We start from the raw sequence: 46,640 nt of genomic DNA, 5'->3' as shown, positions 1-46,640 counted from the left end.
GCACCCGCTTCGGGTGCCGCGCCCTTCGCCGTGTCCTCGACGTCTCTCCGTCGTGTCAGTCCGCGACGGTCGCCGGGACGGGTTCCGCGGTCGGCTCGGCCGAGGTCTCCGCCTTGGCGGCGGCCTTCTTCGCGCGGTTCTTCAGGATCAGCATCGAGGCGAGACCGATCACGACGGCGAGCACCAGGCCGAGCCAGGAGAAGCGCTTGAGCCAGGCCTCGGCGACGATGCCCACCGAGTAGATGACGGCCGTCGTGCCGCCCGCCCAGAGGATGCCGCCGAAGACGTTGGCGATGGCGAACTTCCAGTACGGCATCTTCAGCACGCCCGCGAGCGGTCCGGCGAAGATCCGCAGCAGGGCGACGAAGCGGCCGAAGAAGACCGCCCACATGCCCCACTTCTCGAAGGACCGCTCGGCCAGCCCGATGTTGGCCTCGCTGAAGTGCTTGGGGAACTTCCTCCCCAGCCAGGCGAGCAGCGGCCGCCCGCCCTTGCGGCCGATCGCGTAGCCGATCGAGTCGCCGATGATCGCGCCGGCCGTGGCGCAGGCACCGAGGACGTACGGATTGATGTCGCCGTGCTGCGAGGCCAGCAGGGCCGAGCTCACGAGGACGATCTCGCCGGGCAGCGGGATGCCCAGGCTCTCCAGCCCGATCACCACCCCCACCAGCGCGTAGACGGCGACCGCGGGGATCGTCTCCAGCCACTCCTGGACGTGCAACGCGGATTCCTCCCGTTTCGAGGCGTGCGCCGCGTCGCGCACGCCGGGGCAGCCTACCTGGTCACAGGGGTCGAACCACGACCTCCGCGCGCAGCCTGGGATCGCGGGAGGAGGCTCCCACCCGGACCGTGCGCCGCCCCGTCCCGAGCACCCAGCCGTGGCGTGCGACGTCCCAGGACGAGAGGGTGCGGGCGGCGACGGTCACGGTCACCCGGCGTCGCTCGCCCGGGGCCAGCTCCAGGCGCCGGTATCCCGCCAGGAGCTGCCGCGGCTGGTCGACGCCGAGGGAGGCGAGGTGGGGCGAGGGGCCGAGATAGACCTGGGCCACCTCGATCCCGGCCCGACCGCCGGTGTTCCGCACCGTGAACGTGATCGCGAGCCCGCCGTCGTCGGCCCGCTCGGCCACCAGGCCGTCGTACCCGAACGTGGTGTACGAGAGCCCGTGCCCGAACGGGAACAGCGGCTCCACGTTCTCGGCGTCGTACCAGCGGTGACCGACATGGACGCCCTCGCTGTACTCCTGGATCCCGTCCTGCCCCGGGTAGCGGATCGGGTCGCCCGCCGTGGGGTGCCGGTCCTCCGCGGCGGGGAAGGTCTGGGTGAGCCGTCCGCCGGGGTCGGCGTCGCCGAAGAGGACGGCGGCGGTCGCGGCGGCGCCCGCCTGCCCGGGGTAGTACATCTGCAGCACGGCGGCGCTGCTCTCCAGCCACGGCATGGTGACGGCGGACGAGGTGTTGAGGACGACGGTCGTACGCGGGTTGGCGGCCGTCACGGCGTCGATCAGGGTCTCCTGGTTGCCGGGCAGGGCGAGGCTCGTGCGGTCCTGGCCCTCGGTGGCGTCCTCGTACGCGAAGAACACGACGCTCCGCGCGGCGCGGGCCGCGCTCACGGCCTCCTCGAAGTCCTCCGCCCGCTGGGAGTCGCTGATCGCGCGGAGCCGGAGGAGCTGGCCGGCGGCCCCGCCGCGGGCGGTGACGGTCAGGCGGTGGGTGCCGGCGGTGAGCTCGACGGTGTCGCGGCGGACGGAGAGACCGTCCGGGGCGCGACTCAGCAGTCCTCCCGGGAGCTGCTCGGGGGCGCCGGGGACGACGGGGAAGAGTTCGGTGGAGTCCAGGGTGACGACGGGCCGGGCGCCGCCGTGGTGGAGGTGGAAGGTCCAGCGGTCGGTCTCGGGGACGGTGAGGGTGCCCTCGTACGTCCAGGTGGCCTTGGCGGCGACGGTCCGGTTCTCCAGGTCGGTCGGGGGCTCCGTGGCGGGCAGCGGCCGGCCGAAGAGGTCCAGGCCGAGGGCGTAGGTGACGGTGGCGTCGGCGCCGGCCCGGTCCCGGATCGCGTCGACGGGGCGGGCGGCGGAGTCGGGGACCACGAAGGCACTGCCGCCGCCGCTGACGAAGGGGAGCCGGCCGGTGGGGCCGATGACGGCGAGGGAGCGGGCTGCGGAGCCGGTGAGCGGCAGCATCCGGCCCTTGTTGCGCAGCAGGGTGGCTCCGGCGGTGGCGACGCGCAGGGCGACGGCTGCGCCCGACTCGGCGTCCCGGTCCGGGCGGGTGGCCTCGTCGAGGAGCCCGAACCGTGCCCGTACGGACAGGATGCGGCGCACGGCCCGGTCGACGGTCGCCTCGGTCACCAGGCCGTCCCGCACCGCCTTCTCGAGGGCGTCGCCGTAGCGCGTGCCCCTCGGCATCTCCATGTCGAGGCCGGCGGCGAGGGCGGGGGCGGTGCTGTGCGTGGCGCCCCAGTCGCTCATCACCCAGCCGTCGAAGCGCCAGCGGGTGCGCAGCACATCGGTGAGGAGCACCTGGTTCTCGGAGGAGTGCACGCCGTCGACCTTGTTGTAGGCGGCCATGACGGACCCCACCCCGGCGGCGACGGCGGCCTCGAAGCCGCGCAGCTCGGTCTCGTGGAGGGTCTGCTCGTCGGCTCGTACGTCGAGGGACGTCCGGTCCTTCTCCTGGTTGTTGAGGGCGAAGTGCTTGACCGTGGCGATCAGGCCCTCGTCCTGGATGCCGCGGATCTCCTCGGCGACGAGGTCGGCGGAGAGCAGGGGGTCCTCGGAGAAGGTCTCGAAGTTCCGCCCCGCGTACGGCGTGCGGATCAGATTGACCATCGGGGAGAGCAGCACGTCCTGGCCGAGCGCGCGTCCCTCGCGGCCGATGACCCCGCCGTACGCGCGGGCGAGGTCGGGGTCGAACGCGGCCGCGAGCATGACGGGCGCGGGGAGTGCGGTGGCGGTGCGCTTCACGCGTACTCCCGCCGGTCCGTCGGCGAGCCTCAGCGCGGGCAGGCCCAGTCGCGGCACACCGGGTACGTATCCGGCCTGGCCGAGGCTGTTCGGGTCGGCCGCGCCGTGCAGGAGGGAGACCTTCTCGTCCAAGGTGAGTGCCGCGAGGAGCTCGTCGACCCGGTCGGCCCGGCGGCGCCGCGGATTCGGCCCCGCCGTGTCGGGTCGTACCCGGTTCGCGTGGGCCGGCTTCGCGTGGGCCGGTACGGCCGCGGAGGCCGCGGCGGCGACGGCTCCGCCGAGCAACCACAGGGCGGCCCTGCGCGGCACGCGCCCCTCGGCATGGGCCCGCCCGGGTCCGGAGCGCGCGTGACGCGCGCCCGTTTCGGGGGACGGGTCGGTCTCGGCACCGTCCGACGACAGGTTCGGCTCACGGGAATCGGCCTGTGACAATGCGCTGCTCCTTCGCACGAGGCGGATGCCGCGTATACGCGGTGAGCGCACTATGCGTGACAGGTTGTCATTTTTTCGCCGCATTCCCGCCGACGCGGCCGCCCCCGCACCCGAATTGGCGTGCGGGGGCGGCTCGCGGTGACGTGTCAGGCGTTCGGGCGCAGGGTCCAGACGACCGTCATCTCCCCGGTCACGGCACCGTCCTCGCGCGTGATCGCGATGTGCACCGGGAACTCCGGGCGCGCGCCGGCGTCGAGCTCGGCGACGACGTCGGCGGCCGGGCGGCCGAGGGTGGCGGTGGCCGTGACGACGCCCATCGCGAGCTTCTTGTAGCCGATCTCGGCGGTGACGGCGAGCGGCACCGCGCGGCTCAGCTGGTCACCGAAGGCGGCCAGGACGATCGCGCCGCTGGCGGACTCGGCCAGGGTGAACATGGCTCCGGCGTGCGGGCCGCCGACGTGGTTGTGGTAGTCGGCCTGGTCCGGCAGGCGGACGACGGCTCGCTCGGAAGTGGTCTCCAGGAACTCGAGGTTGAGGGTCCTGGCCATGGGAACCGTGGCGGCGAGCATCTCGCCGACGGACATCTGGTCTGCGCTCATGGAGCGATGTTACCCGCGAGTAGCAGAGATGGCCATCCCCGCCGCCGCGCACCGGCGTGGGGGCGGGCGTAGCAGGGTTCCCGCCACACCTCTATGGTTACTGGCCATGTGGCCAGGACAGCAGCCGCCCGGGGGCGAGCAGAACCCGCAGGACCAGAGTCAGAACCCGTACCAGCAGTCGGGTTACCAGCAGCCGAACCCCTATCAGCAGCCGGGGCACCAACAGCAGCCCGGATACCCTCAGCAGCCGCCGACGCAGCCGGGCTATCCGCAGCAGCCGCCGACGCAGCCGGCCCAGCCCGCGTACCAGCAGCCCAACCCGTACCAGCAGCCGACCGTGCCGCAGTACCAGGTGCCGGGCGTGCCACCGCAGCCGGGCGGTCCCGGTGACGGCAAGAAGAAGCAGACGACGATCATCGCCATCGTCGCCGCGACCGCCGTGGTCGTCGCCGCCGGTGTGACGGGATTCCTGGTCCTCGGCAAGGACGACGAGAAGAAGACCGACGCCGGCGGCGACCCGAAGCCGCCTTCGTCGTCCTCGTCGGCCTCCGGCAAGCCGCAGTCGTCCCCGCCGATCGACAACCCGCGCGACGACGCCCAGCAGCAGCCGACGATCCCGGGCTGGAAGGTCGTCCACAACCCCAAGTACGGCACGCTCTTCGACGTGCCGCCGGAGTGGGAGCTGCTGAAGCCCGGTTCCATCACCTTCTTCGAGGACGAGAAGAAGGGCGACGGCTCGCCGGTCGTCACCATGTCCGCGCCCGCGCGCTTCAAGAGCAATTGGTGCGCGTTCGACACCGACAAGAACGGCACCGAGGAGACCTGGGGCCTGAGCACCGCGGGCACCAAGGGCGGCCAAGGCGCGAAGAACACCGACGAGGCGGCGTTCAACGAGGCCGGCAACTGGGTGTGGGCGGGCTACGCCCAGCACATGCCCAAGGGCACCATCAAGATCACCAAGGCTGTGCCGTACACCACCAAGTCCGGACTCGTCGGCAGCATGTCGACGGCCACCGCCCCGGGGATCAAGAAGCGGAACAAGTGCGAGTCGGACGGCAAGTCCATCGCGTTCTCCTTCAAGAACTCCGCCGGTGACTTCTCGTCGTTCGTGCTCTACGCGGCCGACGGGGTCAAGGACGAGCTGCCGGACGCCACGATCCAGCAGATCCTCTCGACGGTGCGACTGGCCCCGGCCTCGTCCTGACGGACGCCGTACCGGACGAGGTCGTCCGGTATTCGGTTTGGCGGGAGGCGGCGGCGACAGGGATAGTCCCGGGGTGAGAACTCCCGCCGCCTCCCCCCGCACCCCGCTGCTCTCCCGCCGTCCCGAGTGGGCGGGGCGCAACTATCTGCTGCTGACCGCCGCCGCGATGGTCACCAACCTCGGTACCCACGGTGCCCTGATCGCGACGGCGTTCGCCGTGATGGAGTCCGGCGGGGACAGCGGCGACGTCGGCCTGGTGGCCGCGGCCCGCATCGTCCCGCTCGTGCTCTTCCTGCTCATCGGCGGCGCGGTCGCGGACCGGATACCCCGGCACCGGGTGATGGTCGCCGCCAACGCCCTCAACTTCGTCTCCCAGGGCGTCTTCGCCGTCCTCGTCCTGACGGGCGACCCGCAGCTGTGGCAGATGATGCTGCTGACCGCGCTGTGCGGAACGGGCCAGGCGTTCTTCAACCCGGCGGCCGAGGGCATGCTGATGTCCAGCGTCAGCGGCGAGCAGGTCAGTCGCGCCTTCGCCCTGTTCCGGATGGCGATGCACGGCGCCGGCATCGGCGGCGCGGCGCTCGGCGGCGCGTTGATCGCCGCGGTCGGCCCCGGCTGGGTCCTCGCGATCGACGCGGCGGCCTTCGCGTTCGCCGGCGCGCTGCGCGCCTTCCTCGACGTCAGCCACATCGCGAAGCGCGCGGCGGGAGGCGGCCTGCTCGCCGATCTGCGCGAGGGCTGGGACGAGTTCGTCGGACGGCCCTGGCTGTGGTCCATCGTGGCCCAGTTCTCCATCGTCGTGGCGCTCGTCGGCGCGGCCGAGTCCGTCTACGGACCGCTCGTGGCCCGGGACCAGCTCGGCGGCGCCAGGCCCTGGGGAATCGCACTGGCCTTCTTCGGCGTGGGCACGCTCGTCGGCGCCTTCCTGATGATGCGCTGGAAGCCCCGCCGGATGCTCCTCGTGGGCACCCTGGGCGTCTTCCCGATCGCCCTGCCGTCGGCGGCGCTCGCGGTCCCGCTCGACGTGGTGGGTCTCTCGGCCGCGATGTTCGTCAGCGGTGTGGCGATCGAGGTGTTCGGCGTGGCCTGGATGACGACGCTGCACCAGGAGATCCCGGAGGAGAAGCTGTCGCGGGTGTCCGCGTACGACTGGTTCGGCTCGACGGCCATGCTCCCGCTGTCCACGGCGCTCGCGGGCCCTGCGGAGAACCTCTTCGGCCGCAGCGAGGCGCTGTGGGGCTCGGCGACGCTGATCGTGGTGGTGACGGCCCTGGTCCTGCTCGTCCCGGACGTCCGGAACCTGAGGCGCCGTACGAAGGAGGTGGGCGGCTCGACCACCCCCGTGGGCGGCTCGGCCGCCCCCGCGAAGACCGCCGCGCCGACCACGGTCGCGGAGACCCCGACGGCGCACCCGGGCTCCTGACGCCCGCGGGAGTGTTCAGCCGATGCTGAAGGACCCGTCCGGCGGGACCGGGGACGGCACGGCGTCCGTGTCGGTCACGGGGCGGGCGGACCCCGTGAAGCGGGTCAGGGTCGCGCCGTACTCCACGCGTGCGGGGAAGGCGTCCCCGGCCGCGCGCCGGGCCAGACGGGCCGTGTCGATCTCCCGGTCCGAGGCGACCAGGACCGCGTTCCCGAAGCGACGGCCGCGCAGCACCGCCGGTTCGGCGATCAGGGCCAGCTCCGTGAAGACGCTCGCGAAGGTCGCCAGTTGGGAGCGGAGGAAGGCGAACGGCGAACCGTCGGCGAGGTTGGCCGCGTAGACACCGCCCGGCCGCAGCACCCTCCGGGCCTCCCGCGCGTACTCGACGGAGGTCAGATGCGCGGGCACCCGCGAGCCGCCGAAGACATCGGCGACGAGCACGTCCACGGAGGCGTCGTGGGCATCTTCCAGCCAGCTCCGGGCGTCCGCGGCGTGCAGGGTGACCCCCGCGTCGTCGGGCAGCGGGAGGTGTTCCGTCACCAGGTCGAGCAGCCCCCGGTCGGCCTCGACCACGTCCTGGCGGGAGCCGGGTCGGGTCGCGGCCACGTAGCGGGGCAGGGTGAGCGCCCCGCCGCCGAGGTGCAGGACGGCGAGGGGCTCGCCCTCGTCGGCGACGCCGTCGACGACATGGGCGAGCCTGCGGGCGTACTCGAACTCCAGGTGCGTCGGCTCGTCCAGGTCGACGTAGGACTGGGGCGCGCCGTCGACCGTGAGCAGCCAGGCCCGGTCCCGGTCGACGTCGGGCATCAGCTTGGCGGTTCCCCCGTCGACGTCCCGGATGACGGGTATCTGCTCGTTCACGCTCCCATTGTGCCCGCAGGACGGCGACCGCCTCCGCACGGACCGCGGCGGGCGCGGGGGTGGTACGGCCCGCGTTCCGCGGGTGCGGAACGCGGGCCTCCCCGTTCGACCGGGCGCTCAGCCGACGGTCGTGACCGTGCCGGCGCCGACCGTACGGCCGCCCTCACGGATCGCGAAGCCGAGACCCGGCTCCAGCGGGACGTCACGGCCGAGTTCGACGGTCATGGTGACCGTGTCGCCCGGGCGCGCGACCGCCGTCCCGCCGAGGTCGACGTCGCCGACGACGTCCGCGGTCCGGATGTAGAACTGCGGCCGGTAGCCGGTCGAGACGGGGGTGGTGCGACCGCCCTCCTTGCCCGACAGGACGTAGACCTGCGCGGTGAACCGCCGACTCGGTACGACGCTGCCCGGCGCCGCCACCACATGCCCGCGACGGACCGCGTCACGGGCGACACCGCGCAACAGCAGCGCGACGTTGTCGCCGGCCTCGGCCGACTCCATGGGCTTGCCGAAGGTCTCGACCCCGGTGACGACGGTCTCGGTCTCGGCGCCCAGCACCTCCACGCGGTCGCCGACCCGCACCGTCCCGCGCTCGACGGCGCCCGTGACGACGGTGCCGCGGCCGGTGATGGTGAGGACGTTCTCGACGGACATCAGGAACGGCGCGTCCACGTACCGCACGGGCATGGGCACATAGGTGTCCACCGCGTCGAGCAGCGCCTCGATCGCCGCCGTCCAACGCGGGTCGCCCTCCAGGGCCTTGAGTCCGGACACCCGGACGACGGGCACCGAGTCGCCGCCGTAGCCGTGCGCGGTCAGCAGCTCCCGCACCTCCAGCTCGACCAGGTCGGTCAGCTCGTCGTCGCCCGCGTCGGCCTTGTTGAGCGCGACCACGATGTGGTCCACGCCGACCTGACGGGCGAGCAGGACGTGCTCGGCCGTCTGCGGCATGATCCCGTCGAGCGCGGAGACGACGAGGATGGCCCCGTCGAGCTGGGCGGCGCCGGTGACCATGTTCTTGACGTAGTCGGCGTGGCCCGGCATGTCCACGTGGGCGTAGTGGCGGGTGTCGGTCTCGTACTCGACGTGCGCGATGTTGATGGTGATGCCGCGCTGGGCCTCCTCGGGCGCGCGGTCGATGCGGTCGAACGGCACGAAGGTGCCGGTCCCGCGCTCGCTGAGGACCTTGGTGATGGCGGCGGTCAGGGTGGTCTTGCCGTGGTCGACGTGGCCCATGGTGCCGATGTTGAGGTGCGGCTTGGTGCGCACGTATGCCGTCTTGGGCATGGTTCGCTCGTTCCTTGAGCTCGAAGCGTGTGAGGGGACCCCGGGGCCGGACCGACCCTCCCCCTGTGGGGTCCGCCGGACGAGCCGGGGAGGGTCAGCTTCGGGCGCCGTCGAGTGCGACGGCCGCCAGCGCGGCGGCTGCGAACGCAGCGGCGGCGACGGGCGCGACGGCAGCCTTCGGCGCGGCCGCGACTGCGGGACGTGCTTCGAGGAAGGCGTACCGGAACATGTCCACGATCATCCCGGGACCGGCGGTCGCCGTCGAACCATTTTCCGCCGCGCGAGAGTTCAGAGACACCTCAGGCGGTTAGTTCGTCAAGCTGCTGCGGTGAGTTCGACTGGGAAGGCGGTGTGTTCGTCGAACAGTGCGTGGCTCTTGAGGCAGTAGTAGAGCTGTCCGATCATGCGGTTGAAGAGGTTGCGCTGGGCGGATGCGTGCCAGTCGCCGTGGTCGTCACGGCGGCGACGGTAGTGGGCCTTGGCTCCTGGTGAGGCGGTGATGGAGGCGAAGGCCCAGAGGTAGCCGGCATGGTTGAGGCGGTCGTTCTTGACCCATCGGCGGGTGATGCTGGACTTCTTGCCAGAGGCTCTGGTGATGGGCGAGGAGCCGGCGTATGCCTTGAGTCCGCGGGCGTCGGCGAACCGGTTGCGGTCGTCTCCGATCTCGGCGAGCACCCGGGCGCCGAGCTGGATGCCGAGGCCGGGGAAGCTGAGGATGATCTCAGCGTCCGGGTGTTGAGGGAACGTCTCCTCGACCGCCTTGGCGAGTTGGTCGGCGGCGGTGCAGGCGGCCTCTAGCTGGACGAGGAGGGCGAGCATCTGCTTGCCGAGCGCGTCCTCGACGAGCGGCGGCTGATGGGCCCACTCGGCGCGGAAGACTTCGCGGAGGCGGTCGGCTTCGACCTCGATCCCGCGCTGACGGCCGGCGCGTTTGAGGGCGGCCTGGAGCTGGGTGCGGGTCAGCCGGGCTGCCCGGGTTGGTGTGGGAGCGGCCTTGAGGAGTTCCTGGGCCTCGCGCCGGCACAGACCGTTGCGCCAGGGATCGAAGGCGGCCAGGGCGGAGGGGTAGTACTCGCGCAGCAGGGAGCGGAGCTGGTTGGAGATCTGCTGCCGGTTCCAGGTGGCGTCCTGCTGTGCGCGGGCGAGGACAGCGACGGCGCGGGCCAGGTCGGAGTCGTTGGGCAGGGGCCGGTGGGCGTGCATGTCGGTGCGGAGGATGTTCGCCAGGACCAGGGCGTCGCCAGGGTCGGACTTCTTGCGGGAGACGGAGTGACGGTCGCGGTAGTGGGCGGCGGCCAGCGGGTTGATCGCGAAGACCTGGCGCTTGCCGGTCCGCAGGACCGCGACGAGCAGGCCGCGGGCGGTCTCGATTGCGACCGGGATCGGGTTGTCCGCAGTGTCGCCGTACTCGGTGAGCAGGTCGAGCAGGATCTTGTAGCCGGTGGCGTCGTCGGTGATGTGACGTTTGGCCAGGAGCTGGCCGGTGTCGTCGACCAGGGCGACGTCGTGTGTCTTCTCCGCCCAGTCGATGCCGCAGTAGATCAAGGTCCCTCCCGGTAGTGCTGTGCGTGTGTGCTGGTCACGAGCTCGTGCGGAACCACGCAGCGACCTAATCCCAGGACTCGACGCGAGGGTCGGTCCGCCACCTCAGTAGCTGTTCGTGGCACCAGCTCACCCCACGGGCCTCGGTCTCTTGCGGGAGCTCAGACGGCTCGGGAGTATCAAGAGGTCACCGCGCGGCGGGCTCGCACCACCAACACCAACGAGTGATCAAGGGGCTGGTGTTGACGTCCGGAGGCGCCGGGCGCCGCACGATCTGCCGCGAGACCTCGCAGGGGCCCTGATTCGAAAAGACGTCCGTCCGGCGCCCGCGGGCGTCAACATCAGCGACGTGGTGGCGGTCGGGAAGGCACCGAGACCCGCGCGATCTCCGTGGAGGCATCGCGTGCCCCGCTTACGAAAGGCGTCGCCTCGGCACCCGCCCGACCGCCACCACCATGAGCACCAGGACCTCGCGCCACTCTCTGAAGAGGCTTCAACGCCGGGTGCTTGATAGGCGTCACAGGCCTGGTGCTCGAACAGGTCCATGAGCACTCGGCTCTCGGTCCCGCCCTTAAGAAGGGATTAGGTGCTTGAGCGCCTCGCGCACGGAGAGCGGGGCGAGGCGGGCGCGGTTCTCCTCGACGAACGCGCGGACCTCGTCGGGTCCGGTCTTCGCGTACTCGCGCAGGGACCAGCCGATCGCCTTGCGGAGGAAGAAGTCGGTGTCGCCGGCCCGGCGCAGGCAGTAGGAGAACAGCCGCTCGGTGTCGGTCGCGCCCTTGTACGTGAGTTGGTGCAGCAGCGCGGTGCGCGCGACCCACAGGTCGTCGTCCTCGATCCACTCGTCCATCCGCGCGACGAGCGCCGGATCGGCCGCGACGAGGCCGCCGACCACATGGGCGGCGAGGAGGTCGACGGTGTCCCACCAGGAGTCGGTGGTGACGAGCCGAAGGGTGACGGGCAGGAAGCCGGAGGAGCACCGCTTGACGTGACGGCGCAGGTAGTCGACGGCGAAGTAGTGGTACTCCCGCTCGGGCAGCGCGAAGCAGCGCAGCGCGACGGCGGCGCAGTCCGCCTCGTCGGGGCGCGGGGTGCCGTCGAGGACGGTACGGGACAGGGCGCGCCGCTCCGGGGTACGGATGCCGAGGAAGGGGGCGACGCCCTTCATGTACGCGACCATCTCCTGCGCCCGGAAGGGGTCGCCGGCCGCCGGGTAGACCTCGGTGAGACGGGCGAGCACGCTGTCGGCGAGGGCGCTGTCGGGCACGGCGGGCCCAGCGGGCGCGGCGGTCGTCATGCGGCCCAGACTACGGCCCATGACGGACATTACGGCGATCACATGTGTCCGTCGGTTACTCTCCCCGGATGCTCGACCCCGTCACCCGGCCGCCGGGCTCCCTCGCACCGCGCTGCTCCCGGGCTCTGCTGTCGCCCTGGTCGCGGCTGGCCGTGCTCGCCGCGCTCCTCGTCACGGCGGCGACGACCGTGGTCCTGTACGAGCCCCAGCGGCTGCTGTCGGCGGGCTGGCCGCCGCAGATGAGCGGCGTGGGCGCGGTGGTGCTGTTCGCCCTCGCCTACGGGGCGTGCACGGCCGCCTTCGTACCGCGGCCGATCCTGAACCTCGCGGCGGGCGCGCTCTTCGGCACCCAGGCGGGACTTGCGGCGGCGGTGGCCGGGACGGTCCTGGGGGCGGGAATCTCGTTCACCCTGGGGCGAGTTCTCGGGCAGGGCGCGCTGCGGCCACTCCTGCGGGGGCGCTGGCTGAAGGCGGCCGACGGGCAGCTCAGCCGGCACGGGTTCCGCTCGATGCTGGCGATCCGGCTCTTCCCCGGGGTGCCGTTCGCCGCCGCCAACTACTGCGCGGCGGTCTCTCGGATGGGATACGCGCCGTTCCTCCTGGCGACGGCGATCGGCACGATCCCCAACACGGCGGCGTACGTGGTGGCGGGCAGCCAGGCCGCCTCGCCGACCTCGCCCGCCTTCCTGATCTCGATGGGCTTCATCGTCGTCTCCGGCCTCGCCGCGGCGGCGGTCGCCTGGCGCAAACGCCACGGCCTGCGGACGGCGCCGATCCCGGCCGAACCGACCGAGCCGACCGAGCCCCGCCCGCTGGCAGGCGTGGGGGTCTCGCGGGAGGGTTAGGCGCGGACGCGGGTGCCGTGGGCCGCCGATGTGTCGGCCGGGAGCCGGGGCGGGGCAACGCCTGGCCCTATGGGCACGCCGGGGCGGGGCAACGCCTGGGTCCATGGGGACGCCGGGGCGCCATACCCCGACGCGCCTGACCTACCGGCGGACGGCGCGGCGTAGCCGCCGGCCCCGACCGGACGCCTGCCCCAGGACTCAGGCGCGCTTCGCCCGGCCCCGTGGCGCCGGCGGCCTTCGCGGCCCGCGGGCGGCGGCCCGCCCGCGCACCCGCCCCGAGGCCCCTCAGAGCGCTTCGACGATCATGGCGTTCGCCAGGCCGCCCGCCTCGCACATCGCCTGCAGGCCGTACCGGGCGCCGCGGGCCCGCAGGGCGTGGACGAGAGTGGTCGTCAGCCGGGTGCCGCTCGCGCCGAGGGGGTGGCCCAGGGCGATGGCGCCACCGTGGACGTTGACCTTGGCCGGGTCGGCGCCGGTCTCCTGCTGCCAGGCGAGCACCACGCTCGCGAACGCCTCGTTGATCTCGAAGAGATCGATGTCGTCCAGGCCGAGTCCCGCCCTGCGCAGCACCTTCTCCGTCGCGGGGATCACGCCGGTCAGCATCAGCAGCGGGTCGGACCCGGTCACCGCGAAGCTGTGCAGCCGCGCCAGCGGGCGGAGCCCGAGTCGCTCCGCGGTGTCCGCCGCCATGACGAGCACGGCGGAGGCGCCGTCGTTGGTCGGGCTGCTGTTGCCCGCGGTCACCGACCAGTCGATCTGAGGGAACCGCTCGGCGAAGACCGGGTCCTGGAAGGCGGGCCGGAGCCCGGCCAGGATCTGCGGAGTGGTCGTCGGCCGCACCGACTCGTCGCGGCGGACGTCCCCGTACGGGACCACCTCGGCGTCGAAGAGCCCGGCCTCCCAGCTCCGGGCGGCCTTGCCGTGCGAGGCGGCGGCGAACTCGTCCATCGCCTCGCGCCCTGTCGACCACTTCGCCGCGATCAGCTCCGCGCTGATGCCCTGCGGGACCAGCCCCTCGGGGTACCGCGCGGCGACCCCGGGCCCGAAGGGGTCCGCGCCGGGCGGCACGTTCGACCACATCGGGACGCGGCTCATGGACTCGACCCCACAGGCGACGGCGATGTCGTACGCCCCGGAGAGGACGCCCTGGGCCGCGAAGTGCACGGCCTGCTGGGAGGAGCCGCACTGTCGGTCGACGGTCGTGGCGGGCACGGAATCGGGGAAGCCCGCGCCCAGCCAGGCGTACCGGGTGGTGTTCATGGCCTGCTCGCCGACCTGGTCGACCGTTCCGCCGATGACGTCGTCGACGAGGGCGGGGTCGATACCGCTGCGTTCGATCAGCGCGCCGAGGGCGTGGGAGAGCAGGGCGACGGGGTGGGCCTCGGCCAGGGCGCCGTTGGTCTTCCCCCTGCCCATGGGCGTACGGACTGCTTCGACGATGACGGCGTCGCGCATGATGACGGCTCCTCGATCACCTAGTGGGTTGGAAAACTGGATCCAACACTTGGCAGTAACATAGCCCAGTCAGTTTGATTCTCAAACCCTATCCACGCCCCTGCCTTAGGCTGGCCCCATGAAGGCCGCCCCCCGCCCCTGCTCGATCGCCGACGCCCTGACCCTCGTCGGTGAGAAGTACTCGCTGCTCGTGCTGCGCGAGATCTCGCTCGGCGTGCGCCGCTTCGACCGGATCGCGCGGAACACCGGTGCTCCGCGCGACATCCTCACGGCCCGCCTGAAGCGGCTGGTGGAGGCCGGGATCCTGGAGAAGGTGCCGTACAGCGAACGTCCGCAGCGCTTCGAGTACCGGGCCACACCGGCCGGCCAGGAGCTGCAGCCGGTGCTCCTCACGCTCATGGCCTGGGGCGACCGCCACCTGAACCCGAAGGACCGGCCGGTGGTCCTGGAGCACAGCTGCGGCGAGGTGCTCAGCCCCCGGGTCGTGTGCGCCTGTTGCGGCGACGAGGCGGACGCCGCGAGTCTGACCCACCACGTGCGGACCCCGGGCTGGACGACGACCGGTCCCATGGAGACCTGAGATCGGGGCCTTCATCCAGGGACGGTACGCTGCGCAACGACCGGCGGTCGATCTCCGATCCGACCGCCCTTTCTGACCGCACGAGCACATTCGGGACGGCCCTAGCCCCATGAGTTGGTTCGAATCATTCATCCTCGGACTCGTCCAGGGGCTGACGGAGTTCCTTCCCATCTCCTCCAGCGCGCACCTCCGCCTCACCGCCGCCTTCGCCGGCTGGGAGGACCCCGGCGCGGCCTTCACCGCGATCACCCAGATCGGCACGGAGACGGCCGTCCTGATCTACTTCCGCAAGGACATCGCGCGGATCGTCTCGGCCTGGTTCCGCTCGCTGCGGGACAAGTCGATGCGCAGCGACCACGACGCCCAGATGGGCTGGCTGGTGATCGTGGGCTCGATCCCGATCGGCGTGCTCGGCGTGACGCTCAAGGACCAGATCGAGGGCCCGTTCCGTGATCTGCGGCTGATCGCCACGACCCTCATCGTCATGGGCATCGTCCTCGGCATCGCGGACCGGCTCGCCGCCCGCGACGAGGTCGGCGGGAAGCACCGCGTCGTCCGCGAGCGCAAGACGCTCAAGGACCTCGGCGTGAGGGACGGCCTGATCTTCGGCGTCTGCCAGGCGATGGCCCTGATCCCCGGCGTCTCCCGCTCCGGCGCGACGATCTCCGGTGGTCTGCTCATGGGCTACACCCGCGAGGCCGCGGCCCGGTACTCGTTCCTGCTGGCCATCCCGGCGGTGCTCGCCTCCGGCGCCTACGAGCTGAAGGACGCGGGCGAGGGCCATGTGTCCTGGGGTCCGACGATCTTCGCCACGATCATCGCGTTCGCCGTCGGATACGCGGTGATCGCCTGGTTCATGAAGTTCATCACGACCAAGAGCTTCATGCCGTTCGTGATCTACCGGATCCTGCTCGGCATCGTCCTGTTCATCCTCGTCGGCACGGACGTCCTCAGCCCCCACGCGGGCGAGTCCGGCCACTGACGTCAGGCCTCGCACGGGCCGGAGCCCGTCCGCGAGCGTCGGTGGTCGAGCGACCACCGGCGCGCGGACGGGCTCATGTCCGTTCGGGTGGGGACCGGGTTCCGCGCCGATCGGGACGGGTCGCCGGACTCGGGGGGTTCTCCGGCGACTCTTCTCTGGTGCGCCCCTGCCGAAGGGACGCGACGATCCTCCCGCCGGGAGGGGAGACCGGCGAGCGTGTGCGCGCCGCATGTCGACGCGTTCCGTTCACACCCCGTGCGAACCGACCGCGAGAACCGGACCGGGCGCGTGGCAACCCCGTGAACCGGGCCGGTGTCGGGCCGCCGCGTGAACCGGACCTCTCGGCCCTGCGCGCATCGGCGGCATGAAGCCGCCGTCTCCACCGTCCGGTGTGATCCGCCGGGCGCGATCCGGGGGCTCGTCGCACCCTGGAACCATGGCCTGGCAAGCACCCATCGTCATCCACCGCCCCTCCCCCGACGGCGGGCGACGCGTCACGGTCCGCGGGCAGATCGTGGGCCTCGCGCACAACGACACGGACCTCGTCGAGTTCCTGCGTCGAGCCGGACTCGAGGACGCCGACATGATCCTCGACGACCCGCATCTGGTGGAGTGGCGCGGCGGCCGTCCCCACCGGTGGGAGGCCGCCTAGCAGGTGCCGCGCACGGGGCTCGTCACGCCTGGGAGTCGTACGGGACCCGGGCGATCTCCCGGATCCCGCCCAGCGTCCCCCACTCGTTGCGGCCGAGCCGGGTCAGCGGGCGCATGCGCGTGACCTCGGGGTGTCCGTCCACCATCACGGACTCGTCCACGGCCGCGTGCACCACGCGCCCGAAGACGACGGTCGAGTCCCCGATCCGCAGGGTGCTGTGCAGCTCGCACTCCAGCGCCACCGGAGCATGTGCCACCCGCGGCGGCTTCACCCGCAGGCTCGGCTCGCGTTCCACGCCGCAGGCGTCGAACTCGCTCACCCCGCGCGGAAAGTCCGTCGCCGTGGCGTTGATCTGCTCGAAGAGCGGCTCGGGCGCGAAGTTCACGACGAAGGCGCCGGTGTCCTCGATGTTGCGCAGCGAGTCCTTGCGCCCCACCGAGGTGAACTGGACCACCGGCGGAGTCACCGACGAGATCGTGAAGAAGGAGTGCGGGGCCAGATTGTCGGTCCCGTCGGCCGATGTCGTGGAGATCCAGGCGATCGGCCGGGGCACGACGGTGGCGGTGAGCAGCCGGTAGAAGGTGTTCCGGTCGCTCAGGGCGGGATCGATGTCGATGCGCATGACGCAAAGTATGACCGGTATCCGACCAGGCCCTCGCCGCACGGCTCTTGGCCCCGTGCCTCCCCCTGCCCGACACTGTGCCGATGACACAGCGCGTGGATCTCGCGACCGTGATGGACCGGCTGGCCATCGACGACCTCGTCACCGGGTACGCGGTGGCCGTGGACGACTCCGACTGGACGGGCTACCGGGCGCTGTTCACGCGCGACGGCAGAGCCGACTACCGCGACTCCGGCGGTGTCGAGGGCCCGGCGGCCGAGGTCGCCGACTGGCTCGAGGAGACGATGCGGCTCTTCCCGATGCGCCAGCACCTGATCGTGAACCGCCGGGTGACCATCCAGGACCTCGGCGGCTACCCGGGCGACACGGCCGAGGTCAGGGCCGACTACGTGAACCCGATGCGCTTCGAGTCGGGCGAGGACTTCGTCTGCGGCGGCCGGTACACGTTCTCCCTGCTCCGGACGGACGCCGGATGGCGCCTCAGCTCGGTCGTCGTTCGGGAGAAGTGGCGCCGCGCCTAGGCGCGGGGCAGGAGTACGCGGCGCACACTGGAGGCGACACCTGGAGGCGCTGCGTGGGAATTGCGTTCGGCCGGCGCGGCACCGGCGCGGAGCACGGGTCCGGTGCCGGTGGCCGGCGCCCGCACCGGGCCCGTGCGGCAGCCGAGGACGGGGCGGGCACGGGAGGCGGAACCCCGGAGGACGGGCCGTCCGAGGGCGCGCCGTCCCGGACCCTGCGGACGCCTCACCGCGCCGCCCGCGCCGCGCTCGCGGTCGTGGCGGGCGCCCTGCCCGCGCTCGCCTTCCCGGCGCCCGGCCTCTGGTGGTTCGCCTACATCGCCCTCGTCCCGTGGCTGCTGCTGCTCCGTTCCGCGCCCACCGCGCGCCGCGCGGCCCTGGAGGGCTGGCTGGGCGGCATCGGCTTCATGGCGGCCATGCACCACTGGCTGATGCCGAGCCTGCACGTCTTCCTTCTCGTACTGGCCGCGCTGCTCGGGTTGTTGTGGGTGCCCTGGGGTTGGCTGGTGCGGGCGATGCTCGGGGACGGACCGTCCGGTACGCGTGCCGCCGCCGCGCTCCTGGTCGTCCCTTCCGGCTGGCTGATGATCGAACTGGTCCGCTCCTGGGAGGCTTTGGGCGGGCCGTGGGGTCTGTTGGGCGCGAGTCAGTGGCAGGTCGCACCGGCGCTGCGGCTGGCCTCCGTCGGCGGCGTATGGCTCGTCTCCCTGCTGGTGGTGGCGGTCAACACGGCCGTGGCGCTCCTTGTGGTGTCGGCGGCCGCCGTTCGGATGACGGCCCTGGTGGGACTCGTGGTGTGCGCGCTCACCGTCGGCGTGGTCTGGTGGGGTGTCGGGCCACCTCGGGAGCAGGGGACGGCGCGGATCGCCGTCGTACAGCCGGGGGTGTACGACGGATCCGGTGGCGCCGAACGGCGGTTCGCGCGGGGCGAGGAGTTGACGCGTGAACTGGTCGGCCAGGACCTGGATCTGGTGGTCTGGGGCGAGAGCAGCGTAGGCGCCGATCTGGCCACCCGACCCGACCTCGCCGCCCGGCTGACGGCGCTCTCCCGCGCGGTGGACGCGCCGATCCTGGTCAATGTGGACGCCCGCCGATCCGACCGGCCCGGCATCTTCAAGAGCGCCGTGCTGATCGGTGAGCAGGGCCCCACCGGCGACCGCTACGACAAGATGCGGCTGGTGCCGTTCGGCGAGTACATCCCGCTGCGCCCGGTCCTGGGCTGGGTGACATCGGTCGGCAAGGCGGCGGGTGAGGACCGGCGGCGCGGCACCGAGCCCGTGGTGATGAGCCTGCCGGCCGACGGAGCCGACCCGGCGCTGCGGATCGGCCCGCTGGTCTGCTTCGAGTCGGCCTTCCCCGACATGTCACGCCGTCTGACCCGCGACGGCGCGGACGTGCTGATCGCCCAGTCGGCGACCTCGACCTTCCAGCACAGCTGGGCGCCCGCCCAGCATGCCTCGCTCGCGGCGCTGCGCGCGGCGGAGTCGGGCCGTCCGATGGTGCATGCGACGCTGACCGGCGTCAGCGCCGTGTACGGTCCCGACGGCCGCCGGATCGGTACGACGCTGGGCACCGATCGCAGCGCGGCGGCCGTCTACGAAGTGCCCCTCTCGCGGACGACCACCGGCTACGCGCGCTTCGGCGACTGGCCGCTGTACGGCGCCCTGACCGTGCTGGCGGCGCTGTGCGCCGCCGAGGGCATGGGCGCGCTCAGGAGGCCTGAGTCAGGGCCTCGCGCACGACGCGCTCGCACAGCTCGTGGGTCGCCAGAGCGTCCCTCGCACTGAGCTGCTCACCTGCCCGTACGGCGTCGAGGAAGGCGAGGACGGCCTGCTCGATGCCGCGCTGACGGGCCACCGGCACCCAGTCCCCGCGGCGCCGGACGGTCGGCTGGCCCTTGTGGTCGACGACGTCCGCGAGGTTGAGGACCTGGCGCTTGGTGTCCTGGCCGGAGACCTCCAGGATCTCCTCGGTGGAGCCGTTCATCCGGTTCATCATGCCGATGGCGGTGAATCCGTCGCCGGAGAGCTGGAGCACGACGTGGTGCATGAGTCCGTCGCGGATCCGGGCCCGTACGTCCGTGTGCTCCACCTCTCCGGGCAGCAGGAAGCGCAGGGTGTCGACGACGTGGATGAAGTCGTCGAGGACGAGGGTGCGCGGGTCCTCGGGCAGGCCGATCCGGTTCTTCTGCATGAGGATGAGCTCGCGCGGGTGGTCCAGGCACTGCGCGTAGCCGGGCGCCAGGCGTCGGTTGAAGCCGACGGTCAGGCTCACCGCGCGCTCCTCGGCCAGCTCCACGAGCCGCTCGGATTCGGCGTACTCGTACGCCAGCGGCTTGTCGACATAGGTCGCCACCCCTGCCTGGAGGAGTCGGGTGACGATCTCGGCGTGTGCGGAGGTCGGCGCATGCACGAACGCGGCGTCGAGGCCGGCGGAGAGCAGCGAGTCGAGATCGCTGTGGCGCCGCACGGCCGGCACGTGATGGATCTCGGCGACCCGATCCAGGGTGGCTCGCGTCCGCGTCTGCAGATGGAGTTCGACCCCGGGGAGGGCGGCGAGGACCGGGAGATATGCCTTCTGTGCGATGTCGCCGAGTCCGATGCAGCCGACCTTCACGGGGTCTCCCTAGCGCTGGGTGATCTGTCGTTCGCGCTGGTCAGCTTACTCGTGCGCGGTCGGCGGCCAACGGCGGCCGCCAGTCGGCGATGCCGTCGAAACCGCGCAGGACGAGGCCGGGTCCGAAGCGGGAGACGGCGGCGATGAGCCCGTTGCGCAGGGCGACGGCGGGCGGTGCGGAGAGAAGCGCGAGCCGGCCCGTCCGGGCGGCCTTGCGGACGATCGCCGTGGTGCGCGGCAACCGGTCGGCGGTGTACGCGGCCAGTGCCCGGCTCGGCCGAACTCCCGGGCCGGCGTGGTGGGCGAGGACGATCGCGTCCTCGATGGCCTGGTTGCCGCCCTGGCCGAGGGTGGGCTCCATCGCGTGGGCCGCGTCGCCGAGGAGGGCGACGCGACCGCGGTGGAAGGCGGGCAGGGGTGTGGGCATGTGGTGGACATCGTGGCGCAGGACGCCGTCCGGGTCGACGGCGGCGAGGATCTCGGGCACCGGGTGGTGCCAGTCTCCGAAGAGGCGCAGGAGTTCGGCCTTCTCGTCGTCGTGGGCGCGGGCGCCTTCGGGGGCGGCGGCCATCGCGTAGGCGTAGATGCGGCCGTCCTTGAGGGGCTGGGTTCCCCAGAGGCGGCCCGGGCCCCAGGTCTCGTGCGGAGGGAAGGGGCTCTGGGGGGCGGGTACGACGACGCGCCAGGTGGTGAAGCCGGAGTACTCGGGACCCGCGTGGTCGGGGAAGAGGGCGCGGCGGAGCGTGGAGTGGATGCCGTCGGCGCCGATGACCAGTTCGGCCTCGATGTCTCCGTCGGGGGTGCGGACGACGGCGGGCCTGTCGTCGTCACCCGGATCGGCGAGGAGTGCGGCCACCCCGGTCCGTACGACTCCCTCGGGGAGTGCCGAGAGGAGGAGATCGACGAGGGTGGCGCGGTGGAGCAGGACGAGGGGGCCGCCGAAGCGGTCGGCGGCTGCCTTGGCGCTGGTGCGGGCGAGCCAGCGGCCGTCGGGGGTGCGCATTCCGCCGTCGCCCTGCCAGGCGGACAGTTCGCGTACGCGGTCGCCGAGCCCGATGACGTCCAGGGCGCGCTGGGAGTTGGGGGCGAGGCCGATGCCGGCCCCGACGGGGGTGAGGGCGGCGGCGCGTTCGAGGACGGTGACGTTCCAGCCGCTCTGCTGGAGGGCGACGGCGGCGGTGAGTCCGCCGATGCCTGCCCCGACGACGACGGCACGGTGCTGTTCCATGACTGCTCCCTCGGAAACTACAGCTGTAGTGACTTCTCGAACGTACTACAGGTGTAGTCAGGCCGGTAGTAGGTTGTGCCCATGACCGCACGCACCCCCCGGCCCGACGCCTCCCCCTCTCCGGACTCGCCCGCCACGGGCTCTCCCGCCGCGTCGGGCTCCCGCGCCGAGCGGATCGGGGACGCCGCCCTCGACCTGCTCGTCGAACGCGGGATGCGGGGGCTCACCCACCGGGCGGTCGACGAGCGGGCGGGGCTGCCGCAGGGCTCGACGTCCAACCACGCCCGCACCCGCCAGGCCCTGCTGGAGACGGCGGTCCGCCGTCAGGTCGAGCTGGAGGCCCGGGTCCTCACCCCGCGCGAGATGCCGGGTCCGGACGCCCGGGCCGGAGAGCTGGTGGACGCCCTCTCGCTCGCCCTGCACCGGTATCTCACCGACCACCGCGCGCTGCTCGTCTCCCGCTACGAACTCGCCCTGGAGGCCACTCGCCGCCCCGAGCTGCGCACCTTCTTCGACGCGGCGGGGTCGGCGTTCCACGGACCGCTGATCGCGATGATGGCGGACGCCGGCTCCCGCTCCCCCGAGCGGCATGCACTGTCCCTGATCGCCTGGTGCGAGGGGCTGATGTTCTCCTGCGCGGCGGGTTCGTTCCACTCCGCCGTGCCGAGCCGGGCCGAACTGCGCGTCGGGTTCGACGAGTTGTTGCGCGGAATGCTGGGCGGGTGACCGCGCCGGGTCCCCTGGCGCCCTCCCCGGTCATCGGCGACGATGCCGGGCATGACCTCTGTGGACCACACCGCACGCACCGAACCGTCGACCACCGCGGGCGAGCGCGAGATGCTCGAAGGCTGGCTGGACTACCACCGCCACACGCTCGCCGTGAAATGCGAGGGGCTGACCGAGCCCCAGCTGCGCACGGCCTCCGCCCCGCCGTCCGATCTCAGTCTGCTCGGCCTGGTCCGCCACATGTCCGAGGTGGAACGCGGCTGGTTCCGGCGGGTACTGGCCGACGAGCGGCCGGGCCGGATCTACGGCACCGACGAGGACCGCGACCGCGCCTTCCACCTCACCGCGGCGGACACCTGGGACGAGGCGTACGCGACCTGGCAGGGCGAGATCGCACGGGCCCGCGAGCTCGCCGCGGCGCACCACCTCGACGACCCGGCCAAGGGCGAGCACCGCAGCGGCGAGACGTTCAACCTGCGCTGGATCTACACCCACATGATCGAGGAGTACGCGCGTCACAACGGCCACGCGGATCTGCTGCGCGAGCGGATCGACGGGGCCACGGGCGACTAGCGGAGCCGGCGGAGCACGGCCTGCCCGGACGGCGGCGGTGCGGCGGAAGGGCGTCGCACGACGGCGCGCGTCACCCCGTTCGCGGTGATCACTCGTGCGGGGCATTCCCCGTCGGTAGGGGCGCGAAGATCATCGACCGACCAGCAGAGTTGCGCGGGTGCATGCAACGAGAACCTCAGCGATGATCCTGGCCGGAATGGCCGTCGCCGCCCTCTCCGGCTGCGTCTCGGTCGAGACAGGGCCTCCCGTCCCCGAACCGCCCCAGGAGGTCAGTCGACCGTCCGAGCACGTGGACGTGGCCCCGCAGATCGTCGAGGGACCGGCCCGCGAGGCTCTCGAAGCGGCACTGCCCCCTCCCCCGCCGCCCTCGCCCCGCGCGGCCTCGGAGCACCACAGGGGGAACGGGAAGGGGAACGGGGGCGGGTCCGGGGCTTCGACGGGCAGGCAGCGACCTCCGTCCGTACCGCACCAGCACGGCCGCCCACCGGCGGCGAAGGCCCCCGACGCGCCCGAGCCGCCCCGCTCCCGGGCGGACGTCTGCGAGCTGGGCGAGCGGTACGGCGGCTGGCACCCCGGAAGCGACCAGGCCAGGATCTGCCGCGGTACGTACAGGAAGTGAGACCGGCACCGGGCTAGCGCGCGCGGAGCCGTACCTCCAGACGCTCGATCGCGGCGCGGACCCCGTTGCCGTATCCGTCGTCGTCCAGCGCGTCCGACGCCGCGCGGGCCCGGTCCAGATGGACCCGCGCCGCGTCGGGCCGCTGGAGCTTCAGATAGTCGGCGGCCAGGTTGAGATGCAGCGAGGGGTACAGCGCCCGCAGCGCGACCGCGGAGTCGTGCTCGGCCAGCCGCTCCTCGCCGAGCTCCTCGGCCGCCAGGAGGGCCCGCAGGTCCCAGGCCAGCTCGACGTCCGGGTCGTCCTGCGCGTCGGCCATGTAGTGCGCGAGCGTGCAGCGGTGCAGCGGGTCGCCGTCGGGACCGATCTGCGCCCACAGGTCCCCGAAACGGTTGCGCGCCTCCTCCCGGTCCCCGCCGTGGAGCAGCATCGTCGCCTGACCGATCCTGGTCATGACGCCGTCGTCCGACATCTGCTGCTGCTCGGTCACTGGGGCCTCCACGCGATCTCCGTCCGGGAGATCCGACGCTAGCCGCAGCGACCCCCGATCCGGATCAGGCTCGGGCGCCGGCCGGGGCCTGTCAGCCGGGCGGGCTCAGACACCCGCCCGGACAGCGGCCCGGTGGCGTCAGCCCAGGTCGGGGATGCGCCAGTCGATCGCCTCGTGGCCCTGGGCCGCGATCGCCTCGTCGATATGGGTGAAGGGGCGGGAGCCGAAGAACTTCTTCGCCGACAGCGGCGAGGGGTGCGCGCCCTTCACCACCACATGGCGCTCCTCGTCGATCAGGGGGAGCTTCTTCTGCGCGTAGTTCCCCCACAGCACGAAGACGGCCGGGTCCGGCCGCGAGGCCACGGCGGAGATCACCGCGTCCGTGAACTTCTCCCAGCCCTGGCCCTTGTGCGAGTTGGCCTCGCCGGCGCGGACGGTGAGCACCGCGTTGAGCAGGAGGACACCCTGCTCGGCCCACGGCATCAGATAGCCGTTGTCCGGCACCGGGTGGCCGAGCTCCTCCTTCATCTCCTTGTAGATGTTGCGGAGGGAGGGCGGGGTCTTGACTCCGGGCCGGACGGAGAAGCAGAGACCGTGTCCCTGCCCTTCTCCGTGGTACGGGTCCTGGCCGAGGACCAGGACCTTCACCTTGTCGTACGGGGTGGCGGCGAGGGCCGCGAAGACCTCGTCGCGCGGCGGGTAGACCGGCCCCTTGGCCCGCTCCTCCTCGACGAACTCGGTGAGCTGCTTGAAGTACGGCTTCTGCAGCTCGTCGCCGAGGACGCCGCGCCAGGACTCGGGCAGCATGTCGGTGTCGGTCACGTCAACAACCTCCGGTAGGCCATGTCTTCTTACGTGCTGAAGAACCTACCGGTGGCCACTGACAACGCCGCTACCAGCTGGTCCGGCGGCTGAGTTCCCACATCTGCATGACGGTCTGCGGGTCGAGCGCGCGCTCGCCGCCCGCGATGTCCTCACCTGCCGCGATGTACAGCTTGCCCTGCCACAGCGGCAGGAGCCGGACGTCGTCCACCATGATCTCCTGCGCCTCCTTGAACTCCTCGGCGGCGGCCCCGCGGTCGCTCTCGCGCCGCGACTTCGGCAGGATCTCGTCGGTGATGCGCGGGCTCACGTACGGCGTTCCCAGCGCGTTCTGCTTGCCGACGAACGGCGCGATGAAGTTGTCCGCGTCCGGGAAGTCGGGGAACCAGCCTCGGCCGAAGACCGGGTACTCGCCCTTCTGGTAGGCCGCCGCGAACTCCTTCCACGGCTTGCTGCGCAGGGTCACCTTGAAGAGCCCGGACGAGTCCAGCTGCCGCTTCAGCTCGGCGAACTCGAGCGCGGTGCCGGAGCCGTACCGGTCCGTGGTGTACCAGAAGGTCAGCTCGACCGGCTTGGTGATCCCGGCGCCGCGCAGGATCGACTTGGCCTTCGTGACGCTGGGCTCGCCGAAGGCGTCGAAGAACTCCGTGGTGTGCCCGGCGATGCCCTTGGGGACCATGGAGTACAGCGGCTCGGCCGTGCCCTTGTAGGCCTTGTCGACCAGTTCCTCGCGGTCGACGAGCTGGGCGATCGCCTTGCGGACCGGCTCCTTGGCGACCGAGGCGTCCCGCGCGTTGAAGACGAGGTAGCGGATGTCGGCGCCGGTCGACTCCACGAGCTGGAGCTTCTCGTTCTCCGGGGTGTCCTCCTGGAGGTCGACGACCTCCTCGGCCGTGAGGCCCCGGTAGGTGGCGTCGATCTCCTCCTCGCGCAGCGCGTTGACCATGGCCTCGGACTCCTTGAAGTACCGGATGGTCACGCCGCCGTTCTTGCGGTCCGCGAACCCCTTGTAGGTGGGGTTCTTGGTCAGCTCGGCCTTGTCGCCCTCGACGTAGTCGTCGAGGACGTAGGGACCGGAGCCGGTGAGCTTCCCGTCCTCACGGAGCTTGTCGGCGGGGTAGTCGGCGGGGTCCACCAGGGACATGGCCGGGGTCGCGAGGACGAAGGGGAAGGTCGCGTCGGGCTTGTTCAGCTTGAAGACGACCGTACGGTCGTCGACGGTCTCGATCTTGTCGAGCGAGCCGAGCATCCCGTTGGGGCCACCGTCGGCGTTGATCGTGCGGATGCGCTCGATGGAGTACTGGACCGCCTTGGCGTCCAGTTTGTGCCCGTTCGAGAACGTCAGGCCGTCGAGGAGCTTGCACTCGAAGATCCGGCTGGCGGTGTCGGAGAATTTGCAGTCGGCGGCATCGGACTGCGGTGTCGTGCTGCCGGTCGGAAAACTCACCAGCGTCTGGAAGACATTTCGGTACAGCTCCCAGGAATTGTCCCAAGCGGCTGCCGGATCAAGCGTGGTGGGAGAACTCGTCGTGCCGACGACGATTCTCTGCTCCCCGGTGGATTCACCGTCCGAAAACAGGCTGCATCCGGAAACCAGGGATATGGACGCAAGGGCTGCAGCGGCCTGCAGACTGGTCCGGTTGAACACGTGCACGCTCCTCGTTCAGCCATGGGTCGGCCGACCATACCGCAGCGCCCCGTCAGGTCAATGTTCGACCCTGACGGGGCACTTGAGGCATTCAACGATTAACCGGGGCCAAACCGGTCAGGAATTCAGGAAAGTGTCCGGATATCGGTCACTCGACGCCGGAGTTGAGGAAAAGACCCCCGTCGACCACCAGCGTCTGGCCGGTGATCCAGTCCGACTGGTCGGAGGTGAGGAAGGCGGCCGCGCCGCCGATGTCCTCCGGGACGCCGAGCCGGCCGAGCGGGTACGCTGCCGCCGCCTCGGCCTCACGACCCTCGTAGAGGGCCTGGGCGAATTTGGTCTTGACGACGGCAGGGGCGATCGCGTTGACGCGGACCACCGGCGCGAACTCGTGCGCCAGCTGGAGGGTCAGATTGACCATGGCCGCCTTGCTCATCCCGTACGCGCCGATGAACGGCGAGGCGGAGATGCCGGCGATCGAGGCGATGTTCACGATCGCACCGCCATGATCCTTCTGCCAGGCGCGCCAGGTCAGCTGGGCGAATCCCAGGGCCGAGATCACATTCGTCTCGTAGACCTTGCGGGCGACGTTCAGGTCGAGCTCGGCGATCGGCCCGAAGACCGGGTTCGTCCCGGCGTTGTTCACCAGGAAGTCGACCCGGCCGAACGCCTCCATCGTCGCCTCGACCGCAGCGGCCTGGTGGGCCTCGTCGTGGGCCTTGCCGGGCACCGCGATGACCCGGTCGGCCCCGAGGCGCTCGACGGCCTCCTTGAGGGCCTCCTCGCCCCGTCCGGTGATGCACACCCGGTCGCCGCGGGCGACCAGCGCCTCGGCGATGCCGTAGCCGATGCCCCGGCTGGCTCCGGTGACCAGAGCGACCTTGCCGGAGAGCTCGGGCAGTTCCTTCGTACTCATGTTCGTCTCCTTCTTCCCGCTCGAAGCGTCAGTTGAGCGGGCCGCCGGCCACGTACAGGACCTGGCCGGAGACGAAGCCGGCGTCGTCGCCCGTGAAGAAGGCGATGGCGTTGGCGATGTCCTCGGGCTTGCCGACGCGCTGCACCGGGATCATGGAGGCGGCCGCGGCCTGGAACTCCTCGAAGCCCATGCCGACGCGCTCGGCGGTCTGCGCGGTCATCTCGGTGACGATGAAGCCCGGGGCGACGGCGTTGGCGGTGATGTTGAACTTGCCGAGCTCCTTGGCGAGGGTCTTGGTGAAGCCCTGCAGACCGGCCTTGACGGCCGAGTAGTTCGCCTGGCCGCGGTTGCCGAGCGCGGAGGACGAGGAGAGCGAGACGATCCGGCCGAAGCCCGCGTCCACCATGTGCTTCTGGCAGGCCTTGGCCATCAGGAACGCGCCCTTGAGGTGCACGTTCATGACCATGTCCCAGTCGGACTCGCTCATCTTGAAGAGCAGGTTGTCGCGGAGCACGCCGGCGTTGTTGACGAGGATCGTCGGGGCGCCGAGCTCGGCGGCGACGCGCGCGACGGCGGCCTCCACCTGAGCGCTGTCGGAGACGTCGCAGCCGACGGCGATGGCGGTGCCACCGGCGGCCGTGATCTTCTCGACGGTGTCCTTGCAGGCCGCCTCGTCGAGGTCGAGTACGGCGACGGCGCGGCCCTCCGCGGCCAGCCGTACCGCGGTCGCGGCGCCAATGCCCCGCGCCGCGCCGGTGACGACGGCTACGCGCTGCTCGGTGGTCGACATGCTGATTCTCCTCGCCCTTGGATCATCCATGGATGCGGCCCGCACGGTGCGTCCCGCACATGAGCGACCGCTTAGTACCTTCCGCAGACGAGACGCTAGAAGCCCTGGCACCCGGTGTCAACGGCCCACCGGGTGCACAGCGTCACTCCGCGCCACACGGACGGCGCTCAGCGGACCAGCAGATCGAGCAGCCTTTCGACCTCGGCCTCCGGGTCGGCCGTCAGACCGGTGTGCACCGGGCCCGGCTGGACGACCGTGGAGCGGGGCGCGATCAGCCAGCGGAAGCGCCGTCCTGCGTCGTCACGCGCCGCCTGGCCGGCGTCCTCGCCGCCGAGGCAGACCCCCTCGACCGCGTGCAGCGCGGCCCGTACGCCGGTCACGTCCGCACCCGGGTCGAGCACCCTGAGCTTGGCCTCGTCGAGATGCGTCCGGGCGGCGACGTACGACTTGGCCCGGCAGTAGACCACCACGCCCGCATTGAAGAACTCGCCGCGCTCCACGCGTGGCACGACGCGCAGCAGCGCGTACTCGAAGACATCGCGGTCGGTCACGTGGTGCGGTCCTTCTGGGCGGAGTGCGGCCGGGGGGCGAGACGTTCGGCGAGCCAGCCGGGCGGCTGCGCCGGCCCGCGCTCGACCCGCGGACCGAGAGTGATCCGCTCGTGGATGGTCGCGGCGCGCGGCAGCAGGGCCTCCACGTACGCGGCGCGCACCGCGTCGGTGCTTTCGAAGCCCGGCTCGTCCACCAGCCACTCGTCGGGGACGTCGGCGGCGACCGCCTCGAGCAGCTCCCGGGTGACCAGGGGCGCCAGCTCGGCCGCCGCGGCGGCGACGTCCGGCGAGAAGGGCGCCAGGGCGTGGTCGGAGGCGTCGTACGGCTTCGCGGCGGAGGCCTGGGCGCCCCGCCAGTTGTGGTGCCAGATCATCGTGGCGCCGTGGTCGATGAGCCACAGGTCGCCGTGCCAGACCAGCATGTTCGGGTTGCGCCAGGACCGGTCGACGTTGTTGATCACCGCGTCGAACCAGACGACCTTCCCCGCCTCCTTCGGGTCCACCTCGTACGCCAGCGGGTCGAAGCCCAGCGAGCCGGGAAGGTAGTCCATCCCGAGGTTGAGCCCGCCACTCGCCTTCAGCAGCTCCTGGACCTCCTGGTCGGGCTCGGAGAGCCCGATGACGGGGTCGAGGTCGATGGCGACGAGCTCGGGCACGCGCAGCCCGAGCCGACGGGCGAGCTGCCCGCAGATCACCTCGGCGACGAGTGTCTTGCGCCCCTGCCCGGCGCCGGTGAACTTCATGACGTACGTACCGAGATCGTCGGCCTCGACGATCCCGGGGAGCGAGCCGCCCTCACGCAGAGGGGTGACATAGCGAGTCGCTGTCACTTCTGTAAGCATTTCGCCAGGCTATACGGCCTGTCCGGCGCGGATCATGTCCGCACACTTCTCGCCGATCATCATCGTGGTGATGCACGGATTGACCGCCGGCAGGAACGGCATGACCGAGGCGTCCGCCACCCGCAGCCCCTGCACCCCCTTGACCCGCAGCTGCGGGTCGAGGGGCGAGGAGAAGTCACGCTCGGCACCCATCCGTACGGTGCCCGCCGGGTGGTAGACCGTGTTGTGCGTCTGGCGGATGTAGGAGAACAGCTCCTCGTCGGTGGTGGCGTCCGGTCCGGGCGCCAGCTCCGCACCCTTCCAGTCGGCGAGCGGCGCCTGCGCCGCGATCTCCCGTGCCAGCCGCAGTCCGTGGATCATCACCCGGATGTCGTGCTCGTGCGTGAAGTAGCGCGGGTCGACCTTCGGCTTGTCCCGGAAGTCACGGCTGCGCAGCCGGACCGTGCCCTCCGAACGGGCACGGGTGACGTTCGGCGTGAGGCAGAAGGCGTTGTCGGTGGTCGGATAGCCGCGGCGGTAGGTGTTCATGTCGAACGGGACCGAACCGTAGTGGAACATCAGATCCGGCCGGTCGAGACCCGGTTCGGTGTCCGCGAAGATCCCGATCTCCCACCACTGCGTGGACGAGGTGACCATGGGCTGCTTCGCCTCCCACATGATCACCCCCTCGGGATGGTCCTGGAGGTGTGAGCCGACGCCGGGCGAGTCCACGCGTACGTCCACGCCGTTGTCCCGCAGATGGGCGGCGGGTCCGATGCCCGACAGCATCAGCAGCTTCGGCGAGTCGATCGCCCCGCAGGAGACGATCACCTCGCGCCGGGCCCGTACGGAGTCGATGTGCACGGCGTCCGGCCGCAGGTACTCCACGCCCGAGCAGCGCGCGCCGTCGAACAGCAGCCGCCTCGCCTGCACCCCGGTGCGTACCTCCAGCTGGGGCCGCTTGCCCATCACGGGATGCAGATACGACACCGAGGCGGACGAACGGGTCCCGTCCTCCCGGCAGTTGATCTGGAACCAGTTCGCTCCGCGCACCACCGTGCGGCCGGAGTTGAACGGCACCGTCGGGATGTCGCTCGCCGCACAGGCCGCCAACAGCGCCCTGCCGCACGGGTCCCGGGGCGGCACCGAGCGGATCGTCACGGGTCCGGAGCGGCCGTGGTGGTCGCCGGGGCCGTCGTTGGTCTCCAGCCGCTGGTACAGCGGGAAGCAGTCGGCCGCGCTCCAGCCCGAGCACCCCGTCGCACCCCACTCGTCGAGGTCCTCGGCCGGCGCCCAGAAGGCGATGCACGAGTTGTGCGACGAGCAGCCGCCGAGCACCTTGGCACGGGCGTGGCGCATGAAACTGTTGCCGTTCTCCTGCGGCTCCACCGGGTAGTCCCAGTCGTAACCGGATTCCAACAGCGCCATCCACCGGTCCAGCCGCAGGATGTTCTCGTCGCCCTCGTCGGAGGGGCCCGCCTCCAGCAGGCAGACGCTGACCCCGGGGTCCTCCGACAGGCGGGCCGCGACGACGGCCCCGGCGGTGCCGCCGCCGACCACGACGTAGTCGAACTCGGGCGCAGAGGGCTGTGCGGGCATGGTCTCTCCAGTACGAGATGTCCCCGTGGGGGGAGGGAGCACGGATCAGGGGACGTCTGCGCGGTGCTCGGCCAGCACGCCCGTACGGTGCCGCTGTACGAACCAGTAGTAGGCGAAGCCGCCGAGCGCCACGATGCCGACGAACAGGAACGCACCCCAGCGCAGGTACCAGTGCTGAGCCCCGGTCGCGTTGTAGACCTCGGCGCGGGGCCAGGCCAGGTTCAGGGACATGGCCGCGCCCCACAGCACCGCCAGGATGTTGATCGGCAGTCCGAAGCGACCGAGCGAGAAGGCTCCCTCACGGGGCTGCCACTTCCCGCGCAGCCGCTGGATCAGCATCGGGGTGGTGACCATCAGGTAGGCCACGTAGATCATGATGATCGCGATGCTGGTGATCACCGAGAAGATCTGCGGCTGGTTGATGTTGACGACCAGGATGACGACACCCACCACGCCGATCACGACGGCGGGAACCACCGGGGTCCGGAAGCGCGGGCTCACCCTGGCGAGGGCCGATCCGGCGGGCAGGTTGTTGTCCCGTGCCATCGCGAACATCAGCCGGATGCCCGCGGCCTGGACGGCCAGCACGCACACCGTGATCGCCACGACCACGCACCACAGGAAGATCTCACCGATCGTCGACCCCAGCGTCTCCAGCACCACGTACTGCAGGCCGCCCGTGGCCAACTCCTCCGACTGCAGGTCGGGCACCGCCATCAGCGCGAACAGCAGGATGAGACCACCGATGATGAAGGACGCGACGAGGGCCCGCAGGATCGCGCGCGGCGCGTTTCTGCTCGGGTTGTGAGACTCCTCGCCGAGCGAGGAGGCCGTGTCGAAGCCGTACATCACGTACGCCGAGGCGAGTGAGGCCGTCAGGAACGCCCCGAAGTAGCCGAGGGGCTCCCCGCTGCCCAGGCCCCATGTGTCGGTGAGCACCGTGCCGGGTCCACGGGTGATGTGCGCGGCGAGGAAGATGATCAGGGCCACGGCGGCGATCAGCTCGATGAAGACACCCGCGGAGTTGATCCGCGCCATCAGCTGTACGCCGAAGGCGTTGACCAGCGTGGAGAAGAGGATCAGCACCGTGCCGAGCAGGACCGCGTTGGCCGCGGCGTCGTTCTCGCCGCTGCCGTCGCCGACGATCTGGAACCAGGGGTCGATCTGCGGCAGCGTGATCTGGTACGCGAGAGCCACGGCCGACAGGGTCACCATGGTGGCCGTCATCATCATCCAGCCGCCGAGCCACCCCACGTGCGGGCCGCCCATCTTCTTCGCCCAGTTGTAGACCGAGCCCGCGACCGGATAGCGCGCCGCCAGCTCGCAGAAGCACAGTGCCACCATCAGCTGGCCCACGAACACCATCGGCCACGACCACCAGTACGCCGGGCCGCCGAAGGCGATTCCGAAGTAGAACAGCTGGAAGGTGCCGGTCAGGATCGAGATGTAGCTGATCCCCGCGGCGAACGTGTGGAAGTTGCCCAGCGTGCGCTTCAGTTCGGGCCGGTAGCCGAGTTCGGCCAGCGAGTCGTCGTCGTGAGGGGCGCCGGCGCCGGGCCGATCCTGGCCCGTCGGCTGTGCGGTCACTCGAACCACCTCTGCGGCTTGGGGGCGAGGTTCCGCCAGATGTGTTTGGTCTCCTGGTACTCGGCGAGTCCCGCCGGCCCCAGTTCACGGCCGAAGCCGGACTGCTTCATGCCGCCCCACTCCGCCTGCGGCACGTACGGATGAAAGTCGTTGATCCACACGGTGCCCGCGCGGAGCCGGGACGCGACCCGGTGCGCGCGGCCGGTGTCCTGCGACCAGACCGCACCCGCGAGGCCGTACATGGTGTCGTTCGCGACCGCGACGGCCTCGGCCTCGCTGTCGAACCGCTCGACCGTGAGCACCGGGCCGAACGACTCGTCACGGACCACCGACATCCCGGGCGTGCAGTCGTCCAGCACGGTCGGCGGATAGTAGTAGCCGTCGGCGAGTTCCGGGTCCGTCGGCCGCGCCCCGCCGCAGCGCAGCACCGCGCCCTCGGCCAGGCCCGCGGCCACGTACGCCTCCACCTTGTCGCGGTGTGCTGCCGAGATCAGCGGCCCCGTCCGCGCGTTCTCGTCGAACGGGCCGCCCATCGGGATGGCGCGCGCACGGGCCACGATCTCGTCGACGAAGGCGTCGTGCAGCGAGTCCTCCACGAGGAGCCGGGCACCGGCCGAGCAGACCTGCCCGGAGTGCAGGAAGACGGCCGTCAGTGCGTAGTCGACAGCCGCCTCGAAGTCCGCGTCCGCGAAGACGATGTTCGGGTTCTTGCCGCCGAGCTCCAGGGCGATCTTCTTCACCGTCGGCGCTGCCGCCGCCATGATCCGGCGGCCGGTGGCCAGACCACCGGTGAACGACACCAGATCCACCCGGGGATCCTCGGTGAGCGGCGCGCCGGCCTCGGCGCCCGTCCCCAGGATCAGGTTCCCGACCCCTGGTGGCAGCCCCGCCTCGGTCAGCAGCCGCATCAGCAGGATCGCGGTGTGCGGGGTCAGTTCGCTCGGCTTCAGTACGAACGTGTTGCCCGCCCCGAGGGCCGGGGCGACCTTCCACGCGGTCTGCAGCAGCGGATAGTTCCATGGGGTGATGAGTGCGCACACGCCGACGGGTTCGTGCACCACCCGGCTGTCCGCCTCCGGGTTGCCGGTGGCGACGATCCGGTCGACCCCGCCCGACGCGGTGAGGTTGCCGAAGTAGCGGAAGCAGGCCGCGATGTCGTCCATGTCGTACTCGGACTCGACGAGCCGCTTGCCGGTGTCCAGGGACTCGGCACGGGCGAAGGCCGCCTTGTCACGTTCCAGCAGATCGGCGACGCGCACCAGCAGCCGTCCGCGCTCGGCGGCGGGCGTGGCGGGCCACGGCCCGCTGTCGAACGCCTCGCGGGCGGCGGCGACGGCCGCTGCCGCGTCCGGGGGGCCGCCCTCGTCCACGGTGGCGACCAGGCTGCCGTCCGCCGGACAGCGGATCTCCCGCGTACGACCGTCGGCGGCGGCTGCCCACTTGCCTCCGATAAACAGCTCCGGCATCGCGCACCTCCGGGTCGATGGGCCGGGCACTGTCCGTGTGCTCCACCCCATGACACTAGGCAGCCTCGGCCGACCCCGCAGAACGAAGAATCGGGCGGCCGAGGATCGCAACGGCTCCGTCCGGGCCTGGGCCCCGTGCCCCGGCCTCGTCGCGATCGCCCTTCCGGGCGATCGAGGATCGCCACCGGACCATGCGCGCGGAGGTGCTCGGCGATCGACCGACCGCACGGGGCAGCACTGCTCCGAAAGGCTCATCCGTGCAGATCGGAGCCGAACGGCCGGCGGCTCAGGTACCGGACGACGCCTGCGCCTCGGCCTCCGCACGGTACAGCCTGCGCAGCCGCACGACACCCAGGTCGTGCTGGTACAGGTTCTCCTGCTGGTCCGCGTCGGCGGGCATGGCCTCCAGCATCACGCGGTCCTGTTCCAGGACCTCCCAGTGGCGCTTCTCGATCAGCGTCTTGTACAGGAAGCGCCAGGACGCCCGCTGCCAGTCCTCGACGCGGCGGTACCGCCAGAAGAAGACACCGGAGCGCTGCTCGTCGACCGGGCAGACCATGCCCACGATCCCGAACGGTCCGCCCGGGCCGGCCGACGGCGGGTACGGGATGGACAGGTCGACCCAGTCGACACCGGTACGGCACAGCTCGACCCAGTCGAAGTTGACGCCCCGCTGGTCGGTCTTCTCGAAGAAGTAGCCGCGCTCGGTCTCCCGGATGCGGAACTTGGCGGTCGTGTCGCCGGCGAACATGGTGTGCGACTCGTGGTGGAGGAAGGCACCGTGCATGGGGTCGAGCAGGTTCTCCACGGCGTACCGCCACGGCACGTTCCACTCGGCGTAGCAGAGGAACGCGTCCACCGCGGGGTCCGTCAGCGGCTCGGGGAGCGTCAGCTCGGCCGGCTCGGGGTGCTCCTCGTCGCCGAACCAGGCGAGGATCGCGCCGCCGACCTCGCGCACGGGCAGCGAGGTGACCAGCTTCTTGCCCTCCAGGTTGCAGCCGGGAAGGCCGGGGACCGAGGTGACGGTGCCGTCGGTGCCGACCTCGACGCCGTGGTACCAGCAGGCCACCCGGTCGCCGAGGTGCTTGCCCAGCGACAGGGGCGCTCCGCGGTGCGGGCAGCGGTCGGCGAGCATGGAGAGCGTTCCGTCCGGGCGGCGGAACAGCAGCCACTGCTCGCCGAGCGCGGTCACCTTGCGCATCGCGCCGGCGGCGACGAAGCGCGAGGGGACGACGGGATGCCACTGGTTGCGCAGACCGGTGGCGTAGATGCGGTCCGCGGCGGCGGTGGACGACAGCGTCATGTCAGGCTCCCAGTCGGTTCATCTCGGCGCGGAAGGACTCCTCGGTCCACGGCGTGCCGTCGGCGGTCTGCACCTTGCGGGCGTTGAGCCCGCGCACCACGTCGGCGAGCTCGTGGCCCTCCTGGGTGAAGACCTCTTCGAGGGTGGCGGCGAGCTTGTACTCGTACGGCGTGGGCTCGTGCGTACGGGACTGGTGGACGTCCAGGTACGGCCAGGTGTCGGTCACGTTCTCTCCTGAGAAGGCGGGGGAAGGGGTCACAGATCGAGGACGAGCCGGCCGGAGGCGCACCGCGAGACGCAGATCATCATGGTGGCGCCTGCGGACTGCTCCGCCTCGCTGAGCAGGAAGTCGCGGTGGTCGGGCGTGCCGTCGAGCACGCGGGTCTCGCAGGACCCGCAGATGCCGTCGCGGCACGAGCTGTTCACGCTGAGCCCGGCGCCCTCCGCGGCGTCGAGGATCGACGTGTCGGGGCCGACCCGGAGCGTCAGCCCCGAGGTACGGCACTCGACCTCGAACTCCTCGTCGTCTCCGGCGCGTTCCACGGTGGGGGCGGCGAACCGCTCCAGGCGCAGCCGGCCCTCCGGGCAGCGTTCCTCCACGGCCGCGAGGAGGGGTTCGGGTCCGCACGAGTACACGAGCGCGTCGTCGGGCAGCCGCGTGAGCACCGACTCCAGGTCGATGTGGCCCAGCTCGTCCTGCGGGACGAGCGTCACATCGCCGCCGAGCAGGGCGAGTTCGGAGGTGAAGGCCATCGAGGCCCGGCTCCGGCCCCCGTAGACCATCCGCCACTCGGCGCCCCTGCGGGCGGCCTCGCGGGCCATCGCGAGCAGGGGGGTGATCCCGATGCCGCCGGCGACGAAGACGTACGAGCCGGCGTCCTCCAGGGCGAAGTGGTTGCGCGGTTCCGAGACCGTGACGGACCGGCCGGGCCGCAGCTTCGTGTGCACATGGCGCGAACCGCCGCGCGAGGAGGGCTCGTTGAGGACGCCGATCCGGTACGCACCCTGGTCGTGCGGGTCGCCGCACAGGCTGTACTGACGGACGTGGCCACCGACGTGCACGTCGATGTGGGCGCCGGGCGTCCAGGCGGGCAGGGGCTTGCCTTCGGGGTGGGCGAGCTCGACGGACAGTACGCCCTCGGCCTCCCATGTCATGCGGTGGACGATCAGCTGCAGCGGGTTCTCGCTCATGGCCTGGTGCCTCCTTACCGGCGATAGGCAGTACGGGACCGGATTACCGGCCCGGGATCCTCACGGGTGGGGTGAACGGGTTCTTCATCGGGCCAAGGGCCGCGAGGTCGACCTCGACGAGCGTCGGCCCGTCGGAGGCGACGGCCTCCCCGATGACGGGTGCCGCGTGCTCCTCGGCGGCGATCCGCAGGTACGGCAGGTCGCAGGCGCGGGCGAGGAGTTCGAAGTCGGGTGTCACCAGGTCGACGCCGGAGCGGCGCTCGCTGTGGCGGTCCTGCATGTTGCGCAGCACGCCGTACCCTCCGTCGTTGAAGACGATCAGGGTGAGGCGGGGCCGCTCCTGGGCGAGGGTGAGCAGTTCGCCGAGGTGGACGGCGAGTCCGCCGTCGCCGGCGAGGACGACGGTGGGTGCGTCGGGCCGCGCGAGCGCCGCGCCGATCCCCATCCCGAGGCCTTGGCCGATGCCGCCGCCGCGCGGGAAGACGTTGTCCCGCGGGTCGTACATCTCGAGGAGGCGGTTGCCCCAGCTGCTGGAGGGGATGGTCACGTCGCGGGCGACGACCGCCTCGCGCGGCAGCGCGGCGCGGATCGCGTCGCAGATCGCGGCCTGCGGGCCGATGGCGTCGTGAAGATGGGCGCGTACCTCGGAGCGCACGGCACGGACGCGTTCCCGCCAGCCATGCTCGGCGGGCGTGGCGTGCCGGGTCAGGGCCGTGAGGGTGGGTGCGGCGTCGCCGTGCAAGGGGTGCGCGACCGGGTAGACCCGGCCGAGCGCCGCCGCGTCGACGTCGATCTGTATGTGCGCGGCGGGCAGCTCCAGCGTGTAGTCGGCGGTCTCGTTGGACCGGAAGTGGGTGCCGATGGTGATCAGCACGTCCGCGTCGGCGAGCAGGGCCCGTGCGGCGGGGGTGGTGGCGAAGTTGCCGATGACCTGTTCGTGGTCCTCGGGCACCGTGCCCCGCCCGGAGTTGGAGGTGAGCAGTCCCGCTCCGGTCACCTCCAGGAGACGGGCGAGTTCGGGGCGGGCCCCGGTCGCGCCGCCGCCGGCCCAGACGAGGGGGCGGCGGGCGGAGGCCAGCAGCTCGCCGGCGGCGGCCAGTTCGCCGTCCGTGGGGGCCGCTGCGGCGGGGAGGCCGGGAACGGCGAGGCCGTCGGTCTGGGGCGCGTACTGGAGGTCGATGGGCCACTCCACGCTCGCCGGCCCGCCGGGTCCGCCCGGGCCGCTGAGCGCTGCCCGCGCCGCCTCGCGCAGGACGTGGCCCGCCCGTTCGGTGTCCGGCACGGTCGCGGCGTGGGCCGACACGGCGGTCAGCATGCCGAGCTGGTCCTTGGTCTCGTGGATGAACCCCCGTCCGCTGCCGAGGAACTCGCTCTCCACCTGGCCGGTGACGTGCAGCACGGAGCTGCCGGCGCTCAGCGACTCGATCAGGGATCCGGCCGCGTTGCCCGCGCCGGTTCCGGTGGAGGTCAGGGCGCAGCCGATGGAGCCCCGGGCGCGTCCGTAGGCGTCGGCGGCGTTCACGGCGGACGCCTCGTGGCGCACGGGAACGAACCGCAGTTCGCGGTCGACGGCCTCGACGAGCGGCAGGTTGTGCACGCTGACGATGCCGAAGACGGTGTCGATGCCCAGTTCACGCAGGACGGCGACGAGGAGATCGCCTCCGTTGTCGTAACGCATGGTGTCTCCTCAGAGGATGGAACGGCCGACGCCGCCGCACACGTCGATGCTGGTGCCGGTGATGTACGAGGCGCGGGGCGAGAGCAGGGTGACGACCGCGTACGCGACCTCCTCGGCCCGGCCGAGCCGGCCGAGTGCGACGCCCCGGTCGGCGGCCAGCTCCGCCTGCCAGTCCTCGTAGCTCGTGCCGGTGGCGGCCGCGGCGTGGCGGCGGGTCCACTGGCCGGTGTCGATGAGGCCCAGGCACACGGAGTTGACCCGGATGCCGTCGCCGGCGAGTTCGGCCGACAGGGACTTGGAGAGGTTGAGGATGCCGGCGCGGGCGGCGCTGGTGGTGATCAGCCGGGGCTCGGGCTGCTTGGCGAGGACCGCGTTGATGTTGACGACGCTCGCCGCCTCGGAGCGGGCGAGGAACGGGCGCGCGGCACGCAGGGGGTTCAGCACCCCGGCGAACTTGAGCTCCAGTTCGTCGCGCCAGTCCTCGGCCGTCGAGTCGTCGAGCCCCTTCATGCGGGACTGTCCGGCGTTGTTGACGAGTCCGTCGACGCCGCCGAACGTGTCGGCGGCGCCGCGTACGAAGCGGTCCACGGCGTCGGCGTCCCGTACGTCGCACGCGCCGGTGAGCAGGCGGTCCCGCCCGGCGCCCAGCCGGGCTGCCGCCTTGGCGAGACGGTCGGCGTCACGGCCGCAGGTGGCGACGCGGGCGCCTTCTTCGAGCAGGGCGCGGACCGTGGCCAGGCCGACGCCCGAGCTGCCGCCGGTGACCACGATGGTGCGGTCGGCGAGGCCCAGATCCATAACGGGTTTCTCCTGCGCTTCAGTTCATGGTGAAGCCGCCGTTGACGGCGATCACCTGTCCGGTCAGATAGCGGGACTCCTCGCCGAGCAGGTACGAGACGATCCCGGTGAGGTCGTCGGGCTGCTGCGGCCGGGAGACGGCCCGGTTCACGCGGTAGAGGTCGTGCCGCTCGGCGGGCACGGTCTCGGTCGCCTCGCACTCGGTGAGTCCGGGGGCGACCGCGTTGACGGTGATCCCCTTGTCACCGAGCTCGCGCGCCATGGCCCGGGTGAGGGCGATGACCGCTCCCTTGGAGGCGATGTAGTGGGCGAGGCGTGGGGAGCCGTAGAGCGCGGCGTCCGAGGCGATGTTGACGATCCGGCCCGGTGCCGCGAGGAGCGGGTACAGGGCCTTGGAGACCAGCCAGGGGCCGCGGGCGTTGACCGTCATCAGCCGGTCCCACACCTCGATGTCGATGTCCTGGAACTCCTTGCCGCCCACGCCGTTGGCGAGCGCCGCGTTGTTGACCAGGCCGTACAGCGGGCCGATCTCCCGCACGGCGGCCGCCAGCGCGGCCACCGAGTCCGGGTCGGCGACGTCGCAGCGTACGAAGCGGGCGTCGATGCCCTCCTCGCGCAGCTCCGCGGCCGCGCGCTCGCCCCGCTCCCGCTCCAGTTCGGCGACGACGACGCGGAAGCCGTCCTCGCCCGCCCGGCGGGCCATGGCCAGTCCCAGGCCACGGCCCGCTCCGGTGACGACGACGGTGCGCGCGTCGGCCGGGGGCAGATCAGCCACGGGTGACGCCGTGCATCGGCGAGTACTCCGGGTAGGTCGGGACCTGCGGCTTCTGCGTGCCGATGACGACGCAGAAGAGGGCGTCGGTGTCCCCCTCGTTCTTGAGGGAACGGGTCACGCCGGCCGGGACGACGATCATGTCGCGGTAGCCGAGGGTCCGGTACTCGACCTCGTCGGGGCCTCGGTGGATGCCGACCTTGACCTCGCCCTCCAGGACGAAGAACGCCTCTTCGACGTCGTGGTGGGTGTGCGCCGGGCCCTCGGCGCCGGGCGGAAGCAGCATGTTGGAGAAGGTGAACCCGCCGGACGGGATGATCCGGCTGTCGTTCTCGTGGTTGCCGGTCGCGCCGGAGCCGACGTACCGGATCTGGCCACGGCGGAACTGCGCGCCGGCCTTCTCCTGGAAGGACAGGGTGTCGAAGTCGGCGACCCGGGAGTCCTTGGTGGCGATGAGCGAGTCGGTGTAGTCGGCGAGGTCGCCGCCGTTGTCGTACTCGGTGGTGGTCAGGGGCATGGGAACGGCTCCTATTCGGGGATGCGGGCGGTGATACGGAGGTGGGAGAGGACCCAGGCGTTGAAGCGCCCGGGCTGCTCCTGGTTGGCCAGGTGACCGGCGTCCTTGACGATCACGAAGGCGGTCTTGTGGAGGGCTCCGGCGATGGCCTGGCTCGCCTCGATGCCGGTGACCTCGTCCTTGTCGCCGCAGAGCACGAGCGAGGGTGCGGCGACCGAGGGCAGTTCGGAACGGAGATCGGCCGAGGCCATGGACTCGGCGGCGTAGGCGTAGCCCGGGAGCCGTACCGAGGCCGCCATGGTGGCGACGACCCGCCGGACCAGGTCGGCCGGGGCGCCGGGTGACACCAGACGTGGTCCGCGTGCCTCGGCGAAGGCGCGCGGGCCGAGTTCGACCAGCTCGGTGGCGCGGGCCCGCATGGCCGCCGCCTTCTTCTCGTCCGTGCCCGAACCGGGGCTGGAGTCGGCGACGATCAGAGAGGCGACGAGGTCCGGGTGGCGGGCGGCGAGCCGCAGGGCGATCACACCGCCCCAGGAGACGCCGAGCACATGGGCGCTCCCGCCGCGCTCTCGGATCAGCCCTGCCGCCACGTCCGCGAAGTCGTCGAGGGTGAGGGGGACTTCGGGGTCGGGCGACGAGGCGTAGCCGGGGGCGTCCCAGGCGACGACCCGTGCGTACGACGAGAGTTCGGCGAGCTGCGGGGCGAAGGCGGCCGACGACGAGCCGATGCCGTGCAGGCACAGGAGCAGGGGACCGTGGTCACCGGCTTCCTCGACGTGGACCTGCGTGGCGACCGGGGCGAGGAGGTCGGCGCTCACAGGATCTGCCCCGTCCGCCCGGCGAGCGCGGCGAGGCTGCGCAGTACCGCGTACGGCACGACCTGGCTGGTCGCCGGGTTCCCGGGGTCCGGCAGGTGCGCGACCTCGAAACGGTACGTCCCGTGCGGGCCGGCCGCCTCGATGACGTGGCGGGTGTGGTGCGCCCCGGGATCGGCGACGACCCGGACCCGCACAGCGTCCAGGTCGCCGACGGCCAGCGCGACCGAGGCGGCCACGTTCGTCGACTTGGGGAATCTGACCGGGACCTCGCGGGCCGTTCCGGTCATGACCTCGACCGGGCCGGTCGCCGTCCGCATCCGGGCGAGCAACTCCTCGTCCATCCAAGGCTGTTCGAGGGTCGAGGGCAGCTTTGTGGTGGTGAGCCGGACGTCACTGAGCGGTCCCAGGGAGCGGACCGCCTGGAGCAGGTCGAGTCCGCCGACGGCGCCGCCGGTGAAGTACACCCGGCCCGGGCCCGCCGCGAGCAGTCGCTTCGCCAGCTCGTCGTCGGTCAGCGCCCCGGTGGAGGCGATCAGCAGGTCGGTGCCGGAGGCGAGCACCCGCTCGCCCCATTCCCTTACGACACCCTGGCCCGCCGCCTCCACGATCAGGTCGCAGCGCTCCAGCGCCTCTTCGAAGGGGACCTGCGGGGCCGGGGCGGCCTCGCCGAGAGGACGGTTGTCGACGACGCAGTCGAGCTCCGCGCCGCTCACGTCGCCCGCGGCGAGCGCGGTGCCGACGATCCGGCCGATCGCGCCCCAGCCGACGATGCCGACCTTGCGTACGGTGCTCATACGGTGACCTCCTGGGCGTCGAGGGGGGCGAGCGGGCCGGGGTCCGGCGCGCCCGCCATGTGGCAGCGGATCTCCTTCGACGGCGGGCCCGCCGTCCCCCACAGGTCGGACAGGTCCGGCACCCGCCGCCAGACTCGGGCGATCCAGGCGTCCTCGACGATCTGGGCGACCTCGGAGGTGTACTCGCAGACCAGCCCGGAGGGGTCGGTGAAGTAGGAGAAGGTGTTGTTCCCGGGGCCGTGGCGGCCGGGTCCCCACTGGGGGGTGATGCCGTGGTGGCGGAGCCGGCCGAGGCCGCGCATGAAGTGGTCGACCGAGCTCATCTCGTACGCCACGTGGTTGAGCGAGGTCCACTCGGCCTGGTTGAACGCGATGCAGTGGTGGTCGGCGTTGCAGCGCAGGAACGCCATCTGGTGCTCGGACCAGTCGGAGACGCGCAGGCCGAGCACCTCGCAGTAGAAGGCGACCGCGGCGTCGATGTCGACGGTGTTGAGCACGGCGTGGGTGACCCCGACGGGCACGGCGCCGTCCCGTCCGCGCGGCACGACCGCCTCGACGTGGGCGCTGATCTCGATGAGGCGCCCCTCGGGGTCGGTGAACCGCAGGCCGTATCCGCCGCCCGCCCCGTCCAGCGGTCCGGGCCCGAAGACGGGGACGAGAGAGCGCGCCTCCAGGCGCCGGGCCGCCTCGTCCACCTCGGCCGGGGTCCCGACGGCGAAGGAGATCCGGCCGAGGCCGACGCGCTCGTGCTCGGTCAGCTGGAGGACGTGGTGTTCGTCGCTCGTGCCGCGCAGCCAGCTGGTCCCCGTGTCGGACTCGACGGTTTCGAGGCCCCAGACGTCCTCGTAGAAGCCGGCGGCCTCGGTGAAGGCCGGGGTGTACAGCTCGACGGAGCGCAGGGAGCGGAGGCGGGCGATCGGACCTGGCGGTGTGGGGTGCATGAGTCTCTCCAGACGGGCGGCGTGCCGGGTCAGTTGGCCCAGGGCAGGGGAAGGTCGGAGGTGCCCCAGTACAGGGACTTCTGTCGCTGGTAGGCGCGGATCGCGTCCCGGCCCTTCTCCGTACCGAGGCCGCTGTCCTTCCATCCGCTGAACGGGGTGGAGGCGCTGAACTGCTTGTACGTGTTGATCCAGACGGTGCCGGCCTCGATCCGGCGGGCGATCCGCCAGGCGGCGCGCAGGTCACGGGTCCAGATGCCGCAGGCCAGCCCGTAGACGGAGTCGTTGGCCTGGCGGACGAGGTCCTCCTCGTCGTCGTAGGGCAGGGCGACGAGGACCGGGCCGAAGATCTCCTCCTGGCAGGTGCGGGAGGTGTTGGCCAGGCCGTCCAGGACGGTCGGGAGGTAGTACGCGCCGTCCTGGTACCGCTCCCCCTGGGGCGCCGCCCCACCGCACAGCACGCGCGCGCCTTCGGAGCGGGCGAGGTCGACGTAGGCGGCGACGGAGTCGCGGTGGCGGTGGTGCACCAGGGGGCCGACCTGGGTGGCCGGATCGGTGCCGGGGCCGACGCGCAGCTTGCGGACCCGCTCGACGAGCTCGCCGACGAAGGCGTCGTGGATCTCGCGTGCCACGAAGAGCCGGGATCCGGCGATGCAGGACTGGCCGCTGGACGAGAAGATCCCGAACAGCACTCCGGCGAGGGCCTGCTCGATGTCGGCGTCGGCGCGCACGATGGTCGGCGACTTCCCGCCCAGCTCCAGTGAGGCGGGGACGAGCTTCTCACCGGCGATCGCGGCGATGGACCGGCCGGTCTCGGTGCCTCCGGTGAATCCGATCCGGGCGACGAGGGGGTGGCGCACGAGGGCGTCGCCGACGGTCCTCCCGCTGCCGGGCAGCACCGAGAGCAGGGCGGTGGGCAGGCCGAACTCGTCGAGCGCCCGGGTGATCAGCCGTCCGAGGGCGAGGGAGACCAGCGGGGTCCAGGCGGCGGGCTTGAGGAGGACGGCGTTGCCTGCGGCGAGCGCGGGGGCGATCTTCTGCGCGTCGCTGGCGACCGGGGAGTTCCAGGGATTGATCGCGCCGACCACGCCGATCGGTTCGTGGACGCTCATGGTGACGTACGGGCCGCGGGACGGGGTGACCGTGTCCTCGGCCGTCTCCAGCGCGGCGGCCATGTACCGGAAGGTGCCCGCGGCGCTGAGCGCGAGGGCGCGTGTCTCGGTGAGGGTCTTGCCGGTGTCGGCGGTCTGCACGGCGGCCAGATCGGGCGCCGCCTCCTCGGTCAGCTCGGCGATCCGGTGCAGCAGCCGGGCGCGCTCGTGGGCGGGCATGTCGCGCCAGGCGGGGTCCGCCACCGCCTTCGCCGCGGCTTCGGCCGCCTCGGCGACCTCGTCGACCGAGGCGGAGTGCACGGTGGCGAGCACGCGTCCGGTCGCCGGATCTACGGTGTCGACCGGCTCGCCCGCACCGCGTCGCCACTGGCCCGCGATCAGGATGTCGGTGGGAAGGAGCTGCACGGGTGGACCTCCGGGCGGGCGGCGGAAGGGGAGTTGGCTCCGAGCACGGACGGAGTCCGGCGCGACCCCGTGACCGGAATCGTCGAAGCACTAGAAATCTAAGTGCTTAACTATTTCTCGACAAGCCCCCGAGTCGAGATCGTTGCCGAATCGGCCTTGAGCACGCCCTTCACGGACCCGATGATGGCTAGCGGGCCTGCGAGACAGAGATCTCTAGGCGCTTAACCATTGACCGCTTAGATATAGGCCCCTACTGTCTCGGCAACTCCCCTGCCCGCGGAAGGACCCCTCCATGACGACTGTGGCCGGCAAGCAGGCCAGCGGCTCCGTAGCCGCGCGACTTGAACGACTTCCGCACTCCCGGTGGCACGTCAAGGTCCGGTTCCTGATCGGAGCCGTCACCTTCTTCGAGGCGTTCGACCAGCTGCTGGCCGCCTCCGCACTGCCCGTCCTGATGAAGGAGTGGCACCTGACCACCGGGCAGGCCACCCTCGCCGTGACCTCCGCCTCCATCGGAATGCTGCTCGGCGCCCTGGCGGCCGGCTGGCTCGGCGACCGGATCGGCCGGGTCCGCACCGTCGCCCTGGGCGTCGGCATCACCGGCCTCGCCAGCCTCGCCGTCGCGTTCTCCGGCAGCATCGACACGTTCTCGCTCTTCCGGTTCGTCCAGGGACTCGGCATCGGCGGAGTCGTACCCGTCGCCGCGACCTACATCAACGAGATCGCCCGCTCCGACAAGCGGGGCCGGTTCGTCCTGCTGTACGAGATGATCTTCCCCGCCGGACTCGCCGCGGCCACGCTGGTGGCCGTGTGGGTGGTCCCGCACTTCGGCTGGCGCGCGATGTTCCTCATCGGCACCATCCCGGTACTGCTCGCCGCCGCACTGCCCCGCCAGGTCGCCGAGTCCCCGCGCTGGCTGCTGGCCCGCGGTCGCACCCAGGAGGCGGAGGAGGTCATCGCGCGCATCGAGGCCGAGGTGACCCGTTCGACCGCCGCCGCACTGCCCGCGCCCGACGCGAACCTGTCCGACGAGGCGTCCCGCGGCCGCCTCGGCGACCTCTTCCGCGGACGCTACCTCCGGCGGACGATGGTCCTCTCGGGTCTGTGGTTCGTCGCCTACTACGTCAACCACGGCATCTCCACCTGGCTGCCCTCGCTCTACACGAAGACGTTCGGCCTGGATCTGACCACCGCCCTCACCTACACACTGCTGAGCAACGTGACCGGCCTGCTCGGCACCCTCATCGTCGCGCTCCTGATCGACCGCATCGGTCGCCGGCCCGCCCTCGTGTGCGCGCTCGTCGGCACCGTGCTCTCGCTGGGCGTGCTCGCCCTGGCCGGCGCGACCTCGGGCGGCCAGGTGGCGATCTTCGCCTCCTGTACGACCTTCTTCCTCTACGCGGTCAACGCGGGGCTCTACCTGTACTCGCCCGAGCTGTACCCCACCGCCAACCGCGCCAAGGGCGCCGCGTTCGGTGGCGTGTGGAACCGGCTCGGCGTCATCCTCGGCCCCGTGACCGTCGGCGCGATCATCGCAGCGGGCGGCAGCCTGACCCTCGTCTTCCTGCAGCTCGCGGTGGTGGCCGCGGTGGGCGCGGCGATCGCCTGCTTCGCCGTCGAGACCAAGGGCAAGACGCTGGAGGAGCTCAACGCCTGAGCCGACCGGCAGAGCGGCTCCCTGACACTTTCACCTCAGCGCTAAGATTCTCAGCGCTGAGGTGAAGGCGCGGGACGACGCCGGACGAGGGGAAGAGCATGGCTGTATCGAAGCCGTCGGACCGTGACGCCGTCGCGCGGGTGATCGAGGACTGGGCGCGGGAGAGGCCGGAGCTGGACACCAGCCCGCTGGAGGTCCTCGCCCGTCTCCACCGCTCCTTCCTGCGCTACAGCACCCGGCTCACGGCATCGATCGAGCGGCACGGCCTGTCCGTGGCGGGCTTCGACGTCCTCACCGCCCTACGGAGGGCGGGACACCCGCACCGGCTGACGGCCGGCCAGCTCGCCGACTCCGGCCTCGTGTCCTCGGCGGGGGTGACACTGCGCATCGACCGCCTGGAGAAGGACGGCCTCATCGTTCGCGAACGGGACGCCGACGACCGCCGCGTCGTCTACTCCCGCCTCACCGACAAGGGCCTCGCGACGGTGGACACCGTGTTCGCCGAGCATCTGGACAACGAGAGCCGGATGCTCGGCGGCCTGTCCCCCTCCGAACGCCGCCAGCTCGCACGACTGCTGCGCAAGCTGGAGGAGTCGATCATCGCCTCCGACGAGGAGCCGACGGACACGACCGCGTAGCGGGCTCATTCGTCCGGTGCTCGCCACGAAGCCCCGTCGAGCTGCCTCCGCAGCTCAGCGGGGCTTTCGGCCGTGGCCCGTGCGACCGCTACGACCTGGGATCGAAGCAAACCGGCCGCCGGTGAAGTCGCTTTGATCGACTGTGACTCCCATGGCAAAGTGTTCGCGTTTGCGTTCTGCGAACGCACTTACGTACGGGGGGCTTTGGGGTCATGGCTGTCACGGTGCCGGATTGGGCTGACACGCTGCTGGATCTGGTGGGGGTGAACTGGCCGAACGTCGACGAGGACGCCTACCGGGACATGGCG

At 71.5% G+C, this 46,640-nt stretch carries 45 protein-coding genes and 1 pseudogene; 13 read left to right on the top strand and 33 right to left on the bottom strand.

Going from position 1 to position 46,640, the window contains the following annotated elements; all coding sequences use genetic code 11:
• Positions 1–55: 55 nt before the first annotated feature.
• The 3 genes from ACFQ7Q_RS24405 to ACFQ7Q_RS24395 form a co-directional block, all read right to left on the bottom strand.
• Complete coding sequence (locus ACFQ7Q_RS24405; RefSeq protein ID WP_383558724.1) at positions 56–721, bottom strand: DedA family protein; 666 nt, start codon at positions 719–721, stop codon at positions 56–58.
• A gap of 61 nt (positions 722–782) precedes the next feature.
• Positions 783–3,395, bottom strand: coding sequence for a beta-glucosidase (locus ACFQ7Q_RS24400; protein WP_383558721.1), 2,613 nt, complete (start codon positions 3,393–3,395; stop codon positions 783–785).
• A gap of 146 nt (positions 3,396–3,541) precedes the next feature.
• On the bottom strand, positions 3,542–3,994 hold the full coding sequence (locus tag ACFQ7Q_RS24395; protein ID WP_329123227.1) for a DUF4442 domain-containing protein: 453 nt from the start codon (positions 3,992–3,994) through the stop codon (positions 3,542–3,544).
• A 106-nt stretch (positions 3,995–4,100) separates the two neighbouring features.
• Here ACFQ7Q_RS24395 and ACFQ7Q_RS24390 point away from each other — a divergent pair, with 106 nt between their 5' ends.
• On the top strand, positions 4,101–5,198 hold the full coding sequence (locus tag ACFQ7Q_RS24390) for a hypothetical protein (protein ID WP_383558719.1): 1,098 nt from the start codon (positions 4,101–4,103) through the stop codon (positions 5,196–5,198).
• 73 nt (positions 5,199–5,271) lie between these two features.
• A complete protein-coding gene (locus ACFQ7Q_RS24385) occupies positions 5,272–6,621 on the top strand; it encodes an MFS transporter (protein WP_383558717.1) in 1,350 nt (449 codons plus the stop codon).
• A 15-nt stretch (positions 6,622–6,636) separates the two neighbouring features.
• Here the strand turns inward: ACFQ7Q_RS24385 and ACFQ7Q_RS24380 are convergent, their stop codons facing one another.
• The 5 genes from ACFQ7Q_RS24380 to ACFQ7Q_RS24360 form a co-directional block, all read right to left on the bottom strand.
• Complete coding sequence (locus ACFQ7Q_RS24380; protein WP_383558715.1) at positions 6,637–7,482, bottom strand: spermidine synthase; 846 nt, start codon at positions 7,480–7,482, stop codon at positions 6,637–6,639.
• A gap of 117 nt (positions 7,483–7,599) precedes the next feature.
• Positions 7,600–8,769, bottom strand: coding sequence for an elongation factor Tu (tuf, locus tag ACFQ7Q_RS24375; RefSeq protein WP_383558713.1), 1,170 nt, complete (start codon positions 8,767–8,769; stop codon positions 7,600–7,602).
• Between the two features lie 94 nt (positions 8,770–8,863).
• A complete protein-coding gene (locus ACFQ7Q_RS24370) occupies positions 8,864–9,067 on the bottom strand; it encodes a hypothetical protein (RefSeq protein WP_383558711.1) in 204 nt (67 codons plus the stop codon).
• 17 nt (positions 9,068–9,084) lie between these two features.
• Positions 9,085–10,314 (bottom strand): IS110 family transposase, encoded by a 1,230-nt coding sequence (locus ACFQ7Q_RS24365; RefSeq protein WP_383558709.1) that lies wholly within the window; start codon positions 10,312–10,314, stop codon positions 9,085–9,087.
• Between the two features lie 568 nt (positions 10,315–10,882).
• Positions 10,883–11,608: a DNA alkylation repair protein gene (locus ACFQ7Q_RS24360; RefSeq protein WP_383558707.1), complete on the bottom strand. Its 726-nt coding sequence runs from the start codon at positions 11,606–11,608 to the stop codon at positions 10,883–10,885.
• A 68-nt stretch (positions 11,609–11,676) separates the two neighbouring features.
• On the opposite strand from ACFQ7Q_RS24360, the gene ACFQ7Q_RS24355 reads away from it, so the two are divergent.
• On the top strand, positions 11,677–12,453 hold the full coding sequence (locus ACFQ7Q_RS24355; protein ID WP_383558706.1) for a TVP38/TMEM64 family protein: 777 nt from the start codon (positions 11,677–11,679) through the stop codon (positions 12,451–12,453).
• 285 nt (positions 12,454–12,738) lie between these two features.
• Here the strand turns inward: ACFQ7Q_RS24355 and ACFQ7Q_RS24350 are convergent, their stop codons facing one another.
• Positions 12,739–13,908: a thiolase family protein gene (locus tag ACFQ7Q_RS24350; RefSeq protein ID WP_383558704.1), complete on the bottom strand. Its 1,170-nt coding sequence runs from the start codon at positions 13,906–13,908 to the stop codon at positions 12,739–12,741.
• A 118-nt stretch (positions 13,909–14,026) separates the two neighbouring features.
• Here ACFQ7Q_RS24350 and ACFQ7Q_RS24345 point away from each other — a divergent pair, with 118 nt between their 5' ends.
• The 3 genes from ACFQ7Q_RS24345 (at position 14,027) to ACFQ7Q_RS24335 (ending at position 16,122) form a co-directional block, all read left to right on the top strand.
• Positions 14,027–14,488 carry a winged helix-turn-helix transcriptional regulator gene (locus ACFQ7Q_RS24345; RefSeq protein ID WP_383558702.1) on the top strand — a complete coding sequence of 154 codons (462 nt, stop codon included), beginning with the start codon at positions 14,027–14,029 and terminating at the stop codon, positions 14,486–14,488.
• A 109-nt stretch (positions 14,489–14,597) separates the two neighbouring features.
• Positions 14,598–15,470, top strand: a complete 873-nt coding sequence (locus ACFQ7Q_RS24340; protein ID WP_383558700.1) for an undecaprenyl-diphosphate phosphatase — start codon at positions 14,598–14,600, stop codon at positions 15,468–15,470.
• Positions 15,471–15,906: 436 nt separating this feature from the next.
• A complete protein-coding gene (locus tag ACFQ7Q_RS24335) occupies positions 15,907–16,122 on the top strand; it encodes a hypothetical protein (protein WP_329123203.1) in 216 nt (71 codons plus the stop codon).
• A 22-nt stretch (positions 16,123–16,144) separates the two neighbouring features.
• Here the strand turns inward: ACFQ7Q_RS24335 and ACFQ7Q_RS24330 are convergent, their stop codons facing one another.
• On the bottom strand, positions 16,145–16,744 hold the full coding sequence (locus ACFQ7Q_RS24330) for a flavin reductase family protein (protein WP_383558699.1): 600 nt from the start codon (positions 16,742–16,744) through the stop codon (positions 16,145–16,147).
• A gap of 83 nt (positions 16,745–16,827) precedes the next feature.
• On the opposite strand from ACFQ7Q_RS24330, the gene ACFQ7Q_RS24325 reads away from it, so the two are divergent.
• Entirely contained in the window at positions 16,828–17,265 is a 438-nt protein-coding gene (locus tag ACFQ7Q_RS24325; protein ID WP_383558697.1) for a nuclear transport factor 2 family protein, read from the top strand.
• Between the two features lie 212 nt (positions 17,266–17,477).
• Positions 17,478–19,049 carry an apolipoprotein N-acyltransferase gene (gene lnt, locus ACFQ7Q_RS24320; RefSeq protein WP_383558723.1) on the top strand — a complete coding sequence of 524 codons (1,572 nt, stop codon included), beginning with the start codon at positions 17,478–17,480 and terminating at the stop codon, positions 19,047–19,049.
• Here lnt and ACFQ7Q_RS24315 read toward each other — a convergent pair.
• Complete coding sequence (locus ACFQ7Q_RS24315; RefSeq protein ID WP_383558695.1) at positions 18,973–19,878, bottom strand: Gfo/Idh/MocA family protein; 906 nt, start codon at positions 19,876–19,878, stop codon at positions 18,973–18,975. The genes lnt and ACFQ7Q_RS24315 overlap by 77 nt on opposite strands.
• A gap of 40 nt (positions 19,879–19,918) precedes the next feature.
• Positions 19,919–21,106 carry an FAD-dependent monooxygenase gene (locus ACFQ7Q_RS24310; RefSeq protein ID WP_383558693.1) on the bottom strand — a complete coding sequence of 396 codons (1,188 nt, stop codon included), beginning with the start codon at positions 21,104–21,106 and terminating at the stop codon, positions 19,919–19,921.
• 81 nt (positions 21,107–21,187) lie between these two features.
• Here ACFQ7Q_RS24310 and ACFQ7Q_RS24305 point away from each other — a divergent pair, with 81 nt between their 5' ends.
• The 3 genes from ACFQ7Q_RS24305 (at position 21,188) to ACFQ7Q_RS24295 (ending at position 23,024) form a co-directional block, all read left to right on the top strand.
• Positions 21,188–21,832, top strand: coding sequence for a TetR/AcrR family transcriptional regulator (locus tag ACFQ7Q_RS24305; protein ID WP_383558692.1), 645 nt, complete (start codon positions 21,188–21,190; stop codon positions 21,830–21,832).
• 42 nt (positions 21,833–21,874) lie between these two features.
• Complete coding sequence (locus ACFQ7Q_RS24300) at positions 21,875–22,405, top strand: DinB family protein (RefSeq protein WP_383558691.1); 531 nt, start codon at positions 21,875–21,877, stop codon at positions 22,403–22,405.
• 181 nt (positions 22,406–22,586) lie between these two features.
• Complete coding sequence (locus ACFQ7Q_RS24295) at positions 22,587–23,024, top strand: hypothetical protein (protein ID WP_383558689.1); 438 nt, start codon at positions 22,587–22,589, stop codon at positions 23,022–23,024.
• A gap of 13 nt (positions 23,025–23,037) precedes the next feature.
• On the opposite strand, the gene ACFQ7Q_RS24290 is transcribed toward ACFQ7Q_RS24295, so the two are convergent.
• The 21 genes and pseudogenes from ACFQ7Q_RS24290 to ACFQ7Q_RS24190 all read right to left on the bottom strand — a co-directional run bounded on the left by ACFQ7Q_RS24290 (position 23,038) and on the right by ACFQ7Q_RS24190 (position 44,037).
• Positions 23,038–23,511, bottom strand: coding sequence for a hypothetical protein (locus ACFQ7Q_RS24290; protein WP_383558688.1), 474 nt, complete (start codon positions 23,509–23,511; stop codon positions 23,038–23,040).
• Positions 23,512–23,649: 138 nt separating this feature from the next.
• Positions 23,650–24,333, bottom strand: coding sequence for a uracil-DNA glycosylase (gene ung / locus ACFQ7Q_RS24285; protein WP_383558687.1), 684 nt, complete (start codon positions 24,331–24,333; stop codon positions 23,650–23,652).
• 70 nt (positions 24,334–24,403) lie between these two features.
• A complete protein-coding gene (locus tag ACFQ7Q_RS24280; protein WP_383558685.1) occupies positions 24,404–25,981 on the bottom strand; it encodes an ABC transporter substrate-binding protein in 1,578 nt (525 codons plus the stop codon).
• A 148-nt stretch (positions 25,982–26,129) separates the two neighbouring features.
• Complete coding sequence (locus tag ACFQ7Q_RS24275) at positions 26,130–26,897, bottom strand: SDR family oxidoreductase (protein WP_383558684.1); 768 nt, start codon at positions 26,895–26,897, stop codon at positions 26,130–26,132.
• A 28-nt stretch (positions 26,898–26,925) separates the two neighbouring features.
• Positions 26,926–27,687, bottom strand: coding sequence for a 3-oxoacyl-ACP reductase FabG (fabG, locus tag ACFQ7Q_RS24270; RefSeq protein WP_383558682.1), 762 nt, complete (start codon positions 27,685–27,687; stop codon positions 26,926–26,928).
• Positions 27,688–27,854: 167 nt separating this feature from the next.
• Entirely contained in the window at positions 27,855–28,238 is a 384-nt protein-coding gene (locus ACFQ7Q_RS24265) for a DUF3037 domain-containing protein (RefSeq protein WP_383558680.1), read from the bottom strand.
• Entirely contained in the window at positions 28,235–29,080 is an 846-nt protein-coding gene (locus ACFQ7Q_RS24260; RefSeq protein ID WP_383558679.1) for a HipA family kinase, read from the bottom strand. The genes ACFQ7Q_RS24265 and ACFQ7Q_RS24260 overlap by 4 nt, the downstream gene beginning before the upstream one ends.
• 9 nt (positions 29,081–29,089) lie before the next feature.
• Entirely contained in the window at positions 29,090–30,658 is a 1,569-nt protein-coding gene (locus tag ACFQ7Q_RS24255; RefSeq protein ID WP_383558678.1) for a GMC family oxidoreductase, read from the bottom strand.
• A gap of 35 nt (positions 30,659–30,693) precedes the next feature.
• Positions 30,694–32,333, bottom strand: a pseudogene (locus tag ACFQ7Q_RS24250) (APC family permease); the annotation flags it as partial.
• Positions 32,242–33,711: an aldehyde dehydrogenase family protein gene (locus tag ACFQ7Q_RS24245; protein ID WP_383558677.1), complete on the bottom strand. Its 1,470-nt coding sequence runs from the start codon at positions 33,709–33,711 to the stop codon at positions 32,242–32,244. The pseudogene ACFQ7Q_RS24250 and the gene ACFQ7Q_RS24245, both read right to left, overlap by 92 nt.
• Before the next feature lie 286 nt (positions 33,712–33,997).
• Entirely contained in the window at positions 33,998–35,014 is a 1,017-nt protein-coding gene (locus tag ACFQ7Q_RS24240) for a Rieske 2Fe-2S domain-containing protein (RefSeq protein WP_383558676.1), read from the bottom strand.
• 1 nt (position 35,015) lies between these two features.
• Positions 35,016–35,240, bottom strand: a complete 225-nt coding sequence (locus ACFQ7Q_RS24235) for a recombinase-like helix-turn-helix domain-containing protein (RefSeq protein WP_383558674.1) — start codon at positions 35,238–35,240, stop codon at positions 35,016–35,018.
• A 29-nt stretch (positions 35,241–35,269) separates the two neighbouring features.
• On the bottom strand, positions 35,270–36,205 hold the full coding sequence (locus ACFQ7Q_RS24230) for a PDR/VanB family oxidoreductase (RefSeq protein ID WP_383558672.1): 936 nt from the start codon (positions 36,203–36,205) through the stop codon (positions 35,270–35,272).
• Between the two features lie 43 nt (positions 36,206–36,248).
• Positions 36,249–37,883, bottom strand: a complete 1,635-nt coding sequence (locus ACFQ7Q_RS24225) for a thiamine pyrophosphate-binding protein (RefSeq protein WP_383558671.1) — start codon at positions 37,881–37,883, stop codon at positions 36,249–36,251.
• 9 nt (positions 37,884–37,892) lie between these two features.
• Complete coding sequence (locus tag ACFQ7Q_RS24220; protein ID WP_383558670.1) at positions 37,893–38,681, bottom strand: SDR family oxidoreductase; 789 nt, start codon at positions 38,679–38,681, stop codon at positions 37,893–37,895.
• Between the two features lie 19 nt (positions 38,682–38,700).
• Positions 38,701–39,456 carry an SDR family oxidoreductase gene (locus ACFQ7Q_RS24215; RefSeq protein WP_383558669.1) on the bottom strand — a complete coding sequence of 252 codons (756 nt, stop codon included), beginning with the start codon at positions 39,454–39,456 and terminating at the stop codon, positions 38,701–38,703.
• Positions 39,449–39,970, bottom strand: coding sequence for a cupin domain-containing protein (locus ACFQ7Q_RS24210; RefSeq protein ID WP_383558668.1), 522 nt, complete (start codon positions 39,968–39,970; stop codon positions 39,449–39,451). The genes ACFQ7Q_RS24215 and ACFQ7Q_RS24210 overlap by 8 nt, the downstream gene beginning before the upstream one ends.
• An 11-nt stretch (positions 39,971–39,981) precedes the next feature.
• Positions 39,982–40,788, bottom strand: a complete 807-nt coding sequence (locus tag ACFQ7Q_RS24205; protein ID WP_383558666.1) for an alpha/beta fold hydrolase — start codon at positions 40,786–40,788, stop codon at positions 39,982–39,984.
• Positions 40,785–41,582, bottom strand: coding sequence for an aspartate dehydrogenase domain-containing protein (locus ACFQ7Q_RS24200; protein WP_383558664.1), 798 nt, complete (start codon positions 41,580–41,582; stop codon positions 40,785–40,787). The genes ACFQ7Q_RS24205 and ACFQ7Q_RS24200 overlap by 4 nt, the downstream gene beginning before the upstream one ends.
• Positions 41,579–42,523 carry a VOC family protein gene (locus tag ACFQ7Q_RS24195; protein ID WP_383558662.1) on the bottom strand — a complete coding sequence of 315 codons (945 nt, stop codon included), beginning with the start codon at positions 42,521–42,523 and terminating at the stop codon, positions 41,579–41,581. Before ACFQ7Q_RS24195 ends, ACFQ7Q_RS24200 begins: the two co-directional genes overlap by 4 nt.
• Before the next feature lie 29 nt (positions 42,524–42,552).
• Entirely contained in the window at positions 42,553–44,037 is a 1,485-nt protein-coding gene (locus tag ACFQ7Q_RS24190) for an aldehyde dehydrogenase (protein WP_383558661.1), read from the bottom strand.
• A gap of 292 nt (positions 44,038–44,329) precedes the next feature.
• Between ACFQ7Q_RS24190 and ACFQ7Q_RS24185 the strand changes: the two genes are divergently transcribed.
• Both ACFQ7Q_RS24185 and ACFQ7Q_RS24180 read left to right on the top strand, forming a co-directional pair.
• Positions 44,330–45,694 (top strand): MFS transporter, encoded by a 1,365-nt coding sequence (locus ACFQ7Q_RS24185; protein WP_383558659.1) that lies wholly within the window; start codon positions 44,330–44,332, stop codon positions 45,692–45,694.
• 98 nt (positions 45,695–45,792) lie between these two features.
• Positions 45,793–46,332, top strand: a complete 540-nt coding sequence (locus ACFQ7Q_RS24180) for a MarR family winged helix-turn-helix transcriptional regulator (RefSeq protein WP_383558658.1) — start codon at positions 45,793–45,795, stop codon at positions 46,330–46,332.
• Positions 46,333–46,640: the final 308 nt, after the last annotated feature.

It is taken from the genome of Streptomyces sp. NPDC056527 (assembly GCF_042794475.1).
In the GTDB taxonomy this organism is placed as follows: domain Bacteria; phylum Actinomycetota; class Actinomycetes; order Streptomycetales; family Streptomycetaceae; genus Streptomyces.
This window is presented reverse-complemented; position numbering and strand designations above follow the sequence as displayed.

Bases quoted from the DNA above. Each gene is read 5' to 3' on its own strand.
- ACFQ7Q_RS24185 (WP_383558659.1), top strand. From the start codon at position 44,330: ATGACGACTGTGGCCGGCAAGCAGGCCAGCGGCTCCGTAGCCGCGCGA.
- ACFQ7Q_RS24310 (WP_383558693.1), bottom strand. From the start codon at position 21,106: ATGGAACAGCACCGTGCCGTCGTCGTCGGGGCAGGCATCGGCGGACTC.
- ACFQ7Q_RS24245 (WP_383558677.1), bottom strand. From the start codon at position 33,711: ATGCCGGAGCTGTTTATCGGAGGCAAGTGGGCAGCCGCCGCCGACGGT.
- ACFQ7Q_RS24350 (WP_383558704.1), bottom strand. From the start codon at position 13,908: ATGCGCGACGCCGTCATCGTCGAAGCAGTCCGTACGCCCATGGGCAGG.
- tuf (WP_383558713.1), bottom strand. From the start codon at position 8,769: ATGCCCAAGACGGCATACGTGCGCACCAAGCCGCACCTCAACATCGGC.
- ACFQ7Q_RS24305 (WP_383558692.1), top strand. From the start codon at position 21,188: ATGACCGCACGCACCCCCCGGCCCGACGCCTCCCCCTCTCCGGACTCG.
- ACFQ7Q_RS24200 (WP_383558664.1), bottom strand. From the start codon at position 41,582: ATGAGCACCGTACGCAAGGTCGGCATCGTCGGCTGGGGCGCGATCGGC.
- ACFQ7Q_RS24330 (WP_383558699.1), bottom strand. From the start codon at position 16,744: ATGCGCATCGACATCGATCCCGCCCTGAGCGACCGGAACACCTTCTAC.
- ACFQ7Q_RS24220 (WP_383558670.1), bottom strand. From the start codon at position 38,681: ATGGATCTGGGCCTCGCCGACCGCACCATCGTGGTCACCGGCGGCAGC.
- ACFQ7Q_RS24345 (WP_383558702.1), top strand. From the start codon at position 14,027: ATGAAGGCCGCCCCCCGCCCCTGCTCGATCGCCGACGCCCTGACCCTC.
- ACFQ7Q_RS24240 (WP_383558676.1), bottom strand. From the start codon at position 35,014: ATGACGCTGTCGTCCACCGCCGCCGCGGACCGCATCTACGCCACCGGT.
- ACFQ7Q_RS24300 (WP_383558691.1), top strand. From the start codon at position 21,875: ATGCCGGGCATGACCTCTGTGGACCACACCGCACGCACCGAACCGTCG.
- ACFQ7Q_RS24255 (WP_383558678.1), bottom strand. From the start codon at position 30,658: ATGCCCGCACAGCCCTCTGCGCCCGAGTTCGACTACGTCGTGGTCGGC.
- ACFQ7Q_RS24355 (WP_383558706.1), top strand. From the start codon at position 11,677: ATGCTCGACCCCGTCACCCGGCCGCCGGGCTCCCTCGCACCGCGCTGC.
- ACFQ7Q_RS24230 (WP_383558672.1), bottom strand. From the start codon at position 36,205: ATGAGCGAGAACCCGCTGCAGCTGATCGTCCACCGCATGACATGGGAG.
- ACFQ7Q_RS24390 (WP_383558719.1), top strand. From the start codon at position 4,101: ATGTGGCCAGGACAGCAGCCGCCCGGGGGCGAGCAGAACCCGCAGGAC.
- ACFQ7Q_RS24225 (WP_383558671.1), bottom strand. From the start codon at position 37,883: ATGCGTTACGACAACGGAGGCGATCTCCTCGTCGCCGTCCTGCGTGAA.
- ACFQ7Q_RS24335 (WP_329123203.1), top strand. From the start codon at position 15,907: ATGGCCTGGCAAGCACCCATCGTCATCCACCGCCCCTCCCCCGACGGC.
- ACFQ7Q_RS24360 (WP_383558707.1), bottom strand. From the start codon at position 11,608: ATGACGACCGCCGCGCCCGCTGGGCCCGCCGTGCCCGACAGCGCCCTC.
- ACFQ7Q_RS24295 (WP_383558689.1), top strand. From the start codon at position 22,587: ATGATCCTGGCCGGAATGGCCGTCGCCGCCCTCTCCGGCTGCGTCTCG.
- ACFQ7Q_RS24260 (WP_383558679.1), bottom strand. From the start codon at position 29,080: ATGCTTACAGAAGTGACAGCGACTCGCTATGTCACCCCTCTGCGTGAG.
- ACFQ7Q_RS24340 (WP_383558700.1), top strand. From the start codon at position 14,598: ATGAGTTGGTTCGAATCATTCATCCTCGGACTCGTCCAGGGGCTGACG.
- ACFQ7Q_RS24210 (WP_383558668.1), bottom strand. From the start codon at position 39,970: ATGCCCCTGACCACCACCGAGTACGACAACGGCGGCGACCTCGCCGAC.
- ACFQ7Q_RS24395 (WP_329123227.1), bottom strand. From the start codon at position 3,994: ATGAGCGCAGACCAGATGTCCGTCGGCGAGATGCTCGCCGCCACGGTT.
- ACFQ7Q_RS24325 (WP_383558697.1), top strand. From the start codon at position 16,828: ATGACACAGCGCGTGGATCTCGCGACCGTGATGGACCGGCTGGCCATC.
- ACFQ7Q_RS24275 (WP_383558684.1), bottom strand. From the start codon at position 26,897: ATGAGTACGAAGGAACTGCCCGAGCTCTCCGGCAAGGTCGCTCTGGTC.
- ACFQ7Q_RS24180 (WP_383558658.1), top strand. From the start codon at position 45,793: ATGGCTGTATCGAAGCCGTCGGACCGTGACGCCGTCGCGCGGGTGATC.
- fabG (WP_383558682.1), bottom strand. From the start codon at position 27,687: ATGTCGACCACCGAGCAGCGCGTAGCCGTCGTCACCGGCGCGGCGCGG.
- ACFQ7Q_RS24195 (WP_383558662.1), bottom strand. From the start codon at position 42,523: ATGCACCCCACACCGCCAGGTCCGATCGCCCGCCTCCGCTCCCTGCGC.